Raw genomic sequence first — 57671 nt, 5'->3', positions numbered from 1 at the left:
TAACGATCGTATCGTTGTTCAGAAACATGATCGTCGAGCCGCGCGCCATCATCAGCCCTTGGTTGACCCCGCCGGCGAAGCCGAGATTGCGGTCGAATATTTTATAGCGGACCGTTCCGCGCTTCAACGACCGCAAGTAATCTGCGGTTCCGTCCGTCGAACCGTTGTCGATAATAATGATTTCATGCGGCTCGGGTGTATACGCTCCGATGCTCTCGATGCATTCGGCGACATATTTATGCTGATTGTAAGTCGGAATAACGATGCTCGTACCTTCGAAGCCGGCGGCGAACGCATCGCTGCCTTTTTGAAATCCGAGGCTGTAGCCGTGCGAATGTCCGCTGTTATAGCCCGTATTGTAGGCATTGTCGTAAACCGCGTTCAGGGCGGCCCGCTTCCGGGCATCCTTGCTTTGTTTGGCCCGCACCTTGAATTCCCTCCTTTCTGCCGGGTAGCCTCCGGGCAATGCGCCTAAGCGGTCTTCATTTGAAAGGCGCCTCACCCTTCAGCATCGAGTTGGCCAAATGGCCGAAATCGATCGCCACTTTGCCGAGCTCGGACGCGATCCGCTGCGAGATCAGCACCGCCGCTACGCCCGCCGCCACGAAGGCGATGTCGAAGCTGTGAGCTGCGATTTCTTGCATGACGCGCGGCACGTCCTTGACTCCGTCGACCGGGGAGACCCATGCCGCCACGTTCACGCCGCAGCCCCGCAAATAATTGGACAGCGGCTCCGCCAGCGTTCCGACGACGAGCACCCGCCTGCCGCTCGTAATTCTCGACAAATACCCGGCCTGATACAAGTAATAATTGATCAGCGAATCGGTCAGCGTCAGCGAATCGAGCTCGATGCCGTGCGCCCTGAATACAGCCATGGCCAGCGGCTGGTAGTTGCGCACCCTCAGCTTGGGAATGCCTACGACCGTCGCTTGGCGGACCGCATCCCGGAGACGGTCGCGCGCCTCCAGGTCGGGAACGTTCACGCCCGCATAGCCGAGAAACGATCCCTGCTCCTGAACCTGCTGCACGCTAAGCACCGTTTCCTGCGCGAGCGTCAGCAGCTCTCCGTCCCCCAGTCTCACGAGAGAGAACGGAGTCCGCGTCTCCAGCGCGTGCAGCACCCTGCCGCCCAGTTCGTCCGGCGTCAGCAGATGGCGGAATCGCGAACGCAGGCTCTCGACTCCCGCCACCACAATCTGTTCGGCGGTAAAATCCGCGAGCACCTCGTAATCCGGAATGAACGAGTCGATCAGACTTTCGACGCCTTCCTTCCATTCGTTCCGCGATTCTCCGTCGTACCGGCCTTGCCGGTACCCGTCTTCATGGCCTTTATCGTATCCGCCGTTGTAGCCTGAATTGTAGCCTTCATTATAGGAGACAGAACCGGCCGCTCCGCCTGTCGCGATCTGCAGCCGGGCGGACGGCTTCCGCAGCCGCTTGCGCCTCAGCCGCCATTTCCGTCTCATCAGCGTCTTGCTTCTCCGCAAAACGGGTCGTGGCAATACGGTCACCACCTTCTGTAAAGGGATATGCTGGCGATTCCCCATATCGTATTCGTCCCCCGGCCATCCGTGCCGGGGACAATCATCCAATTTGCCGCCGGGATCAGGCGAAGACGGCGTCCAGCAGCTGCCGGACACGCCGCGGATACGTATGCTCGCGCATCGTACGGGAGAAGCCGCGCAGCGCGATCTCTCTCCGCTCCTCGTCCCGGCTCAAGTAATACTCCGCCTTCTCGATCAGCTCCTCCGGAGAGGAGTAGACGGCAACCTCGACGTCCGGCACGAAAGCGGCGGCGGTCTGCTCCCGCGTATCGGTCAGCTGGAACGCCGCGCAGGCGCCGATCTCGAAGCTTCTCGGGTTGACGGAGCGTGCGGCGATGCCCAGCGAATTTTGTTTCGTTTCGTCATCGATGGCACGATGCAAGTTGATGACGATTTTGGCCGAGTTGTAATACAGGGCGGTTTCCTCCGGAGAGATCCATGTACCGAGCCGGATCTGGTCCGCGAGCATCGCGTAATTCGTCATCCGGTCCCACCAATATCCCGCGATAAATACCGATTTGCCGCGCAAATACGGAGCGATCCGGTCGAATAGGGCGGCACGGCCTTGGAAGGCGCTGCCGATAAAGCAGATGTCCGACGCATATTTCGGATTGGCGCGCCTCGGGGCGTAATAAGCCGTATTCGCCCCGAACGGCAGATGGTGCACCCGGGAACAGCCGCGCTCCCGGTAAAATGCGACGCAAGCTTCTTCCAGCGTAAACACATAGTCGTAGTGGACGGCGATGCCGCCGGTCACGTTCGAATAATACGGATCGTCGGTAAACCAGACGGCCGTGCGGATTCCCATGGCGCGAATCGCGTCTACCTGGCCGACGCCTAGGCATTCGACCGAGTTCAAGGCAAGCACGAGATCCGGCCGGACGGCAGCCGCCAGACCGGCCACATCGTCCCCCGGAACGGCGACATGCACGTCGCGGACAAGACGGCGCAAGGCCGCGATAATCCCTTGATCCAGCGGGTCGTACGACCAGAGCCCGGATTGGACGTAGAGGACGCTAACCTCCATCGCGGGAGGCTCATACCCTGTCTGGCGGACGATCGAAGCGCATCTGCCTAGACGGAATCCTTCGCTCCAGCCGGCCCGGTATCCGGCTTCCCAGCCGGGAGCGGCGGCGGTTTTCCTTCCGGTCACGCTTGTTCCCCCCCTCTGATCCAGACTAGCCGGACACGATCTCCAGCAGCCGCTGGAGCCGGTTGTGGTACGTATGTTCCGTCACGGTGCGGTACAATCCCCTTTGTATCATTTCCCGCCTTTCTTCCTCGTGGTTCAAATAATATTCGATTTTGTCCACCAGCTCTGCCGGCGTGGCGAACGTGGCGATGTCGCGTCCGGGCGTATATAAGGCCGGAAGCTCCAGCCTTTCGTCAACCAGCTGCAGCGAGGCGCAAGCGGATATTTCGAACAGCCGCGGGTTTACGGAATGGGCGGGAATATTCCGGCTGTTCGCGTTGTGGGACGCATCGTCCGCCGACCGGTGGAGATTGATGACGATTTTCGCTCCGCTGTAATGTTTCGCCGTCTCTTCCGGCGACAGCCAGACGCCGTGAATTTTATCCTCCAGCAAGCGGTAGTTGCGCATCCGGTCCCACCACCAGCCGATTATCCTCAGTCGCTTGCCGGCCAAATATTCGGCGATTTCGTCGAAGAAAGCGGCCCGGTTCCAGAACGCGCTGCCTACAAAGCAGATGTCGCTGCGGTACGCCAGATCCGGCCGCGTATGGCGGATGAAGCGGGGATTGACGCCGAAGGGCAAGTAATACACGCGCGGACAGCCGAGCGACTGATAAAACGGCACGCAGCTGGCTTCCAGAGTAAACACGTAATCGTAATGAGGCGCGATCGCGGCCGTCTTGTCGGAATGGTAAGGATCGTCGGGCAGCCAGACGGCGGTCCGAAGCCCCCTCGCCCGCATCGCATCGATCTGTCCGGTCGGGAACGAGCGGCCGATCGCATCCAGCACGAGCACGAGGTCGGGCTTCGCCTCCTCGGCCAGCGGCACGACGTCCTGCTCGGGCGATACGACGACAACCTCGCGGACGGACGCCCGCAGAGCATCTTCGATTCCCTGGTCGAGCGCCGCATAAGGAGCCCCGTCCGCCTTCACGTACAGCACCTTGACGTTCCGCCGGACCGCTTCAGCCGAAGCGGCCCGGGCATAAATCGATTCGCACAGCCCCAAGTGGCGGCCTTCCGCCCAGCCGTCCCGGTAGCCGTTCTCCCAACCGGCGTCGCCCTCGTCCGGAGGCGGAACCGGCGTCCGCCCGTATGCGCTAGGTCTCTTTATGCGGCGCATGCCTCATCCTCCTCCTGTAGTCGCAAGTCCGTCTTTTCTTGCGAAATAGCGACGGAGCGCCTCCGTCCAATGCGGCATCGTCCGGAACGCGCGCAGCTTGGAGTTGTCGAGCACGCTGTACGCCGGCCGGCTCGCCTTGGTCTTGTAGCCGGAGCTCGGCACCGGCTGCAAATCCGCCGTCACGCCCCGCTGCCGGAACACTTCGGCGGCGAAATCGTGCCAGCTGCACTCGCCTTCCCCGGAGCAGTGATAGATGCCGTAGTCGGATACGTCCGCGACGAACGTCCGGATCGTTTCCGCGATATCCAGCGTATGCGTCGGCGACATGATCTGATCGTCCACGACCCGGATCGGCGATCCTCCGCCGGCAAGCCGGAGCATCGTCTCGACGAAGTTGCCGCCCTTGCCGCTCGCTCCGGCCGTACCGAACAGCGAAGATACGCGGAAGATGAAGTAACGGTCGTGATACGCCGCGATGAAGTGCTCGCCGGCCGCCTTGGAGACGCCGTATACGTTCAGCGGGGAAGTCCGGTCCGTCTCCCGGTAAGGCGTCCGGCTCCGTCCATCGAACACGTAATCGGTCGTGAAATGAATCAGCACAGCCCCCGTTTCGCCGCACAGCCGGGCCATCTCCCGCGGAGCGAGCGCGTTTACGGCGAACGCTTTCTCCGCATAATCTTCACACTCGTCGGTTTTGTGATAGGAGGTGCAATTAATCAGCGCGTCGAACGGCCCGAGCTCCCGCAGGAAGGGACCGATCCGGTCGGTCCGCTCCACGTCGAGATCCCGGCGGTACAGCGGCACCAGCTCGACCGGTGCGTCCGTCAGTACGCTCCGGATGTCGGAGCCGAGCTGCCCGTTCGCTCCGAGCAGGAGGATTCGCTTCATCCTCATTCCCCTCCCCGGATATCGACCATACCGCCGTACATTTCCGTCTGCCGGATGATTTTCTGCCATTTCGCCAGTTCCTGATACCAGTTCAGCGTGATCGTCTGTTCGAAATCGGTCACCCGGCCGTCTTCCAGCTCCCGGTAGATTTCCAGCGCGCCTTCCGCAGCGGTCCATCCCGCCTTCCAGCCCAGCGCCCGCTCGATCTTCTCGAAGCTGACGCGGTATGAGCGGTGATCCGGCTCGCCGTACCATTCGATGGCGACCTCCTTCGGCAGGGCGCGGGCGATCGTCTCGCCGAGAGGGCCGAGCTGATAGTTGTTCGCATCCGAGCCGACATTGAACACTTGCCCGTTCACCGCTTCCGGGTCCGCCTCCAGCAGCAGGGCCATCACGTCGGTCGTATCCTGCACATGGACGAACGGCCGCCACTGCGTCCCGTCCTTCATCAGCGGGATGACTCCGCGCCGCCAGGCTCCGAGCGTCATGCCGTTAATCGCAAGGTCGAACCGCATCCGTGGCGAGAAGCCGTACACGGTCGCCTGTCTCATCACGACGACGGTGAAGCTCCCGTCGGCCAGAGGCAGGACGCTGTGCTCCGCCCGTTCGTTCGCCTTGGCATAGGTCGACAACGGATTGGTCGGACTCGTCTCGTCGACGATGACGTCCGCTTCCTGGAATCCGTACAGACTGCACGAAGAGGGCAGGATATACGTCCGCACGCCGAGCTGCTTGGCCATGAGGGCCGTTCTGGCCCGAGATATATGGTTGATCTGATAAGTGGCTTCGCGGTACAGCTCCCCGCTCGGATCGTTGGACAAGGCGACCAGATCGATCACCGCGTCAACGTCGGCGAAGTGCTCCTCGCGGATGCGCCGGCTGTCTTCCTGCAGTACGACCAGATTCGGGTGGGGCTCCAGCTTGTCGGCTCCGAAAAAGTAACGGTCCAGCGCCTTCACCCTGTAGCCTTTGCCGAGCAGCTTCGGCACGAGGACGGAGCCGATGTAGCCGCCTGCCCCCGTGACAAGTACCGTTCTCATGAATGTCCCTCCCCGTCGTATAGAAAGTCGATTTCCGCATCACGCAGACGCGGCTGCGCTTCGTCCTTGGCCGACAATACCGGCACGGTGACCGGCCAGTCGATGCCGAGGTCCGGATCGTTCCAGACGATGCCCCGGTCGTGCTCCGGCGAATAATATTCGTCCACCTTGTACAGCAGCCGAGTGTCCGGCGCGAGCGTGCAGATGCCGTGGGCAAATCCTTTCGGCACGAGAACCTGCCGCTTGTTGTGCTCGCTTAGAACTACGCCGACCCATTGTCCGAACGTCGGCGAGCCCTTGCGGATATCGACGACGACATCGTAGACGGCTCCCGCAAGGACGCGCACCAGCTTCGTCTGTGCCTTCGCGGACAACTGGTAGTGCAAACCGCGGATCACTCCGGCCTGGGCGGATAAAGACTCGTTATCCTGGACGAAATCGTACGTCAAGCCGAGCCGCTCCAGCTTGCTGCGGGTGTAGCTTTCCATGAAATAGCCGCGATGGTCACCGTGTACGACCGGTTCCAGCAAAAAGACGCCGGGCAGCTTCGTTTCGAGCCTAACCATGCTTTCCTCCCCTTTCCCTATCGGTTCTTATCCCGGTTCCGCATCCGGGAAGGACAGCCGTTCACCGGCTTCCCGGAGCGATTCGAACGTACCCGCATCGGTCCACCAGCCGGTTAACACGCCATAGGTCAGCGCGCCCTCCGCCGCGTACCGGTTGTTCACATCGGTAATCTCCAGCTCTCCGCGCAGAGACGGACGGATGCCACGAATCGCCCCGAATACCGCCGAGTCGTACAAATAGACTCCGGTCACGCAGTAGTCCGATTGCGGGTCGGACGGCTTCTCCTCGATCCGGGCAATGGTGTCGTTCGCCAAAACAGGCACCCCGTACCGGTTCAATTCGTCCGTTTCCTTAAGCAGCACCATGGCCGTCCCCGGCTCCTGCTTCGCAAACCGGTCCGCAAACGGCCGCAGATCGTCCTCGAACAGGTTGTCACCCAGCAGAACGACCATCTTCTCGCCTTCGGAGATGAACCCTTCGGCCAAGGCGAGTCCTTGGGCGATTCCCCCGGCCTCCTCCTGGACCCGGTAGGTCAGCCGCACGCCCCACCGCTTGCCGCCGCCCAGATAGTCGAGAAACAGTCCGGCGGACTGCTTGCCGATGACGACCAGAATATCCCCGATCCCGGCCGAGGCCAGCTTGCGGACCGCATGCTCGATCATCGGAACTTTTCCCGCCGGCAGCAAATGTTTGTTCACGATTTTCGTCAGAGGGGCGAGACGCGTCCCTGTGCCCCCGGCCAAAATAACGCCCTTCACCGGCCTTCCCCCTTTCCCAGCCTGCCGCAGCCGGCTGCCGCTTATATGAACTGCTTGGGATCGACTCCCCATTTCTCGATAAATTTGCGGTAATTCGTCTCGACCAGCCGGTCCATCCGCTCCTGACCCTGCTTGCGGAAGCTGGCGCTGCCGTGATGGTGAACGACCGTGTCGCCGGCCATCAGGAGACGGTACCCTTCCAGTCTGGTCCGGTAGCAGTAATCGTCATCCTCGTAATGGCCGGGCGAAAACCGTTCGTCGAGCAGTCCGATCCGGTCCATCAAGTCCCGCCGGAACAAGAAGCAGAGGCCGACCAGCCGCGTCACTTCCTCCCACTTCCGCCCGTCCGACCGGTTCATCGTCTCGGCCATCCGGTGGAATTCGTCCAGCGAATCGTAGTACAGCTCCATCTGCTGTCTGCCGCTCGCGTAGTTGGTGCGGGGGCCTACGATTCCCGCCTTCCGGTCGCTGTACAAACATTTAAGCAGGTTGGATAGCCAGTTATGCGTGACGACGACGTCGTTGTTCAGCAGCAGCAGCTCGGTTCCGCTTGCCGCGAGCAGCCCCGTGTTGCAGGCTTCCGGAAAACCGCGGTTCGCCGGCAGAGAGACGAGCGTAACCGGCTTTTGCAAGCAATACTCGAGCGTCCCGTCCGTCGAGCCATTGTCCACGACGACGATCTCATATGGAGCGTCCGAGTAAGTCTCGATCGCCGCTATACATTCGCGCAGCAGCCCGAGCTCGTTGTACGTCGGGATGACGATGCTGGTCATAGTCATGACGAGACCCTCCCGAGCACGCTGCGGTTGCGGATATCGTCCACGGAAGACAGCCTCGGTCCTTCCGCCCGAAGCAAGTACGAGAACGCCTCCAGATGATCGCCGACGATCAGATGGGCTACCGGATTGTCGTGGCCGGAGTTTTTCGCGCGTATCCGGTTTTTCGAGATCACGTCCACGCTCATCGCGCAGCCGACTTTAAGGCCGCTGCGGACCGCGATCGACTGCGCTTTCGGAGGCACCATCAGATTGGAACAGCCGATCGTCTCCAGCGCTCGCCGGGACAGCGCGTGAGGTACCGCCGTCATCGAGTTCGCTTCCAGGTCGGCCCGCCCGAGCGACCGGTTCAGCATCTCCTTCACAACCGACACCGGGTCCCGGTTCGCGAATACGTCGATATAAGGGGAGATGTCGTTCAGCGCGACATCGGTTCCTTGATCCACCGCATCGACAAACGGCACCAGATGCTCCGCAAATACCGGGAAATCGCCGTCCAGAAACAGCAGGATATCCGAACGCGTCAGCTTCGCCCCGACCGCCCGGCCGACGTCGTGTCCGAGCGGTCGCACGAAGTGGACGACGATGCCGCCGCTCAAGTTGCGCGCGCTCCAAAAGGTCCGGTCGGTCGAGCCGTTAACGACGATAACGATCTCGCTTAGCGGCAGTCTGCCGAGCTGATCCAGCACGGCAGGCAGCGCTTTTTCCTCATTCATCGCCGTGACGACGGCACCGATCGTCTTCCGCGTAGGCACCAGCACCGGATTGTTCAGCCGGATTCCCTTTCCGCTTTCGAACCCCTGGACGAAATGGCGGGCGATGTCATGGTAGGCGGTCCAGGAGGCAGTCCGGATCGGAAACGACTCTCTCCAGTCGTTCCAGCAGTCGTTCAGCGCCTGCGCCCGGCCCGCTGCGTCTACATCGATCAAGGGAGCAGCTTGCTTCCCGGCCTCGAAAGCTCTGCCGGCAAGCTGCACCGTCGCCGCCGAGCGAACCTGTCCCTCCGAGCCGCCCTGCTGCCGGAGACCCCTTCTTCTTCCTCCGCTCCGCCTTCCTGCCTTGTGTATTTTTCGCTTAAGCCGGCCGCGCGTACGGCCGGTTATTCGGAATTGACGTTTGCGCAATCGACCCATGCCTTCACCTCACGATTTCCCTGACCCGCATCAGGTCCGGCAAATTGCCCCGTTCATTCGTCGACCGGATATACCAGTCCATCGCTTCGAGGTGGTCTCCGATTATCAATTGCTCGAGCGGGTCGCTCCCCGTTTTCTGCCGCCTTCTGCGGATCGGGTTCGGTCTGCCCACATCGATATAATGGACGGCTCGGACATCCAGCCCTCGGCATATTCCGACCGCCTGGGCTTTAGGCGGAACCGCAAGCTCCTCGAAGCCGATCGTCTCGAGCGCCCTCCGGCTTAAGGCGTGCGGAATCGTCGTCATCGACGCGCCTCTCAGATCCGGCCGCGATAAAGCGATATTCATCGCGTGCTTGGCAAGCACGACCCCATGCACGTTCCGTTTGCCCGTCGGCCCCATATAGCTGTTCAGCGCAATGTCGACCCCGTTCTCCACCGCCTTGATCAGCGGCATCAGATCTTTAGCGGGAATGACGATATCCCCGTCGGTAAACAGCACGATCTTCCCCTTCGCTTCTTTGGCCCCGATGCTTCTGCCCACGTCGTGGCCAAGCGCTTCCGGATACGTAATGACGCGCGCCCCGAGCGATTCCGCCAATTGCCGTGTTCCGTCCGTCGTGCCGTTGGCTACGACGATGACTTCCGTATTCCGGTGGACGCGGAACGCCTGGCGGATAACGCGTTCGATCGTCCGGCGTTCATTCACGACCGGGATGACGACCGATATGGCGGGACCGCCGGAGTAGTCCGGCTGCCCGGCCCGGGCGGGAACTCCCGGTCTGACCGTCCTGCGGCGGGAATGGAGACGGCCGGCGGCCGCTCTCTTCCGTTGTAAGCGGGTGCTTGTTCTCCTTCTGTTGCCGGCTCGCGGCTTCAACATCATTCACCTCCGATTTCATGAGGAACCTGTGCAACTATCGTCTACATCCGCCTGTGCGAATCGCTTCCGCGCGGCTTGCCCGGCATCGCGCCGCGGTGCCGCTATGGTTGCTTTTCTTACGAGTCATTCTATGAAAATCCGCATTAGACGAAAGGGCATCCGCCGATTGTCCGATAAAAAGGGCTGTAGCTGCCGCAAAAACGGCGAGTGACGGAACGAGCAGCGGGCCGCAAAAAGGATGACATTCCGCTCCAAGCCAAACAGCAGCCTCCCGCTCCGCAAGCGGAGTGGAGAGGCTGCCGTCTGTTCGCAGCCGGCCGGTCAGGGGGCCGGCTGCCGCATGAACACCTTGTTATACGCCGGTGCCGATCGCGATCCAGTTAATCATGCCTTGGGGTTCCGGGGTAAATTTCGTCCGTACAATTTCTACGGTTGCACACCGCTCGGTTTTCGCTTTCAGTACGGAATAGCAGGCGGAATGATTCGTCATCGCCACCAGCACATAGCCGGTATCGGCGAACGGCTCCTCGAACGTCACTTCGATGTACACGGTCTCGTCGTGCACCGCGAACCGGAACGGAGCGGCTCCGAATTGCTGCAGCGCTCTCCCCGTCCGCCCGGTCGTCTGCACCGCCGCAAAATCGAGCTTGCTTGCCGGGAGCGAGCCGTCGGCGATATGCTCGGCGCCGACCGCTCCTTCGGCCAGCTTGCCCGGAGTGACCGAACCTGCTGCGAGCTTGTCGGACGTTACCGCTCCGGCGGCAACCTTTTCCGTCGTGACCGCTCCGTCCGCCAGCTTCTCGGACGTAACGGCGGCTGCGGCCACATGTACGGAAGCGACGGAGCCGCTCTTCAGCCTGCCTCCGGAAGTTTCCTCCTGGGAGGGGTCGCGCATCGGCCAGGCGATACCTTCGAGATGATGCGGCTTGATCGCGCCGACTTCGATGTGATGGCTCTGAACCGTCCCCGGTCGGATATGAATGCCCTCGATGCTGTCGGATGCCAGGATCGCGCCGGTCACCGACCGCGACGCCAGCTTCTCTGATGTAACCGACCGGTTCGCGAGCTGCTCCGTCGTGACGCTTGCCGCCGCCAGCTTCTCGGCGGTGACCGACGAGTTTTGCAGCTTGCCGCCGCCAATGCTGTCGTCAGGCAGCCGGTCGGCGAGCCAGGCGACTGGACCGAGATGTTCTTCCCGGACCGCGCCCGGCTCGAGATGCCGGCTCTGAACCGCGCCGTCGCGAAGGTGGCCGCTATCGACGCTGTCTGCCGCAAGAGCAGAGCCGGTGACTGCCCCGCCAGTCAGCTTGGCGGAGGTGATCGAGCCGTCTGCGAGACGGTCCTCGCCGATCGCTTCGAACGCCAGCTTCTCCCACGTCACCGTTCCGTCCGCCAATTGTCGCCCGCTAACGCTGCCCTCCGCCAGATGCTCCGTCCCGACGCTCCCGGCTGCGAGCTGTTCCGCTCCTACGGAACCCGCTTGGAGATGTGCCGATTGCACGGCTTCCGGGCCGATATGGAAGCTCTGAACCGATCCCGGGCGGATATGCTCGCTGCCGACACTGCCGGTCGCCAGACTGGCCGAGATGACCGATTGGTCAGCAAGCTTGGCGGAGGTGATCGAGCCGTCCGCGAGCCGCTCCGTATCGATCGCTTCGAACGCCAGCTTCTCCCATGTCACCGTTCCGTCCGCCAGTTGCCGCCCGCTTACGCTCCCCTCCGCCAGATGCTCCGTCCCGACGCTCCCGGCCGCGAGCTGCTCCGCTCCTATGGAACCGGCTTGGAGGTGGGCGGGCCGGATCGCCTCCGGGCCGATGTGGTAGCTCTGGACTGCGCCCGGACGAATATGACCGCTGACGACGCTGCCGGCTGCCAGACTGGCCGAGGTGACCGATTGTTCGGCAAGCTTGGCGGAAGTGACCGAGCCGTCCGCGAGCCGCTCCGTATCGATCGCTTCGAACGCCAGCTTCTCCCACGTCACCGCTCCGTCGGCCAACTGCCGCCCGCCTACGCTATCCGCCGCCAGATGCTCCGTCCCGACGCTCCCGGCCGCGAGCTGCTCCGCTCCTACCGAATCGTCCTGCAGTTGCTCCCGTCCGACCGCGTCTTTGCGGATATGCAGCCCTTGTACCGCTCCTTGCTGAATATGGCTGCCTTCGATACTGCCGCCGGCGAGAACCGTTCCGGACAGCGATCCGGGCGCCAGCTTCTTCAACGTGACCGAGCCGTTCGCCAGCTTGTCGGCCGTTACGCTGCCCGCCGCCAGCTTCTCTTCCGTCACCGCTCCGTCCGCCAGCTTCTCCGAGTTGACCGCGTCCGCCGCGAGCTTCGTTCCCGTCACCGCTTCATCCTGCAGCATCGCCGAGGTGATCGCATTTTCCTGAATATGCTCCTCGGCCACCGCTCCGTCCGCCAGATGACAAGACTGAACCGATTCGTTCAGCAGATGGCCTCCGCTTACCGACTCGAACGCCAGCTTCTCTCCCGTCACCGCCCCGTCGAGCAGATGATCCTGGCCGATGGAACCGGCCGCGATCTTGTCGCCGCCGACGATGCCGGCAGCCAGATGCTCCGCCCGGAGCGCGCCCGGCTCGATGTGATAGCCTTTGACCGCAGCGGCCTGCAGATGGTAGCCCCGCAGCGCTTCCGCCTGGATATGCTCGCTCCGGACACTTTCCGCAGCCAGCTTCTCCGAGGTGACGGCGCGCTCGGCCAGCTTCTCTTCCGTGACCGCCCCCGTCTGCAGCTTCACCGTCGAGACCGCCTGCTCCTGCAAGTGCGATTCGGCTACGGATTGGGAGGCCAGATGCCGGGAACGTACCGATTCGCCCGCCAGTTGAACGGCCTGCACGGCGCCCGGGGCGATTTTACTCTCTGTAACCGCGCTGTCCGCCAGATGTTCTTCCGTAATCGCCGACGTCTGGATGTTGCCGCTCGCGACGCTCTCCGGCGACAGGTGACCGGCGGTTACCGCTCCGGCCTCCAGATGCTCCGGCCGGATAATGCCGGACTTCAGGTGGCAGCTCTGGATCGCCTCATTTTTCAGATGTTTGCCGGTAATCGCTTCGTCCGCCACTTTGTCGCCCGTGACCGCTTGCGCGGCGAGCCGCTCCGAGTTCACCGAGCCGACCGCCAGCTTCCCGGACGTTACGGCTCCGTCCTGAATCGCATCCTCCGAGACGGCGCCGTCGGCAATATGCACAGTGCCGACCGAACCGGCCGCCAGATGCGCCGCTTCGACGGTACCTTCGCCGATATGGCTAGGAAGGATCGCGCCGCTCTTCAGATGAGTGCCGTCGACACTGCCAGCGGACAAATGCCGGGCCGAGATCGCGCCCTCCGCCACATGCGATCCGACGACGCTGTTATTTGCCAGATGGCGCGATACGATCGTACCTTCATGAACATGCTCGGAGACGATCGCCCGTTTGCCGATATGGCGGCCCGTGACCGCTCCTTGGGCCAGATGGGTTGAGCCGACGCTCCCCTCGGCCAGCAGCTCCGGCGTAATCGAACCGGGTACGACATGGCGCGTCTCCACCGAGGAAGCGGCCAGCTTGCCGCCGGTTACGCTATCCGGCGCGAGTTTGGCCGCGGTCACCGAGCCGTCGGCCAGCTTCGCTTCCGTGACCGCTTCGCTGCGAATCGTCTCGGAGGCAACCGAACCGGCGCTCAAATGCTCCTGGCAAACCGAGTCCGCAGCCAGATGTTCGCCAAGTACCGCTCCTTGCGTCAAATGCTCCGACGTAACGGCATTGTCCGCCAGGTGTGCACCACGAACCGCTCCGGGCGCCAGCTTCGACGCCGTTACGCTGGCATCGGCCAGCTTCGATGAGGTCACCGCCAGGTCGGTCATTTTGTCCGTGGACACCGTCTCGGGGGCGAGCTTCGAAGTCGTAACCGCGTGGTCCACGATATGGTGCGTGTACACCGTTCCCTGAACAAGATGGTTGCGCGTTATTGAACCTAGCGCGATTTTGTTCCACGTGACCGCATAATCCTGAATCGAATCGTTGCCGATCGACATTTTCTGAAAATGTTCCGTGCCGATCGCACCCGCTCCGATATGCTGCGATTTCACCGCGCCTTCGGCAAGCGTCTCTTCGTTCACCGCTCCGGGCGCCAGCTTGCCGGAGGTGACCGAGCCATCCGCCAGCTTCTCCCCGGTTACCGCTCCGTCGCGCAGCTTGCCGGTCGTCACGCTGCCGGTCGCCAGCTCCGTCTCGCCGACCGCTTCCTCCTCCAGCTCGTCGGAGCCGACTGTGCCGGGGGAGAGATGACGCCGGTCGATGGCCCGCTCGGCGATGGCTCTGCCGGAAACGGCGCCGGACGCCAGCTTCGGCTCCGTCACGGCGCCGCTCTCCAGCTTAGACGTGCTAACGGCTGCGTCGGACAGCCCAGCTCCGGTTACGGCCTGCGATGCCAGCTTTCCTGTTGTTACCGCTCCGTCGGCCAGATGCTCTTCCAGTACGGACTGCGGCTTCAGGTGCGACGATTGGACCGACTGAGGCTGCAGATGCTGCGATTCTACGGATTCGCTTGCCAGCTTGTTGGACGTTACCGCTTGCGGCTTCAGTTGGTCGGTTCCTACAGATTCCTCGGCCATATGACCGGTCTGGACGCTGCTTTCCGCTAGATGCTCCGCGGCCACCGCCCCAGCCGCCAAATGCTCCCCCAATACCGATCCTTTCTGGAGATGATTGGAGTCGATACTCGCTTCCCCGATCTTCTCCCCGGTAACGGCTCCATCCCGCAGCTTCTCCGTCAGAACGGCTCCGTCGGCGATTTTGGCCGAGTTTACCGAACCGTTGGCCAGATTGCTGGACAATACCGCTCCGCTTTTTATTTTCTCGCTGACGATCGACTGGTCCTGAATCAGGTCGGTGGAGATGCACTGTACGTGCAGATGCTTCGCCTCGATGGAGCCTTCGGCGATTTTCATCGAATCGATCGTTTTGTCGGCCAGCTTCTCGGACGTAATGCTGTTGTCGACCAGCTTCTCCCCGGATATCGATCTCGGCTTCAGCTTCTTGCCGGATATCGTCCCGTGAACGATATGCCGGTCCTCGATCGAAGCCAGGGCGATTTTATTCGCCGTCACGCTTCCTTCGGCCAGCTTGGTGTTATCGACGGCGTAATCCGCGATGGAATCGCGCCCGATGCTGTTCGGCTTCAGCTTCGATCCGTCGATCGCGCGGCTGGCGATTTTCTCGTTCGTAATCGCTTCGTCGACGATATCGTCGGTATAGACGACAGCCACATTTTCGTGCTGGGCGCGTTCGAATAAGAGCAGCACCGGAGATATATCCGTCGGCTCCTCGAACAGCTCCACCTTCTGGATCGTTTTGTCGGCAGGACTTCCGCCCGCAGGCGGAGCCGGCTCTTGAACGGCGGGCTTCTCCGAAACGGGCTTTTCTGAAACGGGTTTTTCCGCGGCGGCTTTGTCCGGGGCGGGTGCTTCCGCCGCAGGCGCCGCCGCGATCCGGGCTACATTGGCTTCCGGTTCGGGGGCGCGGTCGGCTCCTTGGCGTTCCGTATCCTCCGGTCCGCTTTCGTTACGTTTGGGTCGCGGCGCTTTTTGCGTTTTATCGTCGTCCAGCCAGCTTAGCTCGTTCATCTTGGAGTTGTAGATCCGCTGTCCGGATTGTTTTTTGGCCCGCGATCCGTCATTCGGTTTGTTCCTTTTCATCCGGGTCACCTTTCTTCTTCCAGGAGTAGTCATCTGTAACATATGCACCGATATGGGCACAGGTCACATTCGCCCGGCGATTTAGATAAGCGCCCAGCTTCCCGGACCGCATCCGGAAGGGGTGGAACGTTATACGAGGGAGGGCGCGTGTCCAGGTTTTCGGGCCGGATCGGCTTGTCGGTCTTCATAGCGCCGCCTATCAGGCTATCTTCCTATTTTTGCAAGAATTACGCCCGTAACTAGAACCAAACCTTCTGGACGAGTATACATTAATATCGAATCAGATTAGAGGGGAGGAAAAACGAAGATGTCTGATCAAACAAAAGTGTCCGATTTTGTGTTCGGTTGGAATCCTTCCTTTGGGGCATGCAATCCCCATCGTTCCGGCGGTGCCCATCATTCCCAGGGCCATCGTACCGGCGGCGCTCACCATTCGCACGGCAAGCATACGGGCGGCGATCGCACGCTCGGCAGCCGCACCGGCGGCGCCCATCACTCTCATGGCCAGCATGCCGGAGAAGAGCATCATTCCCACGGCCGGCGCACTGAAGGCGCCCATCATAGCTTCGGCAGCTTGACCGGAGGCCACCGCACTCACGGCAAACGGAAAGCGAGCCCCAAAAAGTGCTGCAAGCCGTGCCGGAAAGTTGTCAGACGCCCTGTCAAAAAGAAAAAACGCTGCTAGACGGGCTTTTCTCTTCCAAGCACGCATGCAGAGCTTGAACCAGCCGCTGCCATCCAGCAATCAATAACCGGGCATATGCCGTCGCACGCCACGTATCCTCCGCATAAAGTATCCCACAACAGCCTACCTGATCAGGTAGGCTGTTGCTTATCAGGAAAGGCGGACCGGATGTTATGGCATTGCCCGTGTACAAGTTCGACCTAGGCGCTTACGAAACGAAAATGATGAAGAAACATATATGGGACGGCACCTTCGTTAACGCCCGCCTTCATTTCAATGGGAAGCCGTTTGCGGTCCGTATCCGGTATCGCGGCGGACATACGCGCAACTACCCGAAAAAATCGTACGAGGTTCGGATCGGCGATATTACGTATCATTTTAATGCCGAATATGACGATCCTTCGATGATGCGCAACGCAATGTCTTTTCATTTTTTTCAAACGATCGGGGTGCCGAGCCCGTTAACCCGCCACTGCGAGCTATATATAAACGGTGTTAACGAAGGCGTCTACCTGCTGATCGAAGCGGTTAACCGCAAGTTTTTCCGGCGCAGGAAAATCAAGGTCCGCTCGCTCATGTACGCCGACAACGACAGCGCCAACTTCTCCCTGGTCAGTCCGGACACCCGCAAGAGGAAGCGCACGCTGTTCGAAGGATACCGGCTCGTCATCGGCTCCGACGCCGACCGTACGAAACTGAAACGGTTCGTGCACAACGTCAACAAGCTCCAGAAAAGCCGCCCGGCGTATCTGAAGCGCAGGCTGGATTCCGACAATTACTTGCGCTGGCTCGCCGGTGCCGTGTTGACAGGCAATTATGACGGCTTTGACCAAAACTATGCCTTGTACGAACATGCGCCCACCGGCAAATATCGCATCATTCCGTGGGACTACGAAGGGACTTGGGGGAGGAATTGTTACGGAGAGCGCTGCTCCGCCCATCTGGTGCGGATCACGGGCTACAATCAGTTGACCGAAGCGCTGCTCGAACAAAAGCACGTTCGCAGCCGGTACCGCGAGCTGCTCGAACAGCTGGTGAGCACCGCCTTTACAACATCCCGGATTATGCCGGTCGTCGAAAATATGCATCAACGCATCTCCTCCTATATGTATCGCGACAGCAACCGGAAGTGGCCCTACCGGACCTTCGCCTCCGAGCCGGACATATTCCGCAGCTACATTCAGGAACGCCGGGAGATTGTGCTGAAGGAGCTGGAGAAACTGTAAGTAAAGTACGCGGCTGCCAGGGCTTCCGGCGCGGGGTACTGCTTCGGCGGAGGGCGGCAGCGGGGGTTTTCGAGTAGAAAGCTGCAACGGCGGGGGCGGCGGGGCTTCTTGCTTGGGATGTTGGTTCGGCGGGCTCGGCGCCGGGCTCTCCCGGCGAACCAGCTATGCAAGCGGAAGTTTTACTTCCGATATTTCGCGTATGCAGCCGTCCGTGGGGGGTTAGCGGAACAATTGCTGCCGCTATTTGCACCTAATTGGGCTAATTCTCGTCAAATCAAGAGATTAGCGGAAACGAATCTTCCTCTATCGACCGATTTACCTCTCCATCGTAGTCTTAGAGGAACTCCAACTTCCGCTACCTCTATCTTCCTCGGCAATCAAATCCCCCTATTAGCCATCAATGCTCTGGGCGGCATTCTTGATGATGCATACGGCACTCTATGAGTTGTGAGAGCTCACACGACCTCGTTCTGCTAGTTAGTCCCGCTTCATGTACAAGCAAAGCACAATTTCCAGTTCAGAAGCAGGATACTCCGACAAAGAAAACCGTCAGGGGAAATCAACCTGACGGTCCTTTGACGTGCAAACCGATACGCTAACGCGTGAAAGGGAATGGTACCTTCGCTCCCAGCCGCTCGACTTCAGGTCGTGTTGTCTTTTTGCGGCGGTATCGCTAACGAACCCAGCAACTGTTATCCGAGCCGAATGCGGGCGTTTGAATTTGTAACGAACTCATGTATCGTTATTCCCGCATATGGGATCGTTTTTGTTCCACTTTCGGTTCAATAACGATCCCCGGATTCGTTACGTCTGGAATAACGTCGTTTTGCAGCGACAAGCACAATACGATTCGTTAGTCTTCGGACCTGAGTATACGTTCTCTAACGCCAAGGAAGGAAACCCATACATTCACTTTAGCACGGTAAAAACTTAAATTCTTCGGCGGAGATCAAAAGCTGTTACGGACACAGCGAGGCTGTCGATTCAATGTGGACAACCAAGCGTTCTATTTGCTCGCGATTTGGAATAATGCTTCCTTGGACCAGGCCATGCCGCCGTCCAGCTTCCGGTACAGCTCGAGCAGCCGGTTGGCCGAATGCTCCCATGTGAACCGTTCGCGTACGCGGCTCAGGCCGTTCTCGCCCAGCTTTTGCGCATAACCGGGATCGGCGAGCACCGAACAGATACTCTCCGCCAGTCCTACCGAGATATGGGCAGACGTAACGAGAAGTCCGGATTGCTCGTGCTGGATAATCTCGGTCATGCCGCCGACGGCGGTGGCGACAACCGGCACTCCGGACGCCATCGCTTCTACGTTGACAAGCCCGAACGCCTCCTGCCTGGCGGAAGGAACGACGACGACGTCAGCCAGCCGGAACCAGTCGGCGATTTCGCCATGCGGCACGAACGGGACGAAGCGGACGTTCGATTTGACGATCGACGCCATCTTGTGAAGCTTGCGCACATACGCCGTCTTCCGGTTGGAGCCGTAATAAGCTCCGCCGACGAGCAGCAAAACCGCATCCGGCTCGAGTGCGGTAATGGCGGGCATGGCCGCGAGCAGATGATGGACGCCTTTTTTAGGAATGAAGCGGCCGACATACAGCACGATTTTTTTTCCTGCCAATCCGAGCTTCTCCAGCATCTCCTCCCGTTTGCCGCGCTCCCCGTCGGCCCACTTGGAGACGAACCGGCCGGTATCGACTCCCAGATGGTTCACGACTATTTTCGAGTCCGAGGACGGGTCCATGGCGGCGACCTTGTCTTTGAGAAACTGGCTGTTCACCACGATCGCATCCACAGCTCCCAGGCAGGCTCGCAGCGACGGCAAGCTGATATGCGGTCTGGAAATAAAAACGGTGGAATGAAGCGACAGGACGACAGGTTTTTGCGGGAACAGCCGCTTTACGTATTTCGCATACCTCGGCCGGTTTTCCACCTGAATGACGTCCGGCTGCTCGCGCTTCAGCGCCAGGCAAATGTGACGGATATACGGTTTGGCTGCTGTACGTACGAAACGAATCTCCTGGATCGTCTCGCGGGCCGGCCGCCTCCCCATTTTTTTGCCGAATATCCAAACGTCCGACTGCTGCTTCAGGCGTTCTCCGATCTGCATGACAGTAAGCTCGACCGAGCTGCTCTTGCCTGACGGGATGACGAATGATCCGGGTGTAACGATCGCGACGCGTAACCGGGACACGTCCCCCACCTCCTTCTGCGATTGCACGTACGGGGATGTTCCGTACAGCTGATTTGGAATACGATCGAACTTACGGTCGTGCGGCCGCGGGCAGCGTTAAGCACGAATCGTAACGGGCGTCCCGACGCCTACTTGGCGGGTCAGCTCGAGAACGTCCCGGTTGTACATGCGGATGCAGCCCTTCGACACTTGGCCGCCTATGGAGGAAGGATCGTTCGTTCCGTGGATACCGTAATGTTTGCGGGAAAGCCCCAGCCAATAAGCGCCGTAAGGGCCGCCCGGATTAGGCTCCTTGTTGATTATCTTGTATTCACCGGTGGGAGTGGTTGTCAGCATCTTCCCGATCCCGACGGGATACGTGCGTATGACGATATCGTTCTCCAGAAGATGAAGCTTCCGGTCGGACAAATCGACGATAATTCGGAGCGACGGCAAATGGCATCCCTCCTGCCGGACTGATGGTGCGGCCGAACCAGGCGGGGTACCCGCCTATCGGATTCTATACTATATGCAGACATTTCGCGGGCTGACATCGGGGAAACGGGCTCTCCCCGTCCTTTCTTGCCTAACCGCAAAAAACCGACCGGCGGATAAACGCTTCCGCCAATCGGTTTGCTGTCCAGACAGCCGCTTCATCCGTCCTTTTTCCAGGAGACGAACAAAAGCAGCGCATACGAAATAACGATAATCGAGCCGGTCCACAGCCAGGCCAGCGTCATATTGCCGCTCTCGACCGCTACATAGATGGCCGTCGGAACCGTCTGTGTCCGTCCGGGGATATTGCCCGCAATCATCAGCGTCGCCCCGAACTCCCCGAGCCCGCGGGCAAAGCCGAGCACGAAGGCGGTCACCAGGGCGCGCCGGGCAAGCGGCAGCGTGATGTACCGGAATACCTGCCATTCTCCGCCGCCCATCGAACGCGCCGCATCCTCCAGATCCGGATCGACCGAGGCGAAGCCGGTTTTCATCGTCTGATAGACGAGCGGAAACGCTACGACGCAAGCGGCGATGACAGCCGCCTGCCAGGTGAATACGATCGTCTGATCGAACAGCCATTCCGCCATGCGACCGAGCCAGCTTCTTCGCCCCAGACCGAGAAGCAGCACGAATCCGACAACAGTGGGCGGAAGCACCAGAGGCAGCAGAAGCAGCGTCTCCACTACCGTTTTGCCGGGGAAACGGGCACGGCTCATCCCCTTCGCAACCGCGACCGCTGTGAAAAATACGAAAACGCTGGATAGAAGCGACACTTGCAGCGACAGGACGATCGGTGCGAGAAACTGCTCCTGCGATAGACCGCTCATGTTCCGGGGGCGGCTGGACTGAATCCGTATTTGCTGAAAATGTCAGCCGCTTCCTTCGTCTGCAAAAACCGGAACAGCTCCCGGCTCAGCTCCGGATGCCGGGTTGTTTTGACGACTCCTGCCGGATACAGGGCAGGCGTATAGGTCGAGGGATCGACGGTGAAGGCGACCTTCACCTTCTGCGAGGACATCGCGTCCGTTTTGTAGACGAAGCCCGCGTCAGCATTGCCGGTCTCGACATAGGAGAGCACCTGGCGCACATCCTTGGCCTGAACGAGCTTCGGCTCCAGCACCTCCCACAGCTTCGCGGCGGTGAGCGCTTCCTTGGCGTAGCTTCCCGCCGGCACGCTTTCGGGAATGCCGACGGCGATCCGTTTGATCTTGGACGCCGCGAGATCGGCTGCGGCACGCCACTCCCCTTTGTCGTCTTTCGGCACGACGACCACCAGCTCATTGCGCAATATCGCCTGCTGGTCATTCTCGTCGATCAACTGTTTATCGAGCAGCGTCTGCATGTTTTTCACAGCCGCAGACAGAAACAGATCCGCCGGCGCCCCCTGTTCGATCTGCTGCTGAAGCGCTCCGGAAGCGCCGAAATTAAACGTCAGCTTGACCGCAGGATGGCTGCGTTCATACACGTTCTTAAGCTCGTTCAGCGCATCGGTCAGGCTGGCCGCCGCTGATATGAGCAGTTCGGTCTGCTGCTTGGCCGGCTCGCCGCCCGCGCCGCCTTTCTTCGCGGATTCCGGGCCGCAGCCGGCAATATATGCGGCCAGCAATCCTGTCAGCAGGAGAGCTGCCGTTAGACGCCAGCTTCGACTTTTCCTATTCTCGCTTTTCCAAAACCTTGCCATGTGCAGAACCTCCGGCTGTAATATAGCGAATAGCTACATCTTACCATCACGCCGCCGGATGCACTAGAAAACAATGAGTGGGCGATATTCGCCAGGATCGGACCGAAGTGCAAGAATTGGTTTAGCTATTAATGGACGATAACTCCGTTATGAAGATTTTGCGTTTGCGTCACAGCTCCGGATATAACCGCAAAATAGGCGGATACGGCTCCCTGCACCAGATTTTGATGAACGGACAGATTCCCTAATATATGGGCGCCCGTCCGCATAAAATTTTCCGCTGCAGTCGGTCCCGAAATTCGAACGACATTACCCGTTGAAGCAACATTGCTCAACTTCTCGAAATAGAAACACCAAAATTTCAAGTTATCCGGTTCGATCGTCGTACGCATCAGATTGTTCGAGACGATAAGATCGGCGTTATAATCCGGATATCCGGTCTCTCCGTTATTAAAGCCTTGGAAAATAATAAATATTTTTTTTGTATCGAACAATTCGTTATTCGTAATGACGGCGCCGACCTTGCAATCATTGCAATAGATCGCACGATCATTATTCTTGAGAATATTATGCGATATAACCGCATTTTCGAAATGCTGGACCAGCACGCCGTAAGACGCGGTTCCCGGCTCTGCAATCACCTCTACGGAATTCCCCGTCACCAGGACATCTTTTATTTTTCCGACCGGGGCCGGAGAGAAGGCCGCATTGGAACCGATAACCTCAATCCCGTTCCCGTAAATCTTTTTGATTATATTGTTAGATACAGTGTATTTGTCGTATATTCCGAAGTACGTCCCTCTTCCAATCGATATGCCGAACGATTTGATTATGGATTTCTCATTGATGAGGACGCCTTCAATACAATTATTCGTGACGATGCAATTCCGCGAATTGGTTTTCCCCTTGATCGCGGCATAGTAGGAGTCAACGAAACGATTTCCGTCAATAAGCAGATTTTCGCAGGATGCATAAAAATCGATTACGCCGATCGGTCCGACTCCCGTCGTCGTTTGCCGGCCGTAATGTTGAAACAGATTATTGCGAATGACCAGACTGGAAAATACCTCGACCGCGATGTCCGCCGTAGTGATCGTAATAGCCCCGAGTCCATACATCGAAATGGGCTCGTTTTTAATAAACGTGTTATCCGATACGATGCCGTTGCAGTTGCCGCTGATGGCAATCACGCTAGTGTCCAAATGGCCCGGGGCGTTTTCGTATCCTTTCTCGAAATAGTTGTCTTCGATCTTGATAAGCAACGATTGATCGACGTCCGCTTTGTCCGCATCGTCATAACCGATTAAAAAGATGGCATTCGAAGGCGTATTTAAAAACTTGCACTTCCGTATGGAAAGAAAAGACTTGTCGTTGACGTAAGCACGATCCCGGGCCGACCAGTATACGATGCGATAATACAGCCGATTCAGTTGATCCGGCGCAATTTGATTATCCTTATTCCCGTCGAAAATCATGTTTTCGAAAGAAACATCGATTCCGTTTGTTTGGATATCGAACATGACGGTTCTTTGTCCGAGCGAATTCTTAAACTTGATTGTCGCGCTATCGTAGCTGAGGAAACGGATTGACTTGCCGATCGTCAAAGACGTGACTATATACGTACCACTCGGGAAATAAACGGTCGAGCCTGCTGCGGCAGCGTCGATCGCCGATTGAATCGCCGCCGTGTCATCCGCCAGGCCGTCGCCTGTCGCCCCGAAACAGGTTACAAGGATTGCGTTCGGATAAGGACAACAGTCGCCGGACGCATTCCCATAGACGCTTGCGGTCACGCCGCTTCCCTGCCGGGCAAATCCTACGCCGCTGCCGAACATTAACCCTGTAACCGCAGCGGTGCTTGCCGCACCGAGCAATTTTCTCCTGCTGATTTTCACTTCGGATTCGTTTTGTTTCATAGGTCGACTCCTCCTTGATCAATGAAATCATACGCCTGCGGGGGTCATTTCAATTTGTACAAGTTTAGGGCTGCCGCAATCGCCTTTTTCCTCACACAAAGGCTCGAATTTATTTGCCTACTTCTGCGGCAATTAACTTGTCTGCCCGTTCGGCGGCTTCTCTCAATGCGCTGTTGATATCTTTACCTGCGCTGTATTCGCCCAGAGCCGTCAGCACTTCTTTGTCCGCGATGCCCTGATACCTCGTCTTCATCGTTGGAGCCGCGAACTTCGCGGGCAAGATCGCCTTCATATTTTTTCCTTTGTAGAGCGGTTGATTGACTCCGAAGTTTTGCATGACCTTGCTTTGATCCTTCAAGATCGAAGGGGTTCCGCCTTTGGCCTGCCACTCTTGAAACTCGTCCGATGTCACGTAGGCGAGCACCTGGAACGCGGCATCCCGTTTTTTGCTCATGCTCGTGATGTAGTAGTAGGCGGGGTAAGACTGCGGCCCGATTCCTGACTTATCCGGCAGGAACGGCAATTGCACCATGTCCCAGTTCATATTCCCGAACCCCGCGCCACCGCCGCTCAACGTCATCAGCATGGCGATCGTCTGCTCCTTGAAGAACGGATTTTGCTGGTCCGGCAGCGAAAAGGTATGATTGGGCAGGCCGTTTCCGGGGATTTTATAAAATCTGGCCATGTTTTCGAACGCCCGCACGAAGTTGTCCTGTGTAAACAGCGCTTTATTCGTTTTCGGATCGAGGTGCGGTGCGGAATACTGGTTTAAGAACATCATGTGCTGGAATGCGAACGTCAGGCCCCGATAGTTGACTCCGCCTTCCGTGCGGGTCATTTTCTTCGCGAGATCGTACAATTCGTCCCAAGTCATCCCGTCTCTCGGGTAAGCGGTTCCAAAACGATCGAACAAATCTTTGTTGTAAAACAAGGCGCCGGAGATCGTATTCACCGGAAGCCCGTAAATTCCCCCGTTTGCCAGCTCCCGCTGAATATCGACGGTTGACGGCTCAAGCCGGGACAAGTTGTAATTGTACTTTTTAATCAAATCGCTTATATCGCTCTGCAAGCCGTACGACAGGAGCGTAGCGGGAGTGAGCCCGACGGAGCTGAGGAAAATGTCGATCGTTTGGTTGGTCGTGATCAAGTTCTGCACGGCGCCGTTCACGAATGTGATTGTATAGTTCGGGAACTTCTTGCGGATTTCGTTGCCGCCCAGCTGCTCCATGAATTGTTCCGCCGTCGCCCCGCTGGACGAGGCGAATACGAGCTCCACCTGATCTTCGGCCGCTTTCTTCGCCAGTTGCTCCGGAGTATCCTTCCCTTCCTTCTCCGCGCTGATCTCCTTGTTCCCGGTATCGCCTCCCGTCCCGTTGCCGCATGCCGCTAGCAGCATCGTGAAGGGCAACACGACGAAAAGCAGGACTAAAGTAACCGTTTTCATTTTACTCGTTTCCCCCTATCGTTTTCTCCGTCCGGCCGGCGTATGTACCGGCCGGGCAGAGTCGGATTCGTCTTCTTCAAGCCATCGTTTCCAATTGCTCGGGTTTCACTTCGCCGAGCAGCGGCGCTCCTCTTACAAGCCGTCCCAGCTCTTCTACGGCGAATTGCCCTAACCGCTTGATCCCGTTATTGACCGCGCCGGCGATATGCGGCGTTACTATGCAGTTGGGCAGACTGCGAAACGGATGGTCGGACGCCGGAGGCTCGGGAGCCGTGACATCCAGACAAGCGAATAAACGGCCTTGTTGCAATTGTTCGACCAGCGCCGCTTCGTCCACGATTGACCCCCGCGCCGTATTGATCAGGATCGCGTCGTCTTTCATCATCAGCAGCCGCTCGCGATTGATCAAATGATGCGTCGACGGTATAGATGGAGCATGAAGCGATACGACATCGCTTGCCGCCAGCAGCTCGTTCAGCTCGGCCTTCACCGCTCCGGTGCGGGCGATCTCCTCCGCCGTACTAAATGGATCGTAGACGAGGATGTCGACGGAAAATTGACGCAGAAGCCGAATGTAGTGCCGCCCGGCTTTCCCCGCGCCGATGACGCCGACGGTAAGCCCATACAATTCGCGAACGAGCTCTCTCCCTTGTCCCCATCCCCCCTCGCGAGTAATCTGCGACAATCGCCACATATTTTTCAGCGAAGCGATTGTAAGGGCAAGCGCCGATTCCGCCACGCCGACGGCTAATGAATCGTTGCAACTGGCCACCCGGATTCCCCGGCTCCATAGCTCCGGCGTCACGACCGGCTTCACCGTGCCGGCCGCGTGGACGACTGCCCGGAGGCGCGGAGCCCGGTCCAATATCTCTTTTGTTAATGGAGTGCAGCCCCATGACGTTACGGCCAGATCCGCCCCGGCGATAGTATCTTTGAGCGTTTCCGGAGAAGGCTTGCCTTCCGTTCGATTATAGATAACATCGCCAATCGACTCGAGCTGTTTGCGATGAGTGGCGTCAAACAATTTTCGTTGTACGACCAGGTCAGGCAGTATCGCGATTTTCAGTTCCACCATATTCTCTCCTCCACCGCGATGCTTATCGTCCCCGCTCCGCTGAAAGCTGTATGCGCTAGAACTCCGCCAAGCATTACGATTTGAAGTCCGTATTTTCCGGCCAAAATCGTTTCCCCCTTCTATCGCTCACAGCGCCTGCTCTACACCCATTTCTTCCAGCAAGGCGGGCAACCGCCGCTGCCACCGGTCCTTCGCCGACAAATCGAACAGTCGTTGTCCCGTCTGCCGCATAGCCATCACCGCCGCGATCCAGGCGTTCGTCCAGCCCGATTCCACGCACCACGCTCCCCAGCCGAGATCGGCCGAGCTTCCCCAATATTCCCATAAACGGTAGTCGAAGCTGCGCATCCAGGCGCCGTGCAAATACGGATGCTTGTCGGAGCTTAACTGAATCCGGCATAAAAAATCGGCCAGCCGATCTTCCGCCGTCTTAAGCTGCTCATTGACCTCCGCCGCTTCATGAAAACCGAGAAAGGCGAAATTCGCCGTATACAGCAGATCGCACACCGGATCGCCGTCGTTCTGGAGAAGAGCAGCCTCTCCCGTTCCGTAAGCTTCGTTGGATTGGGGCGGAGGATACTTGCCGTTCTCAAGCGCTCCGATCTTCTCCGCAATGGCGCCGCACGGCTGCATCTGCCGCAGCAGCTCGCCGCTCATCCGCTCGAGCCAGCCTCGATGCTCGGGCGTATCTTCGACGCTTACCAGAAACGATAACGGAAGCAGCATTCTGGCTATTTCCTGAGTAAGCCCGTTCGTCCATGTCCAGCCGTCCGGGTATGCGTCCATCGTGATCCGAATCGCTTGTTTGGCTGTCGCAAGCAGCGGCTCGTAGCCGGTTAACGCGTACCCCCAAATATAGCAGGCCCATAAGTAAGACTGGTAGTGCGGAGCGCAGCTGATAAAGTCCTCGCTCTTGTAATGCTGCCATCCGCGTCCATCCGGAAACGATTCGGGATACCGTAAAAAGTTTCTGCGGAAACCGCTCGAGCCCGCTGTTCGCCAATTGGCCAACAAGCAGCGCAGCAAATGGTCATCCCACCGCTCGTCGCCGAGCAGCCGGCTGACAGCCAGCCCGGCGAGAAGCACGCGCGCATTATCATCTCCGTAGAAGATCGGACCGCGGTCGTACCAATTCGCAAGCCCATATGCCGGGCTGTCCTTGCGATCATTCAGGAAGGCGGGTGCGGACCAGACGTAATTCATGATTTGTTCGGCCGTCTTCCGTGAGGCGGGATTGCTGTTCAACACCGCATCGTAAGCGAACACCATTGCGCTTTCGGCGGCACAATCGGCGCGGGGAGAGGAGACGAGCCGCATCTGCCGGCCTTGATGGTCGATGTGTGACACATAGCCTTTCATCGCTCCTTTACCTTTTTCCGTACTGAACAACACGTGCTGCTCGAACCAACGAAACGACAGCTCCAGCGCATCCGATTCGTATGAGGGGGGCACCGCGTCCTGCTTGCCGAAACGGACCGCGACATCCGGCTTCCACTGCAGCAGCGGCACCGGGTTCTCCGGGTCGAGCCAGGCCATTATACCGTGCCAGATCGACTGCCACGCAGCCATCGGTCCGTACCTGCCCGTTACGAAATGGCTCAGCTTGCTGGCCCCTGCCAAAACGCTCGTACCCGGCAAATCGAACAAAAGCGGATGCGTCTCTCCCGCTTCTTCCGGCGGCAGCCCGAATACGGCCTTGTCGTAACCTGCGATCCGCGCCAGTACGAGATGCGGCGTCAACCCCGAACTACGGACAGGAAGAAACCAGCAACCGTGCATAGCCAAAATAGATAACGCTTCCACATCAGGTGCGAATCGCTCGGAAGATACAACCCCTCTCTCCCATAAAGCTTGCCGGGGCGAGCCTATGTCCAGTCCAGGCAAGCTTGAAGGGTATTCCGCATAAACACGCAGCCGCTTGTCGCGAATGAGGCGCAAATGCCGCTCATCCAACTCCAGTTCCGCCTTCGGATACGCGTCGGCCAGCAGCAATACGCCGCTTCCGGGCTGCGCATGCTCAAGTGCGGCGTCGATTTCGCCAAAGCGCGGACAATGCCTTTCCTGCCCGATCAGCAACCGGAATAAATCGTTTTGCTCCGAGCAATAAAACGTCAGATTCACTTTGTCGATAACCTCCTTTTCATCTCATCTCTGAACTTAGCCCTTATGTGCAGCAAATGATGTTTAGTCACAAGATGTATTTCATTTCTATTTCACATAAATAGTAATTCAATTCCGATACTTTCGTCAATATGATTTTCTATTTCACATCAAGAGGTTGTCACAAGGTGACAAATAATCCTTTATGATCCGGCACGAAGTTGGAGTGTAACGGAAAGCAAAAATAACCGTCGATTCGAACCGACGGTTTTTCTGGTTGCCTCTTGCTCGTGGATTTTAAAGCATTTGTTCGACGAATTCGGACAAAGCCGCTTCGTCTGCAATGTCCGACCAGTACAACTTCAATTCCCTTTGCAGCTGACGGAGTTCGTCCGCGCTCAGCCGCAAGTCCGCAAGCGTCCGGAATGTCGGGATGATTTCCCGGTACATCGTATAACGGGACGGACGATATATGTCTTCTTCTCCAGTCCACTCCGCCGCTTTTTTCAATCCGGGAATGCTCAGAGTGCGTTTGCGGATATGGTGCTGCGCTTCCGCCGAAGTCAAAAAATGAACGAACTCCTGTGCCGCCGCTTTCTTCTTGGACCATCGATTTACGGCAAGCCCGACCGCGAGCATCATCGTTTTTTGTTCGTTTTGATGGGGAAGCGGGGCAATATCGAATGAAAACCGCGCGTTTTTCAAAAGGTTCAAATTGAAGTAAGTCGTCATAATGACGGACACTTTTTCTTCCAGAAATAAAGACATCGCATCTATATCATGTTCTTCCGCATACAGCGGAAAAAGCTGTCGGTTTGCAAGAATCGATTTACATAGCCGAGCGGCATCTATCCAACTCGTCGTATCCGGCTTTCCGCTTTGCAGTAAAAATATCGGCCAGCGATGCTCGGACAAATAATTGAAATAAAACCCGTATCGTCCGGGCGGCTCGGACAATTGCGACGTTACGCGGATCAGGTCGTCCCAGCTCCAGCTGCTGTCTGGTTCTGGCAAATCTTTTCCCAAGAAATGTTCGCGATTGTAGCATAGAATCACCGGGGAAAACACGAACGGGCATGCGTATAAAACATCTTCGCGCGAAAACGTATCCAGCAAGAACGGGTATGCCCCGGTGTTAACTTCCGAAGGCTCCAGCAAATCCAGCTCGCCCCGCTCCTCATAGGTTTGCAGTTCCGTTTCCCTGATCGTCACGACATCCAACATATCGTTGTTCATATAATTTTTGACGATCTCGTTATAATTCAAAATCGACAATTGAACCGGAACCACTTTAATATGGGGGTGCCTCGCTTCAAATTCGCTTATCAAGCAGCTGATGTCGGCGATTCCATCCATACTGAGATGATACCCGAACGTAATCGTCACGCATTCCGAACCCGGGGCCTTGACCACCATATTGCCCACTTTCTTTTTTTTGACGATGATCCCTTCCGCAACTAATTGGTTCAGTCCTTTCCTCACAGAATTGATGCTTAAGGAAAACATGTTGACCAGATTTGCTTCCGAAGGAAGGTACTCGCCAATTTGGTATTTGCCGGCAGCGATGTCATGCCTCAGCGTCTTGACCATGTGGTCCAATCTTTCTTTGAACGTAGTACGGCTCTGTTTCTGTTTCGAGTTGTGCATCATATCGTTTCACTTTTACCCTTCATGTGATATAACTATTTCATTTATATAAAATCATACCACATTGCCGGAATATTGGACAGAAGATGCGGTCAGGAATAGCGGAAGTATTGATTTAACGGATAGGAAGCTTCCAAACCGGTAACCGGCGCCAAATGCTTCAGATGAGGCGATGAAAATATTTTGCGATACTGCGTAGCCGTCATCCCCGTTACCTTCATAAAAGTCCGGTAAAAGTAATGGACGTTTTGAAAACCGACGGCATAAGCTATCTCGGAAATGTTCCACTTCTCATAAACGAGCAGCTGACAGGCCCGATCGATTCTCCGCTTGACGATCGCTTTCTGCGGAGTCATCCCCATGTATTGGACAAATTTGCGGGTGAAATGCTCGTGGCTCCATCCTGCTTCGCGAGCAAGCTGTGCGATCGTAATCGTCTCCTTCAAATTCCGGTCAATATAGTCCAGCGCCTTCAATACGGGCCATGAGTTTTTCGTGTCGGAGATGGCCGCCGATCCGGCTGGACGCATGCCCTTTAAGCCTTCCAGCTCCGCCAATGCAGAAACGAGCAGCAGCTTGCACCTCTCTTCCCACAGGTATACTTTCTTGTGCGCCAAGAAAAGGATCTGCTTGATTAAATGCGGCACGAACGTCTCTTCTACAGAATTCAGGCAGACGGATTCGTTTAGCTTCGGCAACTTCGGATATTCAACGGCCCCGTCATCCCCATAAAATGTGATGAAGAGATGGCGGACGGGCTGGGATTTGTCAAATTCGTAGCTGTGCGTTTCGCCGGGCGGCGTAATGATGACGCATGGCTTGTTCAATACGATCGATTTGTCCGCCCATACGTACCGGGTTTCGGAACCTGCCGGAAAGTAGACGATTTGATAATTCCGATGACAGACCGGACCGTACACCCAACCCGGTTTCACGACAAAATCGCCGGACGTTACGAGCCGGATCGCTCCGAATTCGAATGCGGAATGAATCCAATCAGGCGGCATAGTTTACGCCCCCTTCCCTGTAAATTGTCAATCGTACTATACCAAGTTGTGCCCGTCTTTAAAAGGCAGGAAAAACGGGATTTTGTGCACGCATTTGATTCGGGCAGGCTATCCGGTCATGAAGTGCGGAACAGGACACAAAATATCGGATTCCGTGCATTTTTTTATTGCCCGATATCGGGTTAACTTGGTGATAAGACAGCAAATACAAATCTGACTGTCACATGAAGGAGGAGGTCCGTCATGACGGGACTTGCCAAAGAACAATTCGAACGAACCGGTTATTATGTGATTAAAGGATTATTTACGGAAGAAGAAGTGGACCTGTATAAAGAAACGGCACGCGGTATTCTGCAGCAAAGGGACGTACGCAAGGAAGGCGTATATCTAGGAATGACCGCTGCCAGCCCGATTTTCAAACAAGCGGTTGCCCATCCGGTGCTGGTCGCCGCATTGAAGCAAATTATCGGGGAGCAAGTCATATTTATGAACGACAAGCTCGTATTCAAAAACGCTTCCGTCGACTTCGGCTCGCCTTGGCATCAAGATTATCCTTATTGGAAAGGGAGCCATAAAATATCCGTATGGATTGCGCTCGACGACGCTTCACCGGAGAACGGCTGCCTAAGAGTCGTTCCCGGTTCGCACCTGCTGGGCGCGGCTCGCCACGGCGGCGATACAACGGACGGGCTCGGCTTTCAAAATCGGCTTGATGATGCGGATATCTCCGCTCAAGACATTGTCGATCTGGCGGCACTCCGGGGGGATGCGATCATTTTTCACGATTTGTTGTATCATGCTTCCTATCCCAATAGCTCAGGCAAGGACAGGTGGGCTTTGATTGCCACTTACAAGGACGGGGCGCAGGAAGATCCCGAATATGCATGGGCAACAGCGGCGTTTCAAGTCGGATAAGCAGCAGCCCCCACAGCCGTGAGGTCTGGATCGGATTTTACGGGGTCTTGACCGATAAATGGACGGAGGCAAATTACTGCCGGTCATCGGTGCCAAAATGGGTAAACGCTTACATTTCTCTTCATTGGAGCAGGCTTTCTCTGCAAATAAGGACCTCAACGAGCAAATGCCTGCCGCTAAGCAGGCATTTCCCGAAACATAACCCTCGCATACATCTCGTACAGCCATACAACCTTACTTCTCTTTCGACGTTCCCGCTTGCGCCGTCTCGGAGTCTCTCTTGTTGCCCGGCTGGCTCCGCTTGCCGTTGTTGTTCGCCTGATTGCGGCTCATAGGGTCCACTTCCTTTCGAATTGGTCCAAGCCCGATTAGTGTATGGAAGCTTCGACCAAATATACATCCCCGCCGAAGCCGGGTGCGCCGCATTATAGCCGAACGTCAAGCGCGTCTCCGACGCATCGGCATACGCTAGAGGCGAAACGCAGGATGAACAAGATGCAATCACGGGACAATTGCAGTGCAATTGCGATGCAATCGCGGTGGGAACGCCGCACGAGCGCCTGGCCAGCACAACAAGAAAGCGCGGACAAGGCGTTCGCGTACAAAAAGTTCCGCCCGGCACAGCACTCGTCCAGACCGCAGGCCTTCCGGAAGCATACGGTATTACGGGAGGTGAAGGAGCAGCCATGAACAAACCCTTTGTGGGCATACTTGTGGGCGATGCATGGTACCGGCGCATACCCAGCGGACGCATGTATCATGAATCGCTTCCCCATTACGAACAGGCCGGCAGGCTTCACGGAGTTACGCCTTGCTATTTCCGGCTGAGGGACATTCGTCCCGGACAGCCTGTCGTCAGCGCTTATGTGAATACGCAGACCGGATACAAACGGATCACGATCCCGGTTCCGAACGTCATTCACAACCGGACGCTGTACACGAAGAAACGTCCGAAACGCGCGATCCAGGAGCTCGTTCAGGACGGCAAGCTCATATTTAACGAGTGGAACCGTTACGGAAAAGGATATATTCACCAACTGCTCATGATGTCCCCGTCTCTCCGTCCGCACTTGCCGGTGACCCGCGAAGCGACCCCGGCCGTGATCAAAGAAATGATGGCGGCGTATCCGCTGCTTATCCTGAAGCCGAACAGCAGCAGCATCGGCATGGGCATTATGAAGCTGGAGCGTACCGCACACGGCTGGCTGCTCCACGGCGCCACCCGCAGCGGCAAGGCGATTGCCTTCAAGCAGCGGCTGCCAGCGATTGCCCGGCGCAAGCTGAAGGCGCGGCCTTATCTCGTCCAGCAGTTGCTGCCGCTTGCCACCTACCACGGCAAACCGTTCGACCTGCGCGTAACCGTGCAGCGAGGCGAAACCGGGGAGTGGCAAGTAAGCGGCATTGCCGCCAAAGTCGCCAAATTAGGCGCCTTCCGCACCAATGTAGCGCAAGGCGGAGTCGTCCGTACGCTGAATGAGGTGCTGGAGCCGTATCCGCAATTGAACCCCGGCATCGTTCAGCGCGATCTGTGCGACTTCTCGATCCGTGTCGCAAGGCAGTTGAGCGAGCATCTGACCCATCTGGCGGATATCGGCCTCGACGTCGGCTTGACGGAGTTCGGTTATCCCATGTTCATTGAATGCAATGGGCGGGATTTGAGGTACAGCTTTCAAAAAGGCAATATGCCGGATATGTTTCAGATGACGTATTCCAACCCGATTGGTTACGCCAAATATTTGCTCGAATCGGAGCGCACCGGACAGCCCTGACACGTTCCCGGCAAAAAGCGGCAGGCCGTCCTCCGGTCTCCGCGCGAACTGCCGAGCCATGCCGAACCCGGACACCGGGAGAGCGCTGCTCTTCCGGTGTCCGCCGTTCCGGCGAAAGACTCATCCGTGCATCGATGCATGTATGAGGCATACCACAGCCATGGGGCTGACCCCCTTCATGTGACGCCGAGCACCGTGCCGGGAGTTTCACGCTTGAGCGGCAAGCCGGCTCCCCCGTCTCCCTGGAAACCTTCCCTCTTCGCTGCTGCGCAGCCCGCCCACCAAGTTTGCCAGTTTCCTATGCTTTTTGTATATGCAGCCCGCCCTCACCGGTGAAAGGACAAGCTCCCCGGTGACAGGCGGTTTATCATACGGAATGGAGACGGACCTGCAGCCCCAGACGGCTCATATCGTCAAAAAACGTCGGGCACGTCTTGGACACGCAGCCCGGATCGAGCAGCCGGATGCCCGGCACCCTGGCGCCGATCAAAGCGAGCGACATCGCCACCCGGTGGTCGTCGTACGTCGGAAGTACGGCCGCAGACGGAATTCCCGGATGAATCGTCATGCCGTCTTCGCGCTCGTCGACCCGGATGCCCAGCTTGCCGAGCGATTCGCAGATCGCCGCGATCCGGTCGCATTCGTGAGTCCGGATATGAGCGACGCCGGTAATCGTGATCGGCGCATCGGCAAACGGCGCGATCGCAGCCAGCGTTATCGCCTGATCGGACATCTCCTTCATGCTGATCTCGAATCCGCCGCGCAGACGCGGAGCGCCCCAGAGTTCCACCGCTCCGCCGTCCAGGCCGACCCGGCAGCCCATCCGCCGAAGCAGTTCGGCAAAGCCAATATCCGGCTGGCGGGTACGGGGATCGAGATTGGCGATCCGGATATAACCTCCGGTCAGGGCGGCAAAGGCCAGCGGATAACAAGCGGTCGAGGCGTCCGCTTCGATCGATAACGTCTGCCCTCTGTACCGCCGGGGCCGGACCACGAAGCGGTCGAAGCGGTCCCCGTGCGTTACCGGTACCTCGAAACGCTCCATAAGCTCGATCGTAATGCGGACATAAGCGTGCTGCACGATGCCGTCCGGCACGACGATTTCGGTCTCTTCAGCCGCATAAGGGCTCGTTACCAGCACGCCGCTCAGAAATTGGCTGGAGACGGACCCGGACAAGGAAACCGCCCCTCCTCTCAGACGTTTCCCTGCAATCTCAATCGGAAGCTTGCCCTCTTCATCCGCGTACCGGATCTCCGCCCCCATCGCGCTCAGTGCCGTAACGAGCGGCGCGATCGGCCGTTCCCGAAGACTACGGCTGCCTTCCATCCGCCACAGGCCGCCCTCATCGCCAGCCAGAAGGCCGGGCAAAAAACGGGCGACCGTTCCCGCCGCTCCCGCATACAAATCGGCCTTGCGGTTAGGCCACGCCCCTCCCGTTCCCCCGATCCGGATGTCCTCCCCGGTTATATCCGCCTTTACGCCAAGCCGGCGCAAAGCGTCCAGACACCAGTACGTATCGTCGCTTCGCAGCGCATTGCCGATTACCGAGCTCCCGTCCGCCATGGCAGCCATAAGAAACACCCGGTTCGTGACGCTTTTGCTGCCGGCGACGATCCATTCCGGCTGATGGACAGGCCCGACAGGCGGATGAAGCTCCGCTTCCACCACTCCCTGCAGCCCGGACCACGGCGATCTCGCCTCCATATCCCCATCTGTATGATTCATGCCCACTCATCCTCCCCATGTGTAATGAGACAGACGCGCCGATCCCGATTCCCGTCCCCGCTCTCCGGAATTCGCTACAGCATTCGGCGCGTTGTCATTGTGTTTGATTATAAAGAGGAGTATGATAAATGAATAATTGATGTTATGGATACTTGTCATAGAGGTGTTCTATATCATGAGTGCTATCGATCAGTATAAAGTGTTTGAGCTGGCCGTCCGGCTCGGAAGCATAACGAAAGCGGCGGAGGAGTTGTACATGACGCAGCCGAGCGCCAGCTATGCGATCCGGCAGCTCGAAGAGCAGCTCGGTGTGAAGCTGCTCGTCCGCAGATCGAAAGGGGTCGAGGTGACGGAGGAAGGACGGGTGCTTCACCGGTTCGTGGAGCAGGCGTTCGGGCTGCTGCAGGCCGGGGAACGGAAAATCGGGGAAATGAAATCGTATATGTCAGGCATCGTCCGGCTCGGCGCAAGCGATTCGTTGTGCAAGCATTACTTGCTGCCTTTCCTCGAATCGTTCCGAAGCGGGAGGCCCGGCATCCGGATCATCTTGTCGCATGGCAAAAGTGAAGAAATCATGACGCGTCTGGCCGCAGGCTCGATTGATTGCGGCATGATCCACCTGCCGGCCCGGGAAGACTCGCTCGTTGCCGCCCGCCGCGGCATTCAGGACTGCTTCGTCGCAGGACCAGCCTATGCTCATCTCGCCTCGTCCCCGGTCTCGCTGCACGAGCTCGTGCGGGAGCCGTTCGTCCTGCTGTCGGCGGGGAGCCGGACGCGTTCCTTTTTCCACTCGTACCTGCAGACGCACGGGCTAAGCCTGGAACCGGATATCGAGCTGAGCAGCGTCGATCTGCTCGTCGAATTCGCCGTCAAAAATATGGGCGTCGCCTTCGTTACCCGTGATTTCGTCAGCAAAGAACTGGAGTCGGGAGCTCTGCTTGAGATTCGCGCCCGTGAACCGATTCCAGCCCGCTCGATCGGGGTCGTCTCGGCTCCGCAGCAGTCGTTGTCGCTCGCTGCCGCTCTGTTCGTCCAGCAGTTATCACAGCAAATCAGCGATTCTACAGAAGGAAATCTATCGAACGAATCGTAAAAACCCGGGAGATCCGCCCGCGAGTTTGGAGGTCCTGTGAGCATATAGTATACGATATGAGTCTGATGGGATCGTAAAACGGTGCAGGGAGGTTCTCCGATTGCCGCCAAAAAAACGAAAAAAGCCAGTTTCGTCACCAACTCCCCGATTCAAGCGTCTCCGGTCCCATAAAACGGGCCGCATTCATGCAAGAAAAGCGGGAGCAGCAAGCGGAAGCAGAAAGAAATCGCTTGCGCGCAAGCGCCGGATCGCAGCGAAAGGGCAGCGCCGCTTCAAGCGTGATCGTCTGCCCGCCAAACGGCGAAGCCGTCTCTCCCCGATCCGGGTGCGGGAAACCCGCCCCGCCATTCACGTGCCGAGCCTGGAACTGCCGGAGGTTTCCCGTTACGATCCGGCCTCCGCCTCTCCCGGAACTCCCGGGAAAAAGTTGAATATTTTGTACCTGGTCCATCAGTTTTATCCCGAAGCGTACACCGGCACCGAGAAATTCGTCCTGACGATGGCCAAGTCGATGCTCGCCGGCGGACATCGCGTTAAAGTCGCGACCTACAGCGGAGGCGAGCCGGATACGTTTCCTCACACGCACGGCGAGGTCGTCTACCGGGAATACGACTACGAAGGAGTGCCGGTGGTCGCCTATCGGCACAAGAGCCTAGACCCGGCCCGATCGTTCGGGATCGGACATCCCGATCTTGCTTCCTTCGCGGATGAGCTTATCACCGAGGAGCAGCCGAATCTTCTCCATATCGGGCATCCTATGCGCGCGATGGAGTTCATCCAGGCAAGCTTGCGGCTCGGCGTGCCTTACGTGATCACTCTAACGGACTTCTGGTTTCTGTGTCCGAAAGGGATTATGCTGCATACAAGCCGCAACCTGTGCGCAGGCCCGGAGCAAGGCGCGGCCTGCCTTCAGCATTGCCAGATTCCGGGCGCTGAGCAGCGGTTCGCCACGCATATTCCTCTGCTGCAAGCCGCCCGTAAAATTTTGTCCCCGTCGGCCTTTCTCGCTTCGATGATGAAAAATTCGCTGCCGGACCTGAAGGTGGAAGTATTGAACCACGGCATCCATCGCGATCCGGGGCTCGGAAACAATAAAACTTACAAGCGCGGCGACGCTTTGACGTTTTTTTACGGAGGCTCGCTGAACGATCACAAAGGCGTTCATCTCCTGCTCGAGGCGATGGCCCTCGTCCCGTCCAAAAAGCTGAAGCTGAAAATCTACGGCTCCGGACCGGCCGCTTATACGGAGAGGCTGCGGCTCGAAGCGGCCAAAGACCGCCGTGTGGAGCTGTGCGGTCTTTATACCGAAGACGAAATTCCGGGCATTTATCAAAATGCCGATGTGGCGATCGTTCCGTCGGTCTGGTACGAAAACTATCCGCTGGTGCTGTACGAGGCGTTATCGTTCAACGTCCCGGCTCTCGTCTCGAATGCCGGCGGCATGGCGGAGAAAGTGAAGGACGGGGTGAACGGCTATACGTTCCGGCTCGGCGACGCGACCCACCTCGCTTCGCAGATCCGGACGCTGCTTAGGAACCCGGCCTTGCTGAACACGTTCAAGGCGAACCTGAGAAACGACCCGATCCCTACAATGGAGCAGGAAGCGCAGGCATACGAGAGCATCTACTATTCGTGCGCCAGATGAGCGGGCGGATCGGGATCATCCCCGTTTCGCTTCATCCTGCCGCAGGCCGCCGCATGATGGAATACCGCCCGGGTCATGCAGTGACAAGGGCTTTCCCCGAAGTCATTTTGCGATTATTATTCATGTCCTGCTCGAAACCGATGATCCTCGCGAAAAAGGACCTCCGCCCCCACGTTACCGTGGAAGCCTGAGGTCCTTTCGTTTGGATATCGGGACGTTCCCTTGTCATCCGACACTTGTTGGAATATTCGCTTTGTTTGTTTTCTTCGTTATTTATCGTTAATTATAAGGGTTAGTCGTTGGTAGCCGTTGTTGTTCAGTCATTGCTTTTCAGTCGTTGCCTTTCAGTCGTTCTCATCGTCCGCTCGATCGTCGTGCGTATGACCGCCGTCCGGCTTCCGGCTGCTGTCGTACTTGGCCCGCTTCTCCTTGAGCAGGCGAAACATCTCGAGCGAATCCCGCACGTGCTGGGCTTCCTCTTCTGTCAGCTCTTCCACTTCGCCGTCGAAGTATACTTTCGCCTTACCCGGTCCGAAGGCCGATCCGCCGCCCGTCTCCCCTGTAAGCAGCCAATCGATCGAGACATTGTACAGAATAGACATCTGATGCAGAATCTCGTTATCGGGCTGGGATTTATCGTTTTCGTACTTGGATATCGTCGTAAAATTAAGGCCGAGACTGTCAGCCACTTGCTGCTGGGTGAGCCGCTTGCTGTTTCTGGCACTTTTCAATCTCGCACCGAAAGTCATTACTTATCACCTCGACTTTCAGTATAAAAGATTTAAATTTTCTTCAACACACTATTGAAGATTATTCAAGACATAGGTTATAATTTGAAATATATGCAATGGTAAATATTGATTGGGATGAAAGGAGGTGTAAATTACGTGATCGCCGCTTACAATACTCCCGTCATTGTGACGATTCTGATCCTCGGTATAATCGGATTCGCCTATTCCATCCGGGCAGAGATGCGTTACCGGGAAAAAATGCGCAAGGAGATGGAGGAAATCCGCCGGACTCCCCGAACCTAATTTCAGGTACGATTATATTGAATTGAATACTAGGATGATGATCGCCTGCGGACGGCGGCCGCTGCTTGCAGGGGCCGGACCGCAGCCCATTCCGATAGCGCTAGGGGGAAGACGATGCAGTTCTATTACAGCTGGCGGGCACGCGAGCACGAAAGCGCATACCATCACGACGATCCCGCTTGCCGAAGCGAACTGGTCGAGTTGGAACGCTGCATGCAAAGCGCCCTGAACGGGTGCGTTGTGCTTGAGATCGCCTGCGGCCCCGGTTACTGGACGGAGCGCGCAGCCGCGGCGGCCAGACGGGTGACGGCTACCGACATGACGATGGAATCGCTGGATATCGCCATCGCCAGAGACTTATCGCCGGACAAAGTCCGCTTTATCCGCGCCGACGCCTTTGCACTCGAGAAAGTACCCGGCCCTTTCAACGCAGGCCTGGCTGCCTTCTGGCTGTCCCATGTTCCCAAATCCCGGCTGAACGACTTTTTGGACGGCTTCCATGCCCGGCTTGATCCCGGGGCTGTCGTATTCATGGCCGACCATAGTTATGTCGAAGAGGCCGGTGGCGAGTTGTTCCAACGCGAAAGCGAGGAAGACACGTACAAGCTGAGAACGCTGTCCGATGGCACCAGGCATGAAATAATAAAAAACTGCTACCGCGCAGACGATCTCATCGGCTTGTTCACCCCGCGTGCAACCGAGCTGCAGGTGCAAGTGTCTTCGTGCTTCTGGTGGGTGCGCTACCGGCTCCCGTAACCGGACGTCCGTCTTTTGTATACCAAGTATGTATAGCCGAAGCTGTTATACTCGTCCGCCTTCACTTCTTGCCGCGACACCTCGGTCCATTCCGATGCATGGAATTCGGGAAAATAGGCATCTCCTTCAAACTCCGCATCGATAACCGTTACATACAACCTATCCGCTACCGGCATAAACAACCGGTATATTTGTTCCCCGCCTATAATAAACAGCGGGGAATTTTCGTCTCCCGCATAACGCTCCAGCACGTCCTCCGCCGATCCCGCAATCTCGCAGCCCGGAGCCGCATAATCTTTGTCCCGCGTCAGAATCACGTTCCTTCTTCCCGGCAGCGGTCGTTTCATATCCTCATAATTCAGCCGGCCCGATACGACCGTATGCCCCATCGTCACCCGCTTGAAATATTGCTGCTCGCCCGGAAGCCTCCACGGGATCGTGTTGTTCACGCCGATAACCCGGTTGCGATCCATCGCTGCGATCATCGCGATTCCGGTCCCTCCCGGACGCTCCCGGAGCTTTCGTCCGATAGCCTGGAGCGTCTCGCCGCCTTCCTCTGTCATCATCGATCTCCCCCTCTGCCCAAGTCGCGTAGCCGCCTTCACGGCAGCAGCCGTTCATCGCTCCTGACGGCTTGAAAAACAAACGACAAGGCCGCCGCCGTCCCGATCGGAAACAGCCTCGTCTCCGGCTCGAGCCCCGGCAGCGCCGCCACCAGCCCCGCCCCCTCGCCGATCAGCTCCCGCAAGGTCGGCTTGCGCCCGGACGCTTCGGCCACCTGCTGATCCGTCATCGCAATCACTCCGCACACCTCGTCCTCCTTCAGCTCGGAAAGCGGCCCGGCCAACACCGCCCTATAGATCACGATCTGGTAGCGGCGGCCTTCACGCGGGCTGCCCGGCGGATGAATCATCTCGTACCAGACATAAGGAGCGGGGTAATCGGAGACGGCGATCTCCGACACGACACCCGCAGACGATACCCGGAGCGTGCGCTCCGCATGACGCAGCTCCACTTCGGCACCGATTTCCTCGCGGGCTTCCCGCTCCGCGCATTCCGTCAGCGACTCCCCGGGCTCCAGATGCCCGCCAATACCGGCAAAAAACCGTTCGCCTTCCTCCATCCGGTGTCTCGACCCGGCTACGAAAAACAGCAGCCTGCCGCTGCGATCCCGCAGCGCAAGTCCCGTCCCGATCTCCGCCCCTTCCGGCATCAGCTCCAGAATCGCAGGAACTTGGGCCAAGTCACTATCCGGCTGGTGCCCCGTGTCATTCTCGGGGTTGCCCTCGGGAGTGTCCTCTAGCTCGCCCTTCGTTTGTTCTTCTTCCGGTTCGTTCTTCGGTTCGTATTTCGGTACGTCCTTCTGTGCATCTTTCTGTGCATCCTTCGGTTCGCGCTCCGGTATGCCCGCAAGTTTGTTATCCGGTGTGTCTTCCGGTTGATTATCCGGTTTGTTATCCTGTTTGTTATCGGGTTGGTCCGCCCGCTGATCCCCCTCTTGGCCCACCGTCCGTTCCAATTTGTTCATACCCCGTCCCCTTCCTCCTCAGCCAAATCCTGATCTTCTCACCCTCCTATCTTACCATATCCATCCGCCTGTTTTAGCGGTTACATAAACTTCGGCAGATGCCGAACAAGCTGCCGATTACGGTGTGAGCGTTTACGATAAGGAAGTAGGCACAGGGGGGCCATGACCTTCAAGGTGAAAAGCAAACACGAATTGCAAGTCTGCAGCCGGAGCCGTATTCCGAACACGAGATGCAGGAGCTGGACCAAGCCCGCTTCGTGAGGGTTCGGTCGCCCGTCTTTCCCTTCGGTTGTGGTACAATGTGTGGAAACGCCAGACAGAGGGGATGAAGGCTATGAAGCATGAAGTATTCGATATTTTCGACGAACAGATGAACATCATCGGCACCGCCACGCGTGCAGACACGCATAAGAACGGATACTGGCACCAGACGTTCCACTGCTGGATCGTCACCCCGAGCAGCGAAGGTCCCTGTCTCCTGCTCCAGAAACGCCATCCCGGCAAAGATACGCATCCGGATCGATACGATATTACGAGCGCAGGACATCTGCTGGCCGGTGAAACGGTAGAGGATGGCGTGCGGGAGCTGGAAGAGGAGCTCGGTCTTCGGGTCCGCTTCGACGAGTTGATCCCGATCGGGACGATTCCGGTCGAGATCCGCTACCGGGATTTGATCGACCGCGAGTTTTACCATACGTTTCTGTACGGCTGCAGCCAGCCGTTGGAAGCATATACTCTGCAGCCGGACGAGGTTGTGGGGCTTGTGAAGGTGCTCGCGGCCGACGCCTCCCGCCTGTTCGGGGGCGAGATCGATTCGATCGCGGCAAGCGGCGTCGAGACCGGTGCGGACGGGCAGTCCCGCGAAGTAAGCCGGCAGCTGTCCCGCGACGACTTCGTACCGCATGGGGCGGACTATTACCGCCATATTCTGGACGCGGTGCGCCGTCACTTTTCGTAAGAGATGCCGGTGCGCGACGACCGGTAGCACGATGCCAGCGGAGGCTGGCGCTTGCACGCTGGCGATCGTGGGTTAGCCATCCAGGCCAGTGCTGTGCCGAGCTGTGGAGCTCAAGCTAGCAATCTTGGGGGGGGGCGATCCTGGGTAACTCTGCTGGCCGGGGTTCTCCGGCTCGCTATGCTGGGGTGAAGGCCCTGGCCGGGGATCTCGAGTCGGGACTCCCGAGCCCGCGCTGCTGAACAATTGCTTCCAGACCAACGAACCCGTCCCTCCTCCCCCGCCAACTGCAGTAAAGAAGGTAATCTCCCCCAACACCTGACATTAAGAGCGGTTTGCCCCCCTTATTTTCGCATAAACAAGCAATCCTACGAAAATAAGAGCGATTTGAAGCACTTAACACAGTGCCAAACCCGAAAAACAGGGCTGACCGCCGAAATTAAGGGTCTCAAATCTCTCTTATTTCGCTAAAAAGGGGATATAACGCTCGAATAAGCGAATAAGAGCTCTAAATGCTCTTATTCGGCCGACCGACGCTACCGGCGAAATGGCCACACACCTATTTCGCAACTGCCATCAGCTATCTGTTCGTCTGTAAGACGTCATCGTACCCCACAGCAAAAGGTACAGCAAATACAGCCCCAGATAGCTGCCAAATAGAAGAAACGCCCAGTTTTCGAACACGTGGTGCACCTCCGTCGCATATACCGTTCCGTGCGCCCGGATATCTTGAACCGCAAACGCAGACAAGAGGCCGAAGCCAAAGGCGCTCACGAGTGCAAGTGCATCGAAAAGCGCCTTCAATAAGCCGGAGATCCGCCGGAGCCATACGAATAGTACCGGTACGACCAGCATCCCGATGACGATTAACAGTTTCATTTCCCATCCCACACTCCTTGCCGCTTTTGCATTCAGCATGGACAGAAGCGCCGGGTGGGATACATACGGGATCAAAAATGTTCGACCGGCGGTCCGATCGGATTCTACTTCTCATCGATTCAGCAAACGGCCACGTTGTCAGACTTGGCAGTCTCCGTGGTCTTGGCAGTCTCTGTAGTCTTGAAGGTCTGATCGGTCTGATCGATCTTCACAGTCGTCACCGTCTGCGGGTCTTCCCGGTCTAGCGGTCGGAGCTACGAACAGCTGTCGCCGAGCGGCGCGGGATGTTTCTCAGCGTTTTGACCAAGCCATCTCTGCGCTCTTCCCTTTCTTCGCTTTCTTCCCCGCCCTTCGCACCCTACCATTTTTTACCGTTCCAGCAGCGATTCATCCGCTTACTCGTATAATTCACGGATATAACGGACACTCCTTCTCCATAAATCGCAGCAGCTCTTCAAACAAAATATAATGTCCCTGCAGCAGCTCTTCGTACGTGTATCTGGGGCCGGGAGCGTCAAGCCCCATGTTCGACTCGAACGTCATCGACAATCCGCCGCTGACGTGGTGCAGCGCCGAAGTCAGATTAAACGAAGGCGGAGCGCCGGTCTTCTCGCCGATTCCCCGTCCATGAATCGCTTTGAACGGAATTCCTTTCGCCCGGTATGCTTCATCCAGCAGATCGACCAGCCGGTTTTGTTTCTTCTCGATCAAAGGCGGGACGTAAGCAGTCGGCAGAAGATGGTTGACCGAATTGGAACCGCCGTGCAGAAGCACGGTCGCGTCTGCCGCTTCCCGGTCGATCAGCTCCATCAGCCGTTTCGTTTCTTCCGCCATCGGCGAGAAAAAATTGTCGTGCATCATATTAATGCCGTCATCGTTAAAATAGCCGCCGAGAAAATCGACCGCGTCCGCGATCGGATGCACCGCCTTGCACCCCGGCCAGCCGCACAGCGTGCCGTCCTTCCAAGTACCTTGGACGTAATAACGCATGTCGGCGAAAGGCATGCCTACGAGCGTATCGAAAGGAATGCGCGCCTGGCCGTCGGGATTCATGCACGGGATGAGCACAAGCCGAAACCGCTCGGCAGCACAGCGAGACAAATACGCATTCTCCTTCCCGCCCCAATCGGAGCCGGTTTCCAGCAAACGTATCAGATTCAAGACGGCCGCCACGCCTTCCAGCTCTCCGCCGTGAACGCCCCCTACGATCGAGATGACGGGTTTATGGTTCCTGCTCTTCTGCGCATAAGCCGATACATCGCCGACCCCGCAAGCGGAGTTGTAGTTCGCTTTTCTGCCGAAGTTTTGCTTCTCCCCGTAGGAGACGGCATAGATGTTCCTGCCGCCCGCCGAACGGGCAAACGTCTCGACCTGTCCCCGTTTGACGAGGGACAACGTTTGCTCCACATGCTCCAGACTGCTTTTCCAATACGTCGGAATCGTTTGCGAATCGCCCATTCGTGAGCCTCCGGTCATCCTCTTATTTTTTCTTGGCCGCTTCCGCTTCGGCAATCGCTTTATCCGCCGCTTCCTGGGCTTCCCTCAGCAGCGTATTGATATCTTTGGACCCTGTCGCGAGTCCCGTCGCCGTCCCGTTGAACAACCCGTCGATGATCGCATTGTATTCATGCGGAGGAATCATTTTGGCCGGTTTGACCGCCAGCGCGCCTTGAATGTTTTTGCCTTTCAGCACTTCCATGTCGGCACCGAAATCTTTACGGATCGTTTCGTCCGCCAGAGCGGTCAAACGCCCGCCCCGATTGATTTTCTTTTGCACTTCGGGCGAAGTGAAAAACTGAATGGCCAGATAAGCATCTTCCTTATGCTTGCTCGTCTTGGATATTCCCATCATTTTGGCGCCGGGATGAATCGTAACGCCGGGCAGGTCCTCGAAGGACGGCATGCCTGCAATATCGTAGTTCATCTGAATGTTGCCCGCCTGCATCGCGCTCGGTATGTCCGTCAGCCAGTTCGCCATCATCGCTACGGTCCGGTCTTTCAGGAAATCCGCGCCTTTGATCGGAAACTCGTTATTTACCACCACGCCCGGAATTTCATAAAAGGGCTTGATCAGCTCCAGGATCGACTTGTGGTTGTCCCGGTTCAGCAGCGCCTTTTGGGTCGACGGATCGTAGATGGGCATCGTTTTCGTACCGGAGAATACGTTCGGATTCGGAGGCACGAAGCCCCGGTATTGGACGTCTGCATCGATGAACGTAAGTCTTCTCGACAGCTCGAGCAGCTCTCCCCAGGTCATCCCGTCCTTTGGATAAGGAACCCCTCTTTTGTCGAAAATGTCCTTGTTGTAAAACAAAGCGTAATGATTCAGATCGAAAGGTACCCCATACAGTTCTCCCTTGGAACCGAGTTCGATAATCCAGTCGATATTCGGCTTGGAGAACGCGTTCAAATCGATCGGATGGTCTTTGTTTTTGATCATCGCGCTCATATCGTACGGAATGTCCAAATCCTTGAATGTGCTGTACCTGACATTGGCGACGTAATAAATATCCGGAAATTCTCCCGAGGCCGCCAATTTGACCGGATCCGTCCGATCGAGCTTCATCGTAATATGCGGGTATTTCGCCTTCAAAGGCTGAAACAGCAGCTCTTCGAATTCCCGGTCACTCATCGAAAGCCAATAAGGAACGAGCTTCAGCTCCACCGGCTCCTTCGGCTTCGTATCGGCCGGGCTGCGGGCCGTCTCGCCTTCGGCGTCTCCCGTCTTTCCTCCCCCGCAGCCGGCCAGCATGGCCGCAGCAAGGATGGCGCACATCGCGGCCGCCTGTTTTTTCATCCGACATCTCCCCTATTTGTTGTTTTCACCGGCGTTTTTTCGGCTAGGCGGTACTCGAATGATTTTACAAATAAAAGATTATTTTGAAGTGTATGCGATTACATAAGTAGCCGTTTCCCTCATGCTTCACCGCTAATGCATCCGCCATGCCGAACCGCCGCACGATTCTCGCCCGCTGCAATCCGCATTCCCGGGAGGTCGTCGCTTCTCAAGCATACAACACCCCCGGTAGCAGAAACCGGTTTAAAAATTGCATAATCCGCTCATTCCGGCGGGATGTACCGCTTAGCTGCGCCCAGTCTGTATTGATGCGGGGAACCCCGTATTTGGCTTTAAAGGTCCGAATGAAATGAGACGGCGAGTGAAAACCCGTCTCTTCGCTGATCGCTTCGACAGATTTCGGGGTGTGCAGCAGCAGACGCGCCTGGTCCAGTCTTTTTTCCGTTATATATTCGTGAATGCTCTTCCCGGTTTGCCGGCGAAACAGCTTCGACATATAGCTCACCGAAAAATGCAGCTCCTCTGCCAGCCGGTCCAACGTATACCGCTCCTTGTAGTGGGCGTCGATCCATTTCAGGATCCTGCCGATGTGCTGCGTCGTACGCAGCGGCTTTACCGGTTTGCCCGCCTCGGCATTCGGCATTACGGTTGTGACCAAGTTAACGAAAAAGGTGAACAGAAACAAAATAACGGCCTCTTCATGAAATTGGCGGCTGCCGGACGTCTGCAAGATTTCGTTCAAGTTGCGAAACTTTTCGTGGAGCTGGGCGTGCTGGGCTTCGTTTAACCCGAATATTTGACTGCTCCCGTCGTCGTTCAAAAAACCGGAGATCAGGTCGTGACACTGGGGGAAAACGGACGCGCATTGCTCCATGAAGATCGGCTTCACTTTAATGAGCGAGCACGTATATTTCGGTGGTACGTCCATGCGGATGTAATGGAGCTGGAACGGTTTAAAAATAAGCAAAGTACGGGGATGGACGGCATAAAAGCGATCGTCAAGAATGACTTGGCCGCTGCCTTCATACACATACAAGATTTCGATCCCTTGGTGAGTATGAAAGTAATATGCGGATTCGGACATCTCATCCCGGGTGGACAAATATTGAAAAAAGTAGAGCTCGTTTTCCAGCGCTCTCGCTACGATCATACGCGGCCCCCTCTCCTATACGTTCCAATATTACACGTAGCTGCACCCATCTCCTTCCCTCACGCCCGACAAATTCAGCAGCATCATACGTATTGCACAAAGAAAAGCGCCTACCGGCGTCCGCTGTCGCTGGCGTTTACCAAGGTTTAGAACCACTCCCATGATATATTTCTGGTAAATAAGAAAAGCTTCTAAACGAAGCCTTTGCCACGATGAATGCCCCCGCGTAAGATGCAGCTTTTCTTGGTACAGAAACTCGCGATTCGCTTTTTTGAAGCAACGCTTTTAAGCTTTACCACGTAGCAAACGGTGGGAGAACGCCGCTTGGAGGGGGTCGTCTTTGCGCAATCCTCCGGATACGCACGTTTTTGGCAATAGGAAACCAAGCCCCCTGAACTTCTGTAACGATAAGAAAAACCGTCCGGAAACTGTACCGGATGGTTCTTTGACGTGCAATCCCATACGCAGGCGCGTCGAAGGGAATGGTACCTTCGCTCCGGCCGCTCGTCCTCAGGTCGTGTTGTCTTGTTTAGACTCTCTTACGCAGGCGCGTGGAAGGCAATGGGTACCTTGCTCCGGCCGCTCTCCCCCAGTCGTGTGGTCTTATTTAGACTCTCTTACGCAGGCGCGTGGAAGGCAATGGGTACCTTCGCTCCGGCCGCTCTCCCCCAGTCGTGTGGTCTTGTTTAGACTCTCTTACGCAGGCGCGTGGAAGGCAATGGGTACCTTGCTCCGGCCGCTCGTCCTCAGTCGTGTGGTCTTCATACAGTGGTATGGCTAACGAACCCAGCAGTCGTTATCAGAGCCGAATCCGGACGTTTGAATTTGTAACGAACTCTTGTATGGTTATTCTCCGCAAATCGGATCGTTTTTTTCCGCTTTCGGTTCGATAACGATGCCTGGATTCATTACGACTGGAACAACGTCGTTTTTCAGCTATAAGCATGATACGATTCGTTAGCATCTGTTAGCATCTGTTAGCATCTGTTAGCATCTGTTAGCATCTGTTAGCATCTGTTAGCATTCGCTAGTATTCATTAGCATTCACTAGCGTTCGTTAGCATTCGTTAGTATTCGTTAATATTCGCTTGCATCCGTTAGCATTCGTTAGTATTCGTTAGTCATCGAACCCGAGTATACGTTCACTAGCGCCAAGTAAGAAAACCCCTTCCTTTAGCACGGTAAAGAACCTAAACTTCTGGCAGATTAAAAAGACAGCCGAATCCCATTCGGCTGTCTGTCACATCCATCGCATGTTTGATTAAACCGGCCACGCTTCCTTGCGGTAACCCATATCCCAGAACTGGTACTCGTACTGGCTGCTGATCAGGAACTGCCGCTCCATCCGCGTCCGGTCGGCTTCCGTCACGCCTTCGGCGATCCGGTCGAGCCGGTCGACCTGCTCCTGCACGAGATCGCGGAACCAGTCGCCGCCATATGCGGCAATCCATTCGCGATAGATCGGCTCCTCGGGTGTCGCGCCCTGCAGTCTTTCGCCAATCTCGTAGTACAGCCAGTAGCAAGGCAGGATCGCCGCCATAATATCTCCGAAATGGCCGGTATAAGCGGCGCGCAGCAAGTGCGACGTATAGGCGTACGCCGTCGGCGCAGGCTGGAACGCCGCCCGCTCTTCGTCGGTAATGCCGAGCATGCCCGAAAATTTCTCATGCATCGACAACTCTGCGCCGTAGGTGCCCTGAACGTGGACGGCCATCCGGCTCGACGTATGCAGATCCGGCGCCTTCGCCGCTCCAAGGGCCTGCACTTGCGCGTAGCAGGCCAAATAGTAGGCGTCGTTCATCATATAATGCTTGAACCGGTCGAGCGGCAGGCTGCCATCGGCAATCCCCGTTATGAACGGATGGGTAAAGCTGGCTTGCCAGCTTGCATCCGCGGCTTCTCTCAGACGTTTGGAAAACAACATCAGTTTCTCCTCCTTCTCTATCTTACATCCGTAATATCGACGTACGGAAACAAAATTCCCGCGGCATAAGCCGCAGCGCATAAAGCGGCGGCCGCGGCGACGAAGAACAAGTCTACGTTGCCGAAGCCGACAACGTAGTAATACGTCCGGCGGCCGTTTCCGGCAAACCGCTTCGCCTCCATCGCGACGGCGATCCGCTGTGCGCGCCGGATGCTTTGGGCCAGCATCGGAACCGAATAAGCTTTCATTTTCCGGTACAGTCCCTTCAGCCCCTTCTCCCGGCCGACGCCCCGAACCGCCAGCGCGTGACGAAGCGTCTGAAACTCCTCGAACATGATCGGCAGCAGCCGCATCGCGGCCATGAAGCTATAGGCGTATTTGGGCGGCACTTTGCACTGCTGCATCAGCGAGTAGAACAAAAACACGGGCCGCGTCGTAAGCGCGAACAGCAGTCCGACGAAGGCGAAGCACAGCGACTTGAGGCCGATCTGGACGCCACGGAAGAAGCTTTCCTTCGTAATATGGATCAGCCCGAAGTCCCACCAGGTCGTTTCCCCTTTGCCGTAAAACATCATCGACGTCGTCGACGATACGAACAGCAGCAGGGCAGGCAGCGAGAACAGCGCCATTCGTTTCCACGGATGGCCGCTTGCCGCGACGTAGCCGAGCAGCGTAACGGCCGTAACGTTCAGCATCACACTCGGGTTGTGCGTAAACAGGACGAACATGAACAAGGTCAGACAAAACAGCAGTTTGAGAGACGGGTTCACCCGGTGGAGCCACGTTTCCCGGTAAGAAAACTCGATATTCACGGTTAGCGGCTCCCTCCTCTCTGAACGAATTCCGGTTCCTTCTCCGGAAGCTCATCTGCCGCTGCCGGCTCTGCGAGCTGCCGCGGCCCGCGCAGATCGTGCTCCAGCCGGCCGTCGCGAACTTCCCAGATCCGGGTGGCGAACCGGCATACAATATCCGGATCGTGCGTCACCATCACAATCGCGGTCCCTTGTCTGCGCCATGCTTCCAGCCGTTCCAGCAATGCGAACGTATTTTTCGCATCCTGACCGAATGTCGGTTCGTCCAGCACCAGGATGCGCTGCTCCTTCACGATTGCCGAGGCGACGCTGAGGCGGCGTTTCTGCCCGAGTGATAGTTGAAACGGATGATTGTCCTTCCGCTGCGTCAGATCGAAGTCCGCCAGCAGCGCGGACGTTTTTGCCTCCACCTCGGCTTCCGGCCGCTTCTCCTGCCGGAGCGAGAAGGCGACCTCGTCATAAACCGAGTTGGTGACGAATTGAAACTCGGGATTTTGGAACACGAAAGCGATCTCGGCCGACAATCCTCCCGTCTGCTCCGCCGGCCTGCCGTTCAGCTCGTAACCTCCGGCTGTCTGGAGCAGCCCCATCAAGCCGAGGAGCAGCGTGCTCTTGCCCGCCCCGTTCGGACCGGTTACGGCGATCCATTCGCCAGCATAAACTTCCGCCGATTCCACGTACTGCTTCTGCTTCTTGCCGCGCCATACCTCGAACCGGTCGAGGCGAATGAGCGGCCCGGCCGAAGCCGCTGCCGGCTCTGCGGTCCATGGCGCATAACGGTCGCTGCGGATATAATCGTCCCAGACGCCAGGGTACCAGATTCCGTCTTCGGCGAGGCGATGACCGTAATTGGCGAACAGATCCGCCGCCGGGCCGTCCGCCGTAATCTCCCCCGATTTGCCGAACAGGACGACGCGATCGATATAACCGACGATCTCTTCGATCTTATGCTCCACGATGATGACCGTTTTCCCTTCTCCCGCCTTGCGGATCGTCTCCCATACCTGCTTCGTCCCTTCCGGGTCGAGCAGGGCGGTCGGCTCGTCAACGAAGAGCACGTCGGGCTCAAGCGCCAGCGCGCTTGCGATCGCGAGCCGCTGCTTCATTCCTTGGGACAGCGCCGCTATCGGGGTATGCAGCTCCTCGAGCTCCAATCCGACCTGACGGAGCAGCACGCCCATCCGCTGCTTCATCTCTTCGCGCGGAACGAGCAGATTTTCCAGAACGAAGGCAAGCTCCTCATCGACAAAGGGCATGCAAAACTGCGTATCCGGATCTTGAAAAACGAACGCCCACCGCTCCGGTACGACGATCCGCTCTGCCGTCACCGGCACGTCCACCGCCCGCGGGATTAAGCCCGACAGCACCTGCAGCAGCGTCGATTTGCCGCATCCGCTAGGTCCGAGCAGCAGCACCTTTTCCCCGCGCTTCACCTCAAACGACAAATCCCGGAACGTCAGCGCCGGCGCGCCGGGAAATTTAAGCCTTAGCTGTTCGACTCCCGCCGCAGCCTCCATGCAGAATCACTCCGATGCTAAAATTAATCGTGCAGCGAACGCCGGTCGGATTCGGTTACCGGGCGGACGATCCGGGTTACGCCGGTTGCGTCGAGCGCTTTGACCAGATAATAGGCGACACCGCCGGTGATAACGATACTGCTGATAAAGCGGAACACGAAGTACAGCGTCAGGTTCCAGCCTTGCAGCTCGATCAGATAGCCCTTATACCAATCCATTCCCAGCGAGCCGAGGCCCGCCCCGATTCCGGCCAGACAGGCGACGGCCAGCGAATACGAGCGGTAGCCGAACAAGGCGAATACGATCTCGGCGCCGATCCCTTGCGCAAGGCCGTAAGTAAGCGACTCTACGCTATACTGTGAGCCGATCAGCATCGCGAATACAGCGGCCGACATTTCGCCGAGCAGCGCGACTCCGGGCTTGCGAATAATCAGAAACGCTACGGTAGCCGCAATGAACCACATGCCGTACGTCAGCTGTTCGACTTGCAAGCCGAAAATTTTGACGAGGTCGTACACCGATCCCCATACCCGGAAGATGACGCCGAAGACGATCGCAATGACGACCGTGACCAGAATGTCGGTCAGCTTTAATCCTTTGGAGCTTTGCAATACGTTAGACACGGGTATCCTCTCCCTTTCTCCTATTGATGTCTCTTTGCCGCCTGCCGGCATGCGGCGGACAGCCTCGCTCCCTAATCCGGGCAATCGCCGGGACCCATAAGACGCAAAAAAGTCCACCCCCTAGAGGTGGACTGGCATTCGAATGAAACGATCGGTTCGAACGGTCAGGTGTCCCACTTCCCTACGCTGGCATCATCCAGATCAGGTTCGAAGGGTCTAGGATGTGCGCACATCCAATCTCAGCCCTGCCGGGCTCCCCTAGTGACACCCTTATCTTAACACGATTTATGTTGTTGTCAATATCCCCTTTTCCGGCAAACGCTGCGAATACTTTAGCGATTCGCCCATTTCGGAGCATGCCAAATTGACACAGCTCCGCAGCAATGCTTCAATGAAGGCAAACCGTTTCAATACCACGGGCGCGCTTTATCGATAACCATTTTGATCCGTTAGTTCGCATGGGAATGTGACCGCTTATTCGCGCATCGATTCCCAAAGCTGTATCCGATTACATATGGAATTGGAGGACCTGACTATGAGTTCGATTACGTTTCAATATCAGCTAGAACCGGAGCGGATCATCCGCGGGGATTTCCACCCGGCGCTGCGCCCGAACCCGCAGGCGACCGTGATTTTGGTGCATGGCTTCAAAGGGTTCAAGGACTGGGGGATGTTCCCCTACGCGGCCGGGCGGCTCGCCGAGACGTTCGATGTAATACGCTTTAATCTGTCCCGTAACGGAGTCGGGGCATCGCTAACCGATTTCGACGAGCTGGACAAATTCGGAAAGCAAACGTTTACCGGCGATCTGGAAGATTTAAAAGATGTCGTCGTCCGCGTTCGCGAAGGCAAGCTGCCGGTGGCGGGCATACAGCCGGTGGCGGAACGGGTCATACTCGTAGGCCACAGCCGCGGCGGCGGCGAGTCGATCGTGCTGGCGCTGGATGAACCGGCGCTGGTCGACGGGGTCGTCTCCTGGAACGGCTCGACGTCGTTCCCCGCCATATTCGGCGAGCCCGCGCTGCGCGCGATGCGCGAGGACGGCATCGCCTACATTGACAACGCGCGCACGAAGCAGCGTATGCCGCTTGAGAAGATCATCGCGGACGATCTGGAGCGAAACCGCGACCGGTTCGATCTGATCGCCCGCATCTCCCAGCTGCAAGTACCGCTCGTGCTCATTCAAGGCACGGACGACTTCCGCAGCCTGTGGTCCGGATCGGAGAAGCTCGTATCGGCCGCTCCGTCGGTCTCTTGGATTCACATAGCCGGAGGCGATCATACGTTCGGAGCGAAACATCCGTTCATCGGTTCCACGACGCCGCTGGACGAAGCGATTGCCGCCACCGGGAGGGAGATCCGGGAACGCATGCTCCAAAGACCGGCCGACCTCGATTAAACGCGCTGGATCATTTGGGAAATAGTGACAATAATCATTTTGGTATGATACGATAGGGTTAAGCCTGTACGATCCGGTTTATTGCAGGAGTGTGTCCATGGATCCGATACGTCGACAAAGGAGTCGCAACAATATGAAAGAAATCGTCAAGCTGAAGCAGACGATGCTGAACGTCACGCACGAATTAATTTCCGGGTGCCGCTTCTGTGTGCAAATCTCCTTGGATCCCGAAGACAAAACGCCGATACAATGCGTCAAGTATTCCGGCTGCTCCATCCCGGTACATACGAATACCGCTACCTGTCTGTCCTGCCAGGAATATAAGCGCAGCAACAAAAACGAGCGTCAGGATATCGCGTCAGGCGGCTGATCAGACCGCTCCCGACGAGTCGTCTTCCGGCTCCCGCCGGAACGGCCGAGACCGGGATTCGCCTGCATGGGACCGCGCTTGTTGCGCTTCGTTCGTTTCTGTGTCAAACTAAGGTATGATTGCCCCCGGCGGCGCGGCCGAACGCTTTCCCGCTTCGGCACCGGGACCGCTTAACGACGGGGAACGGAACAGGTGGACAAACTGAATGAAACCGTTATTTCGACTATTGACTGAACTCTCCTCACGCAAGTGGGTGTCCCGCATGACCGGCGCTTTTGCAAAATCCAAGGCAAGCCGGTACTTTATTCCGCAATTCGCCAAATCCTACGGCATCCCGATCGAGGATGCGGAGAAGACGATCGGGGAATACCGGTCGCTGAACGAGTTTTTTACCCGGCGCCTGAAACCGGGCCTTCGCCCGCTCGCCGAACGGGCCGACGCGCTGCTGAGCCCCGTGGATGCGCTTATAACCGGCATGGGATCGATTCAATCGGGCACGATGCTGAACGTCAAAGGCCAGGACTATACCGTAGATGAACTGCTCAACCGTTCCCCAAGAACGTTAAACTACCGGAACGGTTTCTTTTTTGTGCTGTATTTAAGCCCCACCGACTATCACCGGATTCACTCCCCCGTTACCGGGACGATTGTGGAGAAGGAGCATGTCAAAGGAAAAGTGTACCCGGTCAACGATTTCGGTCTTCGTGAGATGAAGCGGGTGTTAAGCCGGAACGAGCGGCTGATTACGTATATCGATCACGAGTGCGGAGAGATTGCCGTCGTTAAGGTAGGCGCTCTCAACGTAAGCAGCATCCGGTATGCGGAACCGCTTCCGGACAAGCTGGAGCGTGGCGGCGATCTGGCCTATTTCGAGTTCGGCTCGACCGTCGTCCTGTTAACCGAGAACGACATCTTCGTGCCGCGATCCGACCTCGCCGTCGGCAGCAAAGTAAAGATGGGCGAGTCGCTGGGCACGCTAATCGGCAAATGACCTGCGCATGGACATCCGTCCGCTTGCATACGACAGACGGAACAACAACCAAATCGAGGCTCCGGAAGACGGAGTCTTCACAGCCCTGCATCCCGACGCTTTCTTCTTGAAAGCGGTCCGGGATGTTTTTGTTGTGCCGCCAATCCGGACGACCTTACGATAGATTCAAATCCAGGAACTGCTGTGGATCTTCGTGCAGGCGACCTGAGCTCGCGTGCAGAGCCAAGGCGCGCTGCCGGAAGGCGATGAGGCACAGGTCGATCCTTCCCGCAGGAGCAGCATCGAAACTTCCGTCGGGCTTGGCCTGGTTCAAGGCGACGGTACGACGCTGGAATTAACCAAACCGACCGAACGGCATTGCCGGCAATAGCCTCGCCAAGCGACTCCTTCTATTGCGGCTTACGCTCCCTCTCTCCAGCCGGGCCGTCAAGTCATCCGCCAAGCTTCCCGTATGCCCTTCATTGCCGCTTCGAGCATGGAATCAGTCCGAATTCTTCCCCGCTGAATCGTGCGGTACGCGCTGCCGCCATCCGGGAGATGCCTTCCTTGATTTCGGTTTCCTCCAAATGGGCGAAGCCAAAGCAGGCGGACGGGACCGGACGTTCCAGGTAATAACCGGTGCCGTCCGTCCAAGTGACTCCTGAATCGTAGCAGAACTGGCGGAATCGGTCATACTCATCAGCAGATCGTTTCCACAACGCAAACAGGTGCAGCCCCGCGTCGGAGGCCACCGGCTCGAACAATTCGGCCAGCTCCTCCGTGTCCGTCAGCAAGCTTTGAAGCAGCTCGAATTTGCGGCTGTATAACCGTCCCATCCGGCGCAAATGGCGTTCATATTCGCCTCCGTTCATAAACGAGGCGAGCGCCCGCTGCTCGAGGATCGCGGTCGGATGCGGCTCGAACAGCTGACGGGCCCGCAGAAAAGGCTCCCGGAGCGCCGCCGGCAGCACCGCATAGCCGATCCGGAAATGGTGCATCATCGTCAGCGAGAAGGTGCCGATGTACACGACCCGGTCTTCGCGGTCAAGCAGCTTAAGCGGCTCGATCGGCCTGCCCAGGTGACGGAACTCGCTGTCGTAATCGTCCTCGACGACGACCGCTCCCCGCCGGGACGCCCAGGCGAGCAACTGCTGCCGCCGCTCCAGACTGAGCACCGCTCCCGTCGGGAATTGCCGGCTCGGCGTGACGAAGATGAGCTTGGCCTCCCAGTCGTCCGGAACGAGTCCATGCCGGTCGGTGCAGGCGGCGACCGCTTCGCCTCCGGCCGCCCGGATCGCGGACAAGATGCCGGAATAACACGGATTTTCCGTGACGACCGGGTCTCCGGGGTCGATCAGCAGTTGGGCGAGCAGCGCGATCGCCTGCATCGATCCGTTGACGATCGCGATGGACGAGGGCACCGCTTCGATACCTCGCGTCCGAAGCAGGTGGCGGCAGATCGCCTCCCGCAGCGCCAGATGCCCTTGCGAAGCGAATCCGTCGCCGTAATACGAACCGTGCATCCCCCTCACCTGGGCGTACAACGTGCGGTTCCAAGCCTCCTTGGGGAAATGATTGCGGTCGCTGTACCCGATCACGAAGCGAATGTCGCCGTCCGTCCCGGAAGCCGGCTGGCGCAGCGGCAGCCCGGACATCCGCCGCCCCCATGCGGACAGCTCGAATTCGGTCTGCACGTTCGCTCCGCCCCCCGGCTGACGGTCATGCCGGTAAGCGACGAACGTCCCCCGGCCGACTCCGGACACGACGTACCCCTCCGCCGCCAGCATCTCGTACACCTGGCTGACGACGCCGCGGGACAGCCCGTACAACCCGCCAAGCTCCCGGCTCGACGGCAGCTTCATGCCATACTCCAGCCGGCCGGATGCGACCGCATCCCTTAACGCATGATACAAAGCGGAGTATTTCAACGGATACCGCTCCAAATATAAATTAAGTGGCAGATGAAAATCGGTCATTTGCACGACTCCTCCCTTTCGACTGGTCCGTCCGCCTCAAGAACCGCAGATGCGCAAAACCAACTCTCCCGCGGCTTTAGTTCACAGCCGAATCCGCCAACAAAATCACGAACCCGGCAGCCAACGCCTTAATGGTCTATTGATTTCTATCATAATTGGCGCTTTTCTGTTGTCAATCTTTTGTTTAAGATAAGAAAAAGTTGAAGGGGGCCCGACCGTATGAGCACAATCCGAAGAACTGCGTACGAGATGACGTCCGAAGAAGAGATTAACCGGTTTATGAGCGAGATGAGCTACGGAACGCTGGCGATGCAAGGCGAGGAGTGGCCGTATGCCGTACCGATCAACTACGTCTATCACCGCAATCAGGTCTATTTGCACGGCAGCAAGGCGGGGCACAAGATGGAGATGATCCGGACGAGCGGTAAAGTGGCATTTTCCGTCAGCAAAGAATACGCCATCGTCCCTTCCTACTTCAGCGATCCGAAGCTGGCCTGCCCGGCGACCGCCTATTTCAAATCCGTCCTGATCCGCGGGCAGGCGGAGCTTGTAGAAAACGTCGAGGAGAAAGCGGAGGTGCTCGGGGCGCTGATGCGCAAGCTGCAGCCCGAAGGCGGCTACGAGCCGATCGATCCGGCCGATCCGGATTACATGCCGCGTATTCGCGGCGTGGCCGTCCTGCGGCTGGCGGCGGATTCGCTTACCGCCAAATTCGCCTTCGGCCAACATTTGAACGAGGAGCGGTTCGAACGGGTATGCGGCGGATTGGAGGAGCGGGGAAC

At 57.5% G+C, this 57671-nt stretch carries 50 protein-coding genes and 1 riboswitch (2 of these 51 running past the window's edge); of the genes, 15 read left to right on the top strand and 35 right to left on the bottom strand.

What is annotated here, in order from left to right; all coding sequences use genetic code 11:
• From IDH45_RS02570 to IDH45_RS02515, 12 genes are all read right to left on the bottom strand, one after another.
• A protein-coding gene (locus tag IDH45_RS02570) for a glycosyltransferase family 2 protein (RefSeq protein WP_317891128.1) crosses the window boundary here: on the bottom strand, window positions 1-427 show its start. 938 nt of this gene lie to the left of the window's left edge; 427 of the gene's 1365 nt are visible here — the first part of the coding sequence; it begins with the start codon at window positions 425-427; the stop codon falls past the left edge of the window.
• A gap of 55 nt (window positions 428-482) precedes the next feature.
• Window positions 483-1466, bottom strand: coding sequence for a GT-D fold domain-containing protein (locus tag IDH45_RS02565; RefSeq protein ID WP_190924366.1), 984 nt, complete (start codon window positions 1464-1466; stop codon window positions 483-485).
• 139 nt (window positions 1467-1605) lie between these two features.
• The gene (locus tag IDH45_RS02560) at window positions 1606-2697 is read right to left on the bottom strand and encodes a CgeB family protein (protein ID WP_317891127.1); all 1092 of its coding nucleotides are present in this window, start codon (window positions 2695-2697) and stop codon (window positions 1606-1608) included.
• Window positions 2698-2722: 25 nt separating this feature from the next.
• Entirely contained in the window at window positions 2723-3859 is a 1137-nt protein-coding gene (locus tag IDH45_RS02555; RefSeq protein WP_190924364.1) for a CgeB family protein, read from the bottom strand.
• A 3-nt stretch (window positions 3860-3862) separates the two neighbouring features.
• Window positions 3863-4747 carry a dTDP-4-dehydrorhamnose reductase gene (rfbD, locus tag IDH45_RS02550; protein ID WP_190924362.1) on the bottom strand — a complete coding sequence of 295 codons (885 nt, stop codon included), beginning with the start codon at window positions 4745-4747 and terminating at the stop codon, window positions 3863-3865.
• A gap of 2 nt (window positions 4748-4749) precedes the next feature.
• Window positions 4750-5787, bottom strand: a complete 1038-nt coding sequence (locus IDH45_RS02545; RefSeq protein WP_190924360.1) for an NAD-dependent epimerase/dehydratase family protein — start codon at window positions 5785-5787, stop codon at window positions 4750-4752.
• Window positions 5784-6353 carry a dTDP-4-dehydrorhamnose 3,5-epimerase gene (rfbC, locus tag IDH45_RS02540; RefSeq protein WP_190924358.1) on the bottom strand — a complete coding sequence of 190 codons (570 nt, stop codon included), beginning with the start codon at window positions 6351-6353 and terminating at the stop codon, window positions 5784-5786. The genes IDH45_RS02545 and rfbC overlap by 4 nt, the downstream gene beginning before the upstream one ends.
• A gap of 27 nt (window positions 6354-6380) precedes the next feature.
• Complete coding sequence (locus tag IDH45_RS02535) at window positions 6381-7112, bottom strand: sugar phosphate nucleotidyltransferase (protein WP_190924356.1); 732 nt, start codon at window positions 7110-7112, stop codon at window positions 6381-6383.
• A gap of 41 nt (window positions 7113-7153) precedes the next feature.
• The gene (locus IDH45_RS02530) at window positions 7154-7891 is read right to left on the bottom strand and encodes a glycosyltransferase family 2 protein (protein WP_190924354.1); all 738 of its coding nucleotides are present in this window, start codon (window positions 7889-7891) and stop codon (window positions 7154-7156) included.
• Window positions 7888-9021, bottom strand: a complete 1134-nt coding sequence (locus tag IDH45_RS02525; protein ID WP_190924352.1) for a glycosyltransferase — start codon at window positions 9019-9021, stop codon at window positions 7888-7890. Before IDH45_RS02525 ends, IDH45_RS02530 begins: the two co-directional genes overlap by 4 nt.
• A gap of 4 nt (window positions 9022-9025) precedes the next feature.
• Window positions 9026-9904: a glycosyltransferase family 2 protein gene (locus IDH45_RS02520; RefSeq protein ID WP_190924351.1), complete on the bottom strand. Its 879-nt coding sequence runs from the start codon at window positions 9902-9904 to the stop codon at window positions 9026-9028.
• A 352-nt stretch (window positions 9905-10256) separates the two neighbouring features.
• Window positions 10257-15593, bottom strand: a complete 5337-nt coding sequence (locus IDH45_RS02515; RefSeq protein WP_190924349.1) for a WIAG-tail domain — start codon at window positions 15591-15593, stop codon at window positions 10257-10259.
• Between the two features lie 307 nt (window positions 15594-15900).
• Between IDH45_RS02515 and IDH45_RS02510 the strand changes: the two genes are divergently transcribed.
• On the top strand, window positions 15901-16278 hold the full coding sequence (locus IDH45_RS02510; RefSeq protein ID WP_190924347.1) for a hypothetical protein: 378 nt from the start codon (window positions 15901-15903) through the stop codon (window positions 16276-16278).
• 173 nt (window positions 16279-16451) lie between these two features.
• Window positions 16452-17504 carry a CotH kinase family protein gene (locus IDH45_RS02505; RefSeq protein ID WP_190924345.1) on the top strand — a complete coding sequence of 351 codons (1053 nt, stop codon included), beginning with the start codon at window positions 16452-16454 and terminating at the stop codon, window positions 17502-17504.
• Window positions 17505-18510: 1006 nt separating this feature from the next.
• Here the strand turns inward: IDH45_RS02505 and IDH45_RS02500 are convergent.
• The 10 genes from IDH45_RS02500 to IDH45_RS02455 all read right to left on the bottom strand — a co-directional run bounded on the left by IDH45_RS02500 (window position 18511) and on the right by IDH45_RS02455 (window position 31051).
• Window positions 18511-19704, bottom strand: coding sequence for a glycosyltransferase family 4 protein (locus IDH45_RS02500; protein ID WP_317891126.1), 1194 nt, complete (start codon window positions 19702-19704; stop codon window positions 18511-18513).
• Between the two features lie 96 nt (window positions 19705-19800).
• Window positions 19801-20139 (bottom strand): L,D-transpeptidase, encoded by a 339-nt coding sequence (locus IDH45_RS02495; protein ID WP_190924343.1) that lies wholly within the window; start codon window positions 20137-20139, stop codon window positions 19801-19803.
• Window positions 20140-20336: 197 nt separating this feature from the next.
• The gene (modB, locus tag IDH45_RS02490) at window positions 20337-21008 is read right to left on the bottom strand and encodes a molybdate ABC transporter permease subunit (protein WP_190924341.1); all 672 of its coding nucleotides are present in this window, start codon (window positions 21006-21008) and stop codon (window positions 20337-20339) included.
• A complete protein-coding gene (gene modA / locus IDH45_RS02485; protein ID WP_190924339.1) occupies window positions 21005-21862 on the bottom strand; it encodes a molybdate ABC transporter substrate-binding protein in 858 nt (285 codons plus the stop codon). Before modA ends, modB begins: the two co-directional genes overlap by 4 nt.
• Window positions 21863-21990: 128 nt before the next feature.
• Window positions 21991-23778 (bottom strand): glycosyl hydrolase family 28-related protein, encoded by a 1788-nt coding sequence (locus IDH45_RS02480; RefSeq protein ID WP_190924337.1) that lies wholly within the window; start codon window positions 23776-23778, stop codon window positions 21991-21993.
• 109 nt (window positions 23779-23887) lie between these two features.
• The gene (locus tag IDH45_RS02475) at window positions 23888-25222 is read right to left on the bottom strand and encodes an ABC transporter substrate-binding protein (RefSeq protein WP_190924335.1); all 1335 of its coding nucleotides are present in this window, start codon (window positions 25220-25222) and stop codon (window positions 23888-23890) included.
• A gap of 76 nt (window positions 25223-25298) precedes the next feature.
• Complete coding sequence (locus IDH45_RS02470) at window positions 25299-26297, bottom strand: hydroxyacid dehydrogenase (RefSeq protein ID WP_190924333.1); 999 nt, start codon at window positions 26295-26297, stop codon at window positions 25299-25301.
• A 126-nt stretch (window positions 26298-26423) separates the two neighbouring features.
• A complete protein-coding gene (locus IDH45_RS02465; RefSeq protein ID WP_190924331.1) occupies window positions 26424-28418 on the bottom strand; it encodes a hypothetical protein in 1995 nt (664 codons plus the stop codon).
• A gap of 276 nt (window positions 28419-28694) precedes the next feature.
• Entirely contained in the window at window positions 28695-30047 is a 1353-nt protein-coding gene (locus IDH45_RS02460; RefSeq protein ID WP_223836320.1) for an extracellular solute-binding protein, read from the bottom strand.
• An 89-nt stretch (window positions 30048-30136) separates the two neighbouring features.
• Entirely contained in the window at window positions 30137-31051 is a 915-nt protein-coding gene (locus tag IDH45_RS02455) for an AraC family transcriptional regulator (RefSeq protein WP_190924329.1), read from the bottom strand.
• 243 nt (window positions 31052-31294) lie between these two features.
• On the opposite strand from IDH45_RS02455, the gene IDH45_RS02450 reads away from it, so the two are divergent.
• From IDH45_RS02450 to IDH45_RS02440, 3 genes are all read left to right on the top strand, one after another.
• On the top strand, window positions 31295-31966 hold the full coding sequence (locus IDH45_RS02450; RefSeq protein WP_190924327.1) for a phytanoyl-CoA dioxygenase family protein: 672 nt from the start codon (window positions 31295-31297) through the stop codon (window positions 31964-31966).
• Window positions 31967-32024: 58 nt separating this feature from the next.
• Window positions 32025-32168 (top strand): hypothetical protein, encoded by a 144-nt coding sequence (locus IDH45_RS02445; RefSeq protein WP_190924326.1) that lies wholly within the window; start codon window positions 32025-32027, stop codon window positions 32166-32168.
• 484 nt (window positions 32169-32652) lie between these two features.
• Window positions 32653-33735, top strand: coding sequence for a YheC/YheD family endospore coat-associated protein (locus tag IDH45_RS02440; protein ID WP_190924324.1), 1083 nt, complete (start codon window positions 32653-32655; stop codon window positions 33733-33735).
• 367 nt (window positions 33736-34102) lie between these two features.
• On the opposite strand, the gene aroA is transcribed toward IDH45_RS02440, so the two are convergent.
• A complete protein-coding gene (aroA, locus tag IDH45_RS02435; protein ID WP_223836319.1) occupies window positions 34103-35461 on the bottom strand; it encodes a 3-phosphoshikimate 1-carboxyvinyltransferase in 1359 nt (452 codons plus the stop codon).
• 175 nt (window positions 35462-35636) lie between these two features.
• Here aroA and IDH45_RS02430 point away from each other — a divergent pair, with 175 nt between their 5' ends.
• Together IDH45_RS02430 and IDH45_RS02425 are read left to right on the top strand one after the other, a co-directional pair.
• Window positions 35637-36554: a LysR family transcriptional regulator gene (locus tag IDH45_RS02430; protein ID WP_190924322.1), complete on the top strand. Its 918-nt coding sequence runs from the start codon at window positions 35637-35639 to the stop codon at window positions 36552-36554.
• Window positions 36555-36654: 100 nt separating this feature from the next.
• Window positions 36655-38199 (top strand): glycosyltransferase family 4 protein, encoded by a 1545-nt coding sequence (locus tag IDH45_RS02425; RefSeq protein WP_190924320.1) that lies wholly within the window; start codon window positions 36655-36657, stop codon window positions 38197-38199.
• Between the two features lie 344 nt (window positions 38200-38543).
• On the opposite strand, the gene IDH45_RS02420 is transcribed toward IDH45_RS02425, so the two are convergent.
• Window positions 38544-38948 carry a helix-turn-helix domain-containing protein gene (locus tag IDH45_RS02420; protein ID WP_190924318.1) on the bottom strand — a complete coding sequence of 135 codons (405 nt, stop codon included), beginning with the start codon at window positions 38946-38948 and terminating at the stop codon, window positions 38544-38546.
• Between the two features lie 138 nt (window positions 38949-39086).
• Here IDH45_RS02420 and IDH45_RS02415 point away from each other — a divergent pair, with 138 nt between their 5' ends.
• Entirely contained in the window at window positions 39087-39233 is a 147-nt protein-coding gene (locus IDH45_RS02415) for a hypothetical protein (RefSeq protein ID WP_190924316.1), read from the top strand.
• 114 nt (window positions 39234-39347) lie between these two features.
• On the top strand, window positions 39348-39989 hold the full coding sequence (locus IDH45_RS02410) for a class I SAM-dependent methyltransferase (protein WP_190924314.1): 642 nt from the start codon (window positions 39348-39350) through the stop codon (window positions 39987-39989).
• Here the strand turns inward: IDH45_RS02410 and IDH45_RS02405 are convergent.
• Both IDH45_RS02405 and IDH45_RS02400 read right to left on the bottom strand, forming a co-directional pair.
• Window positions 39974-40474 carry a dihydrofolate reductase gene (locus IDH45_RS02405; protein WP_223836342.1) on the bottom strand — a complete coding sequence of 167 codons (501 nt, stop codon included), beginning with the start codon at window positions 40472-40474 and terminating at the stop codon, window positions 39974-39976. The two genes, IDH45_RS02410 and IDH45_RS02405, sit on opposite strands and share 16 nt — an antisense overlap.
• Before the next feature lie 116 nt (window positions 40475-40590).
• Window positions 40591-41517: an NUDIX domain-containing protein gene (locus IDH45_RS02400; protein WP_190924312.1), complete on the bottom strand. Its 927-nt coding sequence runs from the start codon at window positions 41515-41517 to the stop codon at window positions 40591-40593.
• Window positions 41518-41851: 334 nt separating this feature from the next.
• Between IDH45_RS02400 and IDH45_RS02395 the strand changes: the two genes are divergently transcribed.
• Complete coding sequence (locus tag IDH45_RS02395) at window positions 41852-42475, top strand: NUDIX hydrolase (RefSeq protein ID WP_223836318.1); 624 nt, start codon at window positions 41852-41854, stop codon at window positions 42473-42475.
• 573 nt (window positions 42476-43048) lie between these two features.
• On the opposite strand, the gene IDH45_RS02390 is transcribed toward IDH45_RS02395, so the two are convergent.
• The 8 genes from IDH45_RS02390 to IDH45_RS02355 form a co-directional block, all read right to left on the bottom strand.
• Window positions 43049-43351, bottom strand: coding sequence for a transposase (locus tag IDH45_RS02390; RefSeq protein WP_190924308.1), 303 nt, complete (start codon window positions 43349-43351; stop codon window positions 43049-43051).
• A 408-nt stretch (window positions 43352-43759) separates the two neighbouring features.
• On the bottom strand, window positions 43760-44809 hold the full coding sequence (locus IDH45_RS02385) for a M14 family zinc carboxypeptidase (RefSeq protein WP_190924306.1): 1050 nt from the start codon (window positions 44807-44809) through the stop codon (window positions 43760-43762).
• A gap of 22 nt (window positions 44810-44831) precedes the next feature.
• Window positions 44832-46148: an ABC transporter substrate-binding protein gene (locus IDH45_RS02380; RefSeq protein WP_190924304.1), complete on the bottom strand. Its 1317-nt coding sequence runs from the start codon at window positions 46146-46148 to the stop codon at window positions 44832-44834.
• Window positions 46149-46356: 208 nt separating this feature from the next.
• On the bottom strand, window positions 46357-47298 hold the full coding sequence (locus tag IDH45_RS02375) for a helix-turn-helix domain-containing protein (protein WP_190924302.1): 942 nt from the start codon (window positions 47296-47298) through the stop codon (window positions 46357-46359).
• A gap of 1261 nt (window positions 47299-48559) precedes the next feature.
• Window positions 48560-49222, bottom strand: a complete 663-nt coding sequence (gene tenA / locus IDH45_RS02370; RefSeq protein ID WP_190924299.1) for a thiaminase II — start codon at window positions 49220-49222, stop codon at window positions 48560-48562.
• 17 nt (window positions 49223-49239) lie between these two features.
• A complete protein-coding gene (locus IDH45_RS02365) occupies window positions 49240-50034 on the bottom strand; it encodes an energy-coupling factor transporter transmembrane component T family protein (RefSeq protein ID WP_190924297.1) in 795 nt (264 codons plus the stop codon).
• A 2-nt stretch (window positions 50035-50036) separates the two neighbouring features.
• The gene (locus tag IDH45_RS02360; RefSeq protein ID WP_190924296.1) at window positions 50037-51551 is read right to left on the bottom strand and encodes an ABC transporter ATP-binding protein; all 1515 of its coding nucleotides are present in this window, start codon (window positions 51549-51551) and stop codon (window positions 50037-50039) included.
• 23 nt (window positions 51552-51574) lie between these two features.
• A complete protein-coding gene (locus tag IDH45_RS02355; protein WP_317891125.1) occupies window positions 51575-52174 on the bottom strand; it encodes an ECF transporter S component in 600 nt (199 codons plus the stop codon).
• A 161-nt stretch (window positions 52175-52335) separates the two neighbouring features.
• Window positions 52336-52444, bottom strand: a riboswitch (TPP riboswitch).
• Window positions 52445-52709: 265 nt separating this feature from the next.
• Here IDH45_RS02355 and IDH45_RS02350 point away from each other — a divergent pair.
• The 4 genes from IDH45_RS02350 (at window position 52710) to IDH45_RS02335 (ending at window position 55304) form a co-directional block, all read left to right on the top strand.
• Window positions 52710-53573: an alpha/beta hydrolase family protein gene (locus IDH45_RS02350; protein WP_190924294.1), complete on the top strand. Its 864-nt coding sequence runs from the start codon at window positions 52710-52712 to the stop codon at window positions 53571-53573.
• Window positions 53574-53706: 133 nt separating this feature from the next.
• Window positions 53707-53943, top strand: a complete 237-nt coding sequence (locus IDH45_RS02345; RefSeq protein WP_190924292.1) for a hypothetical protein — start codon at window positions 53707-53709, stop codon at window positions 53941-53943.
• 205 nt (window positions 53944-54148) lie between these two features.
• Window positions 54149-54934: an archaetidylserine decarboxylase gene (asd, locus tag IDH45_RS02340; RefSeq protein WP_190924290.1), complete on the top strand. Its 786-nt coding sequence runs from the start codon at window positions 54149-54151 to the stop codon at window positions 54932-54934.
• Window positions 54935-55148: 214 nt separating this feature from the next.
• Window positions 55149-55304 carry a hypothetical protein gene (locus IDH45_RS02335; RefSeq protein WP_190924288.1) on the top strand — a complete coding sequence of 52 codons (156 nt, stop codon included), beginning with the start codon at window positions 55149-55151 and terminating at the stop codon, window positions 55302-55304.
• A gap of 88 nt (window positions 55305-55392) precedes the next feature.
• On the opposite strand, the gene pdxR is transcribed toward IDH45_RS02335, so the two are convergent.
• Window positions 55393-56889 (bottom strand): MocR-like pyridoxine biosynthesis transcription factor PdxR, encoded by a 1497-nt coding sequence (gene pdxR, locus IDH45_RS02330; RefSeq protein ID WP_190924286.1) that lies wholly within the window; start codon window positions 56887-56889, stop codon window positions 55393-55395.
• A 219-nt stretch (window positions 56890-57108) separates the two neighbouring features.
• Between pdxR and IDH45_RS02325 the strand changes: the two genes are divergently transcribed.
• On the top strand, window positions 57109-57671 hold the 5' portion of the coding sequence (locus tag IDH45_RS02325; protein ID WP_223836317.1) for a pyridoxamine 5'-phosphate oxidase family protein. Its footprint extends 94 nt past the window's final position; the window shows 563 of its 657 coding nt (coding positions 1-563); its start codon is at window positions 57109-57111; its stop codon lies beyond the right edge, outside the window.

This window comes from Paenibacillus oceani, from assembly GCF_014705615.1.
GTDB lineage: Bacteria > Bacillota > Bacilli > Paenibacillales > NBRC-103111 > Paenibacillus_AB > Paenibacillus_AB oceani.
Note: the sequence above shows the minus strand (reverse complement) of the source record. Positions and strands in the feature narration are given on the sequence as shown.

Coding starts and splice junctions, on each gene's coding strand:
- aroA (WP_223836319.1), bottom strand. CDS start 35,461: ATGAATCATACAGATGGGGATATGGAGGCGAGATCGCCGTGGTCCGGG.
- IDH45_RS02530 (WP_190924354.1), bottom strand. CDS start 7,891: ATGACTATGACCAGCATCGTCATCCCGACGTACAACGAGCTCGGGCTG.
- IDH45_RS02545 (WP_190924360.1), bottom strand. CDS start 5,787: ATGAGAACGGTACTTGTCACGGGGGCAGGCGGCTACATCGGCTCCGTC.
- rfbD (WP_190924362.1), bottom strand. CDS start 4,747: ATGAAGCGAATCCTCCTGCTCGGAGCGAACGGGCAGCTCGGCTCCGAC.
- IDH45_RS02390 (WP_190924308.1), bottom strand. CDS start 43,351: ATGAAACTGTTAATCGTCATCGGGATGCTGGTCGTACCGGTACTATTC.
- IDH45_RS02450 (WP_190924327.1), top strand. CDS start 31,295: ATGACGGGACTTGCCAAAGAACAATTCGAACGAACCGGTTATTATGTG.
- IDH45_RS02375 (WP_190924302.1), bottom strand. CDS start 47,298: ATGATCGTAGCGAGAGCGCTGGAAAACGAGCTCTACTTTTTTCAATAT.
- IDH45_RS02420 (WP_190924318.1), bottom strand. CDS start 38,948: ATGACTTTCGGTGCGAGATTGAAAAGTGCCAGAAACAGCAAGCGGCTC.
- tenA (WP_190924299.1), bottom strand. CDS start 49,222: ATGTTGTTTTCCAAACGTCTGAGAGAAGCCGCGGATGCAAGCTGGCAA.
- IDH45_RS02405 (WP_223836342.1), bottom strand. CDS start 40,474: ATGATCGCAGCGATGGATCGCAACCGGGTTATCGGCGTGAACAACACG.
- IDH45_RS02480 (WP_190924337.1), bottom strand. CDS start 23,778: ATGAAACAAAACGAATCCGAAGTGAAAATCAGCAGGAGAAAATTGCTC.
- IDH45_RS02440 (WP_190924324.1), top strand. CDS start 32,653: ATGAACAAACCCTTTGTGGGCATACTTGTGGGCGATGCATGGTACCGG.
- pdxR (WP_190924286.1), bottom strand. CDS start 56,889: ATGACCGATTTTCATCTGCCACTTAATTTATATTTGGAGCGGTATCCG.
- IDH45_RS02555 (WP_190924364.1), bottom strand. CDS start 3,859: ATGCGCCGCATAAAGAGACCTAGCGCATACGGGCGGACGCCGGTTCCG.
- IDH45_RS02470 (WP_190924333.1), bottom strand. CDS start 26,297: ATGGTGGAACTGAAAATCGCGATACTGCCTGACCTGGTCGTACAACGA.
- IDH45_RS02350 (WP_190924294.1), top strand. CDS start 52,710: ATGAGTTCGATTACGTTTCAATATCAGCTAGAACCGGAGCGGATCATC.
- IDH45_RS02445 (WP_190924326.1), top strand. CDS start 32,025: ATGGACGGAGGCAAATTACTGCCGGTCATCGGTGCCAAAATGGGTAAA.
- IDH45_RS02515 (WP_190924349.1), bottom strand. CDS start 15,593: ATGAAAAGGAACAAACCGAATGACGGATCGCGGGCCAAAAAACAATCC.
- IDH45_RS02410 (WP_190924314.1), top strand. CDS start 39,348: ATGCAGTTCTATTACAGCTGGCGGGCACGCGAGCACGAAAGCGCATAC.
- IDH45_RS02395 (WP_223836318.1), top strand. CDS start 41,852: ATGAAGCATGAAGTATTCGATATTTTCGACGAACAGATGAACATCATC.
- IDH45_RS02460 (WP_223836320.1), bottom strand. CDS start 30,047: ATGATGCACAACTCGAAACAGAAACAGAGCCGTACTACGTTCAAAGAA.
- IDH45_RS02525 (WP_190924352.1), bottom strand. CDS start 9,021: ATGGGTCGATTGCGCAAACGTCAATTCCGAATAACCGGCCGTACGCGC.
- asd (WP_190924290.1), top strand. CDS start 54,149: ATGAAACCGTTATTTCGACTATTGACTGAACTCTCCTCACGCAAGTGG.
- rfbC (WP_190924358.1), bottom strand. CDS start 6,353: ATGGTTAGGCTCGAAACGAAGCTGCCCGGCGTCTTTTTGCTGGAACCG.
- modA (WP_190924339.1), bottom strand. CDS start 21,862: ATGGCAAGGTTTTGGAAAAGCGAGAATAGGAAAAGTCGAAGCTGGCGT.
- IDH45_RS02400 (WP_190924312.1), bottom strand. CDS start 41,517: ATGAACAAATTGGAACGGACGGTGGGCCAAGAGGGGGATCAGCGGGCG.
- IDH45_RS02510 (WP_190924347.1), top strand. CDS start 15,901: ATGTCTGATCAAACAAAAGTGTCCGATTTTGTGTTCGGTTGGAATCCT.
- IDH45_RS02360 (WP_190924296.1), bottom strand. CDS start 51,551: ATGGAGGCTGCGGCGGGAGTCGAACAGCTAAGGCTTAAATTTCCCGGC.
- IDH45_RS02380 (WP_190924304.1), bottom strand. CDS start 46,148: ATGAAAAAACAGGCGGCCGCGATGTGCGCCATCCTTGCTGCGGCCATG.
- IDH45_RS02505 (WP_190924345.1), top strand. CDS start 16,452: ATGGCATTGCCCGTGTACAAGTTCGACCTAGGCGCTTACGAAACGAAA.
- IDH45_RS02565 (WP_190924366.1), bottom strand. CDS start 1,466: ATGAGACGGAAATGGCGGCTGAGGCGCAAGCGGCTGCGGAAGCCGTCC.
- IDH45_RS02430 (WP_190924322.1), top strand. CDS start 35,637: ATGAGTGCTATCGATCAGTATAAAGTGTTTGAGCTGGCCGTCCGGCTC.
- IDH45_RS02455 (WP_190924329.1), bottom strand. CDS start 31,051: ATGCCGCCTGATTGGATTCATTCCGCATTCGAATTCGGAGCGATCCGG.
- IDH45_RS02345 (WP_190924292.1), top strand. CDS start 53,707: ATGAAAGAAATCGTCAAGCTGAAGCAGACGATGCTGAACGTCACGCAC.
- IDH45_RS02385 (WP_190924306.1), bottom strand. CDS start 44,809: ATGGGCGATTCGCAAACGATTCCGACGTATTGGAAAAGCAGTCTGGAG.
- IDH45_RS02520 (WP_190924351.1), bottom strand. CDS start 9,904: ATGTTGAAGCCGCGAGCCGGCAACAGAAGGAGAACAAGCACCCGCTTA.
- modB (WP_190924341.1), bottom strand. CDS start 21,008: ATGAGCGGTCTATCGCAGGAGCAGTTTCTCGCACCGATCGTCCTGTCG.
- IDH45_RS02475 (WP_190924335.1), bottom strand. CDS start 25,222: ATGAAAACGGTTACTTTAGTCCTGCTTTTCGTCGTGTTGCCCTTCACG.